Genomic DNA, 57,671 nt, shown 5'->3' on the forward strand with positions numbered 1-57,671 from the left:
TTTCCCAAGGCTCCGGAAGATGTTGTGAAAGAAGAAACGAAAGATGAAGGAAAGAAAAAAAGAACTGCGGAAGCGTATGGCATTGTTAAAGACCCGGCACGGGCTTACCACTACGCATCAATCCCAGTCTGCTGAAATACTTGCCGCCCTGGAAGCCCACCCGGCTTTCAGGGCGGCACATATCGTCCTGCTCTATTATTCACTGAAGGACGAAGTCGATACGCATGAATTTGTCCGGAAGTGGAGTCGTGAAAAGCGGATATTACTTCCGGTTGTCGTAGGTGACGATCTGGAATTGCGTGTCTATACCGGTCCCGAAGACCTGGCAACAGGAAGTTACGGTATTGAAGAACCTACCGGAGAACTCTTCACCGACTATGCAGCTATCGATTTTGTTGCCGTTCCCGGCGTAGCTTTCGATAATGCAGGTAACCGTCTGGGCAGAGGCAAAGGTTATTATGACCGACTGCTCCCCCGCCTCACGGCTTTCAAAGCCGGCATCTGTTTTCCTTTTCAATTAGTGGAAGAAGTGCCTGCGGAGCCATTCGACATCCGCATGGATACGATTATAACAATTCAATGAAAACAAATTATCACACTCATACTACCCGTTGCATGCACGCTACGGGTAGCGACGAAGACTACGTGCTCAGCGCCATCAAAGGCGGCTACCAGGAACTGGGATTTTCAGACCACACTCCGTGGAAGTATCATACCGATTATGTGGCTGACATGCGTATGCTCCCCGAAGAATTACCCGGATACGTAGAAAGCCTACGCTCGCTCCGCGAGAAATACCGGGATCAGATCAGTATCAAAATCGGATTGGAATGCGAGTATTTTCCCGCTTATATTCATTGGCTGAAAGAAAAAATCAAAGAGTATCAACTGGATTATATCCTATTCGGCAATCACCATTACCATACAGATGAGAAGTTCCCTTACTTCGGGCATCATACCGAGAACCTCGATATGCTGGAACTCTATGAAGAAAGCGCCATCGAGGGAATGGAGAGTGGTTTATTCTGCTGTCTGGCTCACCCGGATTTATTCATGCGCTCATATCCTCAGTTCGACCGTCATTGTAAGCTAATCAGCCGCCATATCTGCCGCACAGCCGCACGCCTCCATATTCCGCTGGAATATAATATCGGTTATGTAGCTTATAATGAGGCACACAATTTGCAGACTTATCCCTGCCCGGACTTCTGGCACATTGCCGCCAATGAAGGTTGTACTGCTATCATCGGGTTAGATGCGCATAACAATAAAGACTTGGAAACGCCTGTATATTACAATCGTGCCATAGAAGAATTGAAAGCATTGAAGATACAGAGAGTGGATAGTTTATCACTAATCACTAACCACTAATCACTATCTGAATATGATATTCGTGATTACCTGCGCACCTACGTGACGGTTCAGGTTACGTACCAGCAAGTCACGTCCCATCATCAGTTCCTGGCGCAGGGCGGCAGAGGTCAGATGGACATATAAAATCTGATTGCGGATATAGAGTTCGCGGGTATAAGAGGCAATAGTGGGGCCAAGGATTTCTGCCCATGAGTTAATGAGCCGCTGCTCATTGAGTGGCGACTCCAGACTCTCCTGCCGAAGGAAAGTACGTATCAGTTTACCTATTTGTTCGGCATCGTTACGCTTCATGCTTCATCCTCCTCCCGTTCTGTTATGACTCCTTGATCTACCTGGAACATTTTGTAATCGCTGCCTACCTTATGAAGAATGCGATCCAAATGCTCCCGGTTCGTATCTGTTATGAATATCTGCCCGAAGTTATCACCGGCTACCAACTTGATGATCTGCTCTACGCGGGAAGCATCCAGTTTATCGAAGATATCATCCAGCAGAAGCAAAGGTACTGTGGTGCCGGTCCTTTTCAGGAAATCAAACTGCGCCAATTTCAAGGCAACAAGATAGGTTTTGTTTTGCCCTTGCGAACCTTCCCGCTTAATAGGAAAATCACCCAGAAGCATATTCAGTTCATCTTTGTGAATTCCATGCAGAGAGTATCCCATAATCTGGTCACGCACACGACTTGCTTTTATTACATCTAACAGGGATGCATCACGGGCATGCGAATCATAAGTCAACCCGACCTGCTCCTTATCTTGTGAAATAAAAGAATAAAATGACTGGAAAATAGGAATGAATTCACTGATAAAAGCCTCCCGCTTGCGGAAAACAACCTCACCGGCCTGTGCCATCATCTCTTCCCAAATGAGAAACAACTCTTCTTCTACCGGCACTTCACTTTTCAGCAAAGTATTCCGTTGAGCCAACGCTTTATTATAGCGTATCAGAGCTTCCAGATACTCTTTATCATACTGCGAAATTACGACATCCATAAAGCGCCGACGCTCGTCACTGCCTCCGGCAATCAATTCCGAGTCGGCAGGAGAAACCATGACCAGAGGCAAGAATCCGATATGATCGGACAAGCGGGTATATTCCTTTTTATTCCGCTTGAATTGTTTCTTTTGCCTGCGCTTCATACCGCAATAAATCTCTTCCGGCGTACCGTCGGGAGCTTCATAGAAGCCTTGGATGACAAAGAATTCCTGATCATGGCGGATGTTTTGCGAGTCGATGGGATTGCCCGAACTCTTACAAAACGAAAGGAAATAAATGGCATCGAGCAAATTCGTTTTCCCCATGCCGTTCTGTCCGAAAAAACAGTTCAACTTGGGTGAGAACGAGAGCTCAACTTGTTCCAGATTCTTATAATTAAGTATGGATATACGTTTCAGTATCATATTACAGCAGTAAATTCAGTTACAAAGATAATGCAAAATCTCGATTTAGTGAGCGAAAAGAGAATTCATTCTTTTTTCCGAATGTGAGAGATTTATCTAAACCGAATGCAGTACAAAATAAGCATGCTTATTTTTAATGCGGAGGTGAAGCTTAGCTTATCGAAAAATAGGAAGAATTTCGGGTTTTCAAGCGTAAAAGAAAAAAAGATGCCGCTAAATTTCGTTGATACCTATAAAAAAGTTACTTTTGCGGGTCGAAATGGCTAAATAAGAATAATAACAAAAAGAATATATAAAATGGCAGAACAAAAGAAAGCTAACGAAGCCTTGAATGTGGAAGAAGCATTGTCACAATCGGAGGCATTTCTCATTAAAAACAAAAAAGCAATTATCGGCGCTGTAGTAGCAGTAATCATCATCGTAGCCGGTATAGTAATGTACAAGAACCTTTATGCTGAACCGCGCGAAGAAAAAGCACAGGCTGCATTGTTCAAAGGACAGGAATACTTTGAGGCCGACCTTTACGAACAGGCATTGAATGGCGACAGTATCGGATTCGCAGGTTTCGCTAAAATTGCTGATGAATATAGTGGAACCAAAGCTGCCAACCTGGCAAAAGCATATATGGGTATCTGCTACGCTCACCTGGGACAATACGAAGCTGCTGTAAAAGCACTGGATAGCTTCAGCGGAAAAGACCAGATGATAGCTCCTGCAATGAAAGGTGCAATGGGTAACTGCTACGCACAATTAGGCCAGCTGGACAAAGCTGCTTCTATGTTGCTGAGCGCTGCTGACGAAGCTGATAACAATTCACTCAGTCCTATCTACTTACAACAAGCCGGAGAAATCCTCGTTAAGCAAGGCAAGTATGACGACGCTATCAAAGCATATACCAAGATTAAGGACAAATATTTCCGTTCTTACCAGTCAATGGATATCGATAAGTACATCGAACAAGCCAAACTGCTGAAGAAGTAATATACCTTATTATATAGTATATCAGACACGGGTTACACAGATTTTACACGGATAAAAAAGAAACAACCGTGAAATCCGTGTAATCCGTTTCTTTTTTTATTCCCCTTTTATTTTTAATTATTAATTTTAGAATAACTATGGCAACAGCTTATCATAACCTTTCAGACTACGACTTCAACTCTGTTCCTGATGCTAAAGACATGAAGTTCGGCATTGTTGTTTCTGAGTGGAACTTCAATATCACCGGAAAACTTTTAGAGGGCGCAATGAATACTTTAAAAAAACATGGTGCCAGAGACGAAAATATTTTGGTGAAAACAGTTCCGGGTAGCTTTGAATTAATTTTTGGAGCCAACCAATTCATTGAATATAGTAATGTGGATGCAGTTATTGCAATTGGTTGCGTAGTTAGAGGAGATACGCCACATTTTGACTATGTTTGTATGGGAAGCACCAACGGAATTGCTCAACTGAACGCAACTGGCAACGTACCAGTTATTTACGGATTAATTACCACCAATACAATGGAGCAAGCCGAGGACCGCGCCGGTGGCAAACTGGGTAACAAAGGTGACGAATGTGCAATTACTGCAATAAAAATGATCGATTTTGCTTGGAGTTTACAAAAATAGTCGTATCTTTGCACCGCAATTGAGAAACAAAGCTACTCAATGAGAGAATTGAGATAGATTTCAAAGTGCAAAAGGGCAAATACCAGAGTGGCCAAATGGGGCAGACTGTAAATCTGCTGTCTTTCGACTTCGGTGGTTCGAATCCATCTTTGCCCACAAAAATTGCGGAAGTAGCTCAGTTGATAGAGCATTAGCCTTCCAAGCTGAGGGTCGCGGGTTTGAGCCCCGTCTTCCGCTCTTAGAGAGGATTGATAATCAAAAGGTTATCAATCCTTTTCTTTTTATATATTACTTGGAATCTTCCTTCATGATATTATAAATAATGCAATTGTTGGTCTATTGTTGTTCCCCAAAACAATAAATATGATAACAATCAAAGCCGAAGTATTAAAAGGCAAGCAAAAGAGTGATGGTACATATAATGTAAAAATCAGAATGACCTATAAGAGAGAAGTCAAAAGACTACCAACTTCTATCTATGTAAGAAAGGAAGACCTCACCAAGACATTCAAAATAAAGAATCCCAAGTTTATTAAGGAAGCAAATAATATTGTTAGGCAATATCAAGAATTATGTGCCTCCCTCCCATTGGAAACAGCCAATTATAGCCTGAATGATATAATAGAGTGTATCAAAGTTAAAAATGAAAGAAAGACTACCATAGATTTCATTCAGTTCTCAAAGGAGTGGTTGGAGATTACTCAATTAAAAGGGAAATCCAACTACCAAACATCAATTAATGCCTTCATCACTTATCTTGGAAAAGAACATCTGAATACAGACCAAATGACCAAGAAGCTATTAAATGATTTCATAAATTACCTACAATTAAAAAGAACTCAAAGAATTGAGGAGTTAAAGAAACATGGGAAAAGAATACCTTCCAATAGAATGCTCTCTCTATATATTGGATGCCTCAGACACCTATACAATGAAGTCAAGAAAAGGTATAATGACTATGATAGAAACATCATCTTAGTACCAAACTCACCTTTTGAGAACTTAGAAATTCCCAAGCAAGAGGCTACAAGGAAGAGAGCTATTTCAGCAGAAGCAATCAAAGAAATATGGGAATTACCTTACCAATATAACAATAATGGAACAGAGAAGAAGTGCCCATATAACTTAGCCAAAGATTGCTTCATCATATCTTTCTGTCTGATGGGAATGAACTCAATAGACTTATACAGTTGTTCTACACTAGAAGGAGAAGTAATCACCTACTATAGAAGTAAAACCAAAGATAGAAGATTAGATAAAGCCAAAATGAAAGTTATAGTTCCTCCTATTCTTCAATCACTAATGGAAAAGTACCAAGACCAAACAAAAAACAGAATATTCAATTTCTATCACACTTATTCAACTGCTGGCAACTTCAATAAGGCTATCAATATTGGTTTAAAGGAAATAGGAAAACTACTAAAGATTGATGATTTGGAGTATTATGCAGCAAGGCACTCATGGGCTACTTTAGCAGTCAATAAAGTAGGCATAGACAAATATACAGTCCATGCAGCACTTAATCACATTGATGAAGCTATGAAAGTCACAGACATATACATTGAAAGAGACTTCAAGATTGAGAATGAAGCAAACTTGAAGGTTCTTCAATATGTATTTGGGAGTGAAGGGGTGAAGTAGTGTTAAAAGAATCTCTGTAGTTGATGGACTATGGAGATTCTTTTTTGTATTCATTTGTTTGCTTTTTATTAGGAGAAGTGAATACAATATATTACTTTTGATTATCATCAAGTGAATAATAATCATGAATAATAATAGTATAATAGAGAGTAGTATTATTTCTGTTGGAAAATATGAAATCTTATATGGAACAGGAGTAGCTGCATCTTTTGAAGAAGATACACCTAAAGTTATTCAATATCTAAACAATGCAAAAGTCAGGTATTATGATGTTGATTTAAAATGTGACATTAATTGGAAAGAGACAGGGAAATCCATTAATTCTATTAGTTTCTTGATGCCAAGAGACAATGCCTATTTAGGAGATGTATTTATTACTACTCCCTATGGCTTAATAAAAAAGAATAGAACTGGAGTTGGAGCTACTACCCTTGAATTAAGTTCTCCAAGAAATAGTATTGTGGTTGTTCCTACAAGAGCATTAGCCTACAATAAAGCAATAAATAGCAAAATAGAAGGAGAAGAAAACAAGTATAAAATTCTTTATGTAGGGGGAAAGATTGCAGGTTTTAATGTGCCAGCCCCATCTGCATATATTGCAGATTCATCTATTGAATATAAGAAATTTATTGTTGTTGTTGATAGTTTCCCTGGACTTTTAAAAGATATAGGTGAGGATAATTACAAGGACTATTTTCTTATGATAGATGAGATTGATTCTTATCAATATGATTGTAGCTATAGACCTAATATGGAAGATGTCATTGATTACTACTTTCAGTTTCCACCCACACAAAGATGTTTAGTTTCAGCTACAATCAGCTCATTTTCAAATAAACAAATAGAGGAAGAACCTATAATAAATGTACAGTTTAATCAACCTTTATCAAGAAATATCAAATTATTTTATACAGATGATACTAACATTCGTTTAAAAAAGACAATTGAAGATATTCATTATAATCATCCTAATGATAAAATATTAGTAGCATATAATGCTATCAGAAATTGTCTGATTGTCATAAATAGCCTTGAAGAGGTATTAAAGAATGAATGCGCTATGCTTTGTAGTACTAAGAATGAGAATACTATACCATACTATCATAAAATAATAGAGAATCAACTACCCAAGCAAATATCATTCATGACTTGTACTTATTTTGTTGGCATAGATATTACAGAGAGATTTCATCTTATTTCTGTTATCAATTCAAATAAACCACAGACAGCACTAACCACAGATAAACTACAGCAAATAGCTGGTAGATGTAGGCATATTGACGAGGTATTAAGTGAAACAATAATCTACTCAACTAAAACTCCAAGTGATGATTATAATCTTACAGAAATTAGTAAACAAGTGCTTAGTGATGCAGAGCAAATGTCTTTACTGGGAAATTTATATCCTGCACTTAAATTGAAATTCCCTAAAGTCTTGCTATTTAGAGATAATTTAGATGTTGAAGATTTCATAAAAGGGAGTCGTAAAAGCTATTATGGAGGTAGTAAACCTATACAGATTATAAGAAGGAATAGCAATGGCTTGTTTGTTCCTGCATATTTTAGCATTGACAATATAAGGATTCAAATAGAATTAATGAAAAGCTTGTATTCTCAAAAATTACGTTTGTATAATGAATTAGTCAGACTGGGGAATAATATTTATTTTCATGATTATGTCCCTGAGATGGAACACTTAGCTCCAGAAGTTGAGAGGGAAACAGAAGAACAAATTCACCAATCAAATCAAGAACAGAGAGAGAGACTTATCACTTTATTAAGGGAAGAATCCACTTTAGAAAATAGAGAAAGGTTAGCAAATAGATTGAAATCCCATTGTTCTACATCAAATACAATCTTCATTGAGCGTTTTATCGAATTACAAACATATCTACCATTTGAAGTATTAATACAAAAGCTCCAACTATATGATACTTCTAAAGAATATGATAGTTTTTATAATTCTGTAATGTTTTGGGCTTTAAGTGAAGGTCATCAATTTAAGTTAGCTTTTTATCAGCAATTTCCTATTAACACATTGATTTCAGGTAATGTACTAACAGAAAGATTTAATAATATGTGGCAAAGTTCATTAGGCTATAGAAGGCTAACCAATAGACAAGCAATACCTATTTTACGCTTATTTTGTAAAATAAAAAAAACATCTAGTAGAGTTATTAGAACTCCATACATAATAGAAAGCTATGATATAAATGATTTTAATTGTCAACCCATTCATTCAATTCCTGCAAATGTTAATATACGAAATATTTTTCGATTTTAACAATGTATGCACTTCTATATTAGAAATAATAATATGAATACATAGTACATATTAAAAATTCCCAGTTCTCCCCAACCTCTATAGGGGAGAACTATATCCTGCCATTAGCAATACATAACTATTTTTACTCCACACTTCAAGTATTCTCCAATTTTTTATTTTGTTTTTTATAAGTCTATATGCTACTTAATTAGCATCAACAGCCCCCTAATCTTGCAATATTGGGCTACTCCCCCTATCATGTTTGTGGGGATGAAGCTAAAGTAGATTGGATAATGAACTAGAACAGGGTGCTCATTACACTAATACAAACAGCAATGCTCATTACTTCCCCCTATGCACTTGAAGGTAGTCAATGATGGAATTACCTCATTAAGTACAACAATTAAATTACAGAATTATGGGAAAGTTAAAGTTTTTAGAGACAATGACTATCAATGAGTTCAAGTCTCAGAAGGAAGTTAAAGCTATTGAAGTGAAGCAGAATCCACACACTGGTAAATGCTTCTTTGTATATGGCTGTGAAACTGGTGCAGTGAGTGATAAGTTTATTAATGGAGAAATCACCAATCCAGTTATTTCACAAGTTTGCTCACCTGACACTGGTGATATGTTCTATATGCTTCATCAGAAGGGTGAAGGTAATTGTATGACCTTGGCAACTTTATAAAGGTTATGCTTATCACTTGAAGAGTAGTACAGTTGAAAGGCTGGCTACTCTTTTTTCTTTATACACTAACCATCAACAATTAATAGATTACAATATGTTGAATTTAAGAGTATCATCAAAGAAGCAGGCTAAGATAAAGCTTGCTCTACAAGGCTGTGCAGGCTCAGGAAAGACCTATTCAGCCTTGTTATTAGCCTATGGTCTGACTAATGACTGGACTAAAATAGCCATCATAGACAGTGAGAATGGAAGTGCTGATTTGTATGCCAGTTTAGGTAATTACAATGTATTACCCCTTCAAGACAACTTCACACCTGAAACTTATATTGAAGCTATAAAGGTGTGTGAGGATGCTAAAATGGAGGTGATAATCATTGATAGTATTTCCCAATGTTGGGATAACCTTCTGGAGTATCATGCTAATCTACAAGGCAATTCATTCACTAACTGGCAGAAGATTACACCAAGAATTAATGCCTTCATGCAGAAGATTCTACAATCTCCAAGCCATGTTATTTGTACCATGAGGTGCAAGCAGGATTATGTTCTTAGTGAAAAAAATGGCAAGATGATTCCTGAGAAAGTGGGATTAAAGGCTGTCATGAGGGATGGAATAGACTATGAATTTACCATAGTTCTTGATATTAACATGAAGCATCAAGCCATTGCATCAAAGGATAGAACAAGTCTATTCATGGGTAAGCCAGACTTTACTATTACACCCACTACTGGGCAAATAATACTGGATTGGTGTAATAATGGAGTAAACTTAGATATGATAAAACAGAAGATAAATCAGGCTAAAACCATTGAAGAGCTTACCTCCATTTATCACCAATACCCTGAATGGTATCAGCAACTTACATCAGATTTCATGCAGAAGAAAATGCAGTTGCAGGAAGAGAACAATAAACCTATTATTAACTATAATCCTAATTTTATACATTATGGAAGCAATGCAGTTAATGCCAGTACACAGAACTAATATGTCTGTATTGACTAACCAAAGAACTAATATTGAAACAATAACACCTATTGAGGTATTGGAGAGTGAACCTACTAATACTAGAAGGGTAAACAAATTACCATTCATAGAGGCTAACACCAAAGAGGTTACTATTGAGCATCTAAGAAATGATTGTGTAGTACCAGTATTCAGCAAGGATAATGAGATAACTATCAGTCACCCTTCATTTATTGACACTGTTTGGGAAGCTGCCAATCAGATATTTCCCAATGAGAGGATTGAAGAACCTGCAATTAGAGTAAGCCATGTCATTAAAGGCAGAACCCCCGAAGCTATTCATAAACCAGTGAAGGATTTACTTGAATCAGACAAGACCATTTATTATGAAAGAATGATGTTCTGCTTTGAGATTCCCACTATCCATGAAGATATAATGGGCAATAGATTGAATCTTACTATTGGTGGAGTAAGGGCATATAATCATGAAAACTTGTATAGTAAGAAAGGTGTAGAAAAATTCAAGGTATTTATAGGCTTTAAGAACTTAGTTTGCTGTAATATGTGTGTCTCAACTGATGGTTACAAGTCTGAGTTAAAGGTGATGAGTACTGCTGATTTATTTAATTCAGTGATGAGGCTATTTCAAGAATACAACATAGCCAAACACCTATACTACATGAGTGCATATAAAGATAGTTATATGACTGAACAGCAGTTTGCACAGTTTTTGGGTAAGAGTAGATTATATCAATATCTCCCAGTTGAACAGAAGAAAAGGCTTCCTCAAATGCTGATGACTGATACACAGATAGGGCTTGTAGCCAAGGCATATTACAATGATGATAACTTTGCTCTTCCTGACAATCAGAGTGCTATATCCATGTGGAATGTATATAATTTACTCACTGGGGCTAATAAAAGCAGCTACATAGATAACTTCTTGGATAGGTCACTGAATGCCACACAACTTACAGAAGGACTAAATAAGGCTCTGTATGGCACTAATGAATACAGCTGGTTTATCCAGTAACCAATTATAATTAGCACTACTTCTTCAACCCCCACCTTATCTCACTTCTTATATCCATTATGTTAGGAAATTCTTGTTAGCCTCATTTACATCCTTATTTATAATATAGAGGTAAGTGAGAAAGGAGGCACTTGTATTCACTTCTCTTATAAAAAGAATATAGAAGTGAATACATTCAATAACCTAACACCTTCAAGTGCCTCAGGCTAACCTGAGGAAAGTGTACATCTATCTTTTTAAATTTCTATTATATACTGTAAGTTAGATGTACACAATAGCCTCTTAATTCTGAAAATGAATTATAAGGGTGAGATTTGTAGGTAGATTGATAATCCTCTCATTAAACTAATCCACTTCAAGTGGTTAAAATGAAAAGTGATTAGATGAAGGAGTATTCATAGGTTTACATTGAGGTTAAAGCCTTATTGTATTGTAGTTTATTGTTGTTCAAGCCTCAGCCTATAATAGGTTGGGGCTTTTTTAATTGATTGAGTTATGACAGAATTTTATTTAATGATGAAATGGGTTGTTTTTAGTATAGTAGGCTTGGCAATATACCTATGGTTAGACAGAGATACTAAGAAATAAAGACTAAATTTGCAATACCAAAACATAGCCCATACCAATGGTGCTAATATGGATTGATGCTTATAAAATTAGTATTCTAGTGATTGTTTATTAATGAAAAGTTCTAACTTTGCATCATGAATAATTGAATGAATGCTAATGAAATAGAAGTTTAATCAAGACATATTAGAAAAAGAAGTGTTTGCTTTTTACTTGTAACTCTCAAAATCGCCAATTTTAAGAATAGCTACAAAAGTGAATAAGTGAATGCTCATACCATTAGGTGTGGGCTTTCCTTGTTGTAGCTATAGGTGTTTGGCGATACCTGAGAGTTAATAAGGAAAGTACCACACTTTCTTTTTATGGTATGGTTACAAAAGTGGGTACTATGAATATATTCCATGAATTGCAAAGAGTTTGTACTAATGTAAAAAAACTACATAATAAGAATATCAAGATTCTTGTTAGTGCAGAGAATTTTATAACATGTAGGGAATTGTTTGAAAATGTAAAATTATTGCCTATTATTCAAAACCATCAAATCGGATTTATCAATAAAGATGGGGAAATTATTATAAAGCCAATTTATAGTGATTATCAAGGTTTGTTTTTAAACTCCTCACAATCAAAAGTGTGTGTTAAGAAAGATGAGAAATGGGGGATTATTGATTCTACAGGATTTACATGGGTAAACTTTGAATATGATTATATACTTCCCGAAGTCATTGATTATGCTCTTTATCCATTTTATTCCCGACATTTATATTCTATAAACAAGAACCATCAATGGGCTGTTATTAATGATTCTGATTTTTCAATAGATAAGGTTGTTGATTTTGGAATATATGATTGGATTGATGGCTATGATTCAGGGTTAGCTAGAGTTAAAAAAAGAGATAAATGGGGCATCATAGACTATACAGGAAAATTAGTACTTCCTTTAGAATATGATAATATATGGAATTTTTATAATAAAAAGAGAAATGATACTATCGTAGAAAAAGGTATGCAAAAAAGGACTATTAGATTTTCGGAATTAAATACAATGTGCGAAGATTTTAATGATACTGAAAGCTATGAAGATGATGATAGCAATAATTACTCTTCAATTTATAGAAATCCATACTATAATGGTATGTTGGATTTAGACCAACAAAGCCCTGATTTTTGGGATTCATTATAATTACTAATATAATCATATGAAAATGAATAAATATTATATACTACTTCTTTGTGTGCTGTTTGTTTTTGGAACATCTAGTTGTAATTCAAATAAAAATATGAAAGTTTATGAAGAGAGATTAGAAGCCACTATTGAAAATTACTATACGCTACTTCAATTGTTATATCTAACAGATTATGCTAGAGCAAATCATCAGGAACATGTTATAGGTGTCTCTTATGATTCAATGATTGTATGTCTTTTAAAAGAGTTGGATAAGATTGAATCGCAAGTTATGGAATTAAGAAAGGATGCGGATGATATACAAACAGGGATGAAAGATTTCTATCTTTATGATTATAAAAGTACTTTCAATAGTATCAAATCTTATCTAATGGATAGAGATTTTTATAATGCTATTGAAGCTACAAAAAAATGTCTTGAATCTATTTACAGCGCAAAAACCTTCTTTCATTATAAACCCAAATTTTATGAAGAAGGAGGACGTAGCTTTCTATAATTATTTTGATTAGTATAATGAACTATTCTATTTTATTTGGAATTAAGCAAACTAAACTCCCCATTATAATAGTTGAGATAGAGGATAAGCACCTTTGTTTCATCTTAGATACTGGGAGTACATGTTGTTTGATTGATAGTAATGTAGTAGAATATTTCAAGGATATAGTAGAGCCTATTGGGGATTACTGCATCAGTGGAATAGATGGAACTAAGCATAATGTAGATGTGGTTATTCTACCTTTCAACTTTGAAGGTTATACCTATAAGCCAAAGTTCTGTGTACAGCAACTATCAGATGCTTTTAAAGAAATTGAAGAAGATAGTGGAATACAAGTACATGGATTGCTGGGTACTGACTTCCTATTAGAAAATAAATGGATTATTGATTTCAAAGAACTTAATATACACATTAACAATGAGTGACATACAGCAGACATCTGAAAATACGTTATTATGGTTTATAGTAGCCGCTATATTTGGCTTACTTTGTTTAATTATATGGTTGTTTCAAACTGTAAAATTTAGAGAGCCTACAGTTAGTGATTATTATAGAAACTATAATGATGATAGAGGATATTTGTTAAATGAAGAATTATATAACAAAGCACTGTATAGATATAAAAAGTGTAACAATAAACGCAGATGGTTTATATTATTGTATGATTATGTAAACAAATAAATTTATGTTTTTGATTCTTCTAAAGATATGTGATTATACTCAAATGTCTAATCATTAATATTGAGAATAGCCCTCGCTATACCCTTGGTTGCTGTGCCTTTCTATTATATCTAATTATTAGGTGTTTCATTTAATAGGAAGAAAAGATTAATCAATATCACTTAAAGCTTACTTCTTCTAGTGGTATAAGATAACTGCATTATAAACTTTAAATAAAGGATTGAATTATGGAAAAGAAACAAGAAACTTAGCACTTCCAAGTGCTAGTATTGGCAATGTATAAACCTTACCAATGTTGGTCAATAGTTGTTCTATTGACTTTTATAGAAGTAATTAACAGACTAACAATCAATTAATTGAATAGTATTATCAAAGAGCCTTCCAAGCTGAGGGTCGCGGGTTTGAGCCCCGTCTTCCGCTCTTCTGAAAATCAGATAGTTATCGCAAGATTTCTATCTGATTTTTGCTTTTAGAGGATGCCGAATTTAGCGTGGTTTAACCGAGTGAGTTAAACCGAGAGTTAAACCAAAATCTTATGAACACATCAATGCGTGCTACAAATGGAAAACTTTAGCAAAAGAAAATGATTACCTACATCTGAAACTCATAATCATAAGGTTTATGGAATATATTAATGAATTTCACAAGTAATAGATAGAGTTCACTCATCAAGCGATTTGCCAATTCCAATAACTTATGAATTTCTCTCCGAGCTAAATAGATTGAAATTAATAATTCAAGCTCTCTTTTACAACAATTCAAGTATCTGTTTCTTATAATTAAGTATAAAGGAATGGCCTTGTAAGAATTCGATGTTTAAGAGCCCAATATTGCCATCACCTATTATAAAATCTAACGTATACTCATCCTTTCCTATCTTGAATGTTACATTTCTACATAATTCAGCCATCTTAATTGATAATTTATTTACGATATTAGCTGTTTCCTTTTGAATTTGCTCAGGTTTTCCTACATATAAACCACGTTGAAGTTTATTGTTTCTACATCCTGTATCAAAAGCAAATCGTGTTTTTTTTCCATTGACTTTACTATCTAAAATGATATAATCTATTGCCACATCAGGATAGTCTTCATGGTTTTTCCATTTATAAATAGTCCCTTTCGCTTTATTATTAGAATCGTAGGATTCAACAATATTCTTTTCCATATCAAATTTCCAAGCTCCTGATCTAAGGATATTAGCCCCGACGATAAATTTTGGTGCATATTTTTGAAAATGCCCAGTAAGATCTGCAACTAAGCAATACACTCTATGATATGTCTTTCCACAAAAAAAAATAGAATCTATAAAAGCACTTGAAATCTTATCTTTAGTTTGGTTAACAGGAATTGCTTGTAATTCATCTTCTTTTATTCCGCATGAATCAATAGCAAAAATAGAATCAATTATACATAACGAACAACCCGTATCAATAAGAGAGGGTATTGAGTGCCTTTTTGTCTCATTGAACACCTGTACATCCGTATACATAAACTTATCTTTAAAAATAAGCTTTGATTGTGCTTTAGCAGCAAAACTGACAGCAAGCATTATACATAAGGATAAAAAATAGAACTTCATAATTATTTTAAAAATATATCTCTTAAAACATCTCCTATCCACAGTTCTCTCATTTTTTCTCGAAAATAATCATCCTTAAATTTAAAGGCATCTTTATTGTATATTCTTTTAAGATTGTGATTCACACTGTCTCGGTAGTGTAAGATTAGACGATAATACAATGCAGAGTCATTAATTTCATCTTGTTTTACAGTTATTGAATCTTTAACAGCAGGTATAGTAGCAAAGGTATCTTGGATTGTACTTGTTACCAACGTATCTTTTACAAATTTTATATCTAACGTGTCTCTATTTAAATTGAGATATCTATTCGTCCGTGCAAATAAAGCCCCGTTGCTAAATGCAAGAATTAGTAAGATTGATATTTTAAGTACATCTTTCATACACCGTTTTTTGCAAAGATACAACATTCTAAAAATAGATGTTCCTTTTACCAGAAAAATAGAGGTATATCTGTAAGTTCCAAGTTTTGGGATTTCAATAGAAGCATATCTAAGTCCAACTGTCCTAACAAAGGGTAGATGTTATATGCAATGGTAGGAGAAGAATGCAAGAAGCTAAAAAACAAATATGCAAACCGGAAATAATTAGCGAAACACTTGACATCGCCTTCTCAATATCGTATCTTTGTATCATCCTTTTATAGATAATCTTTATTCAACTTTGCATTAAACTACATTTCACGGCATATAGGAACGGAGAAGCAACTGCTTCCCCGTTTTTTTATTCCCTCAACACAGCAGGCTCCGATAGCTCACAGTTATATAAGCGTGGGCTTACACTTATATAAGCGTGAGCCCACACTTGTACAACCGCAATACCACACTCCGTCGTCTCCAATGCCACACTTCAACAGTTTAAACATGTGGCATTCAGCTGACTAAGATGTGGCATAGAGGAGAATAAAGTGTGGTATTTGCTTCGCTAACCACAGGCAAAAGATATCAGAAACTCACAATCACAAGGCATTCGAGTCATGACACTCATCTTGGCAGTATTCCCGTTAATAATACATAAATTTGCTATTGACAAAAGGCAACGATTATCTGCCGGAATCAGTAAACATTATTTTTAATTTGAAGCAAATCACAATAAAGAATGTTTCATTGCAAGCAGAATAATTTCAGAAACATTCCCTCTTATTTCATAATATTACTCCTATACTGCGTCGGCGTCAGATTAACCAACTGCTTAAACGTGCGATTGAAATGAGTGATTGAATCGAAGCCGCACTCCACAGCTATCTGCGAAATATCCATTTCTCCCAATGCTAACAACTTACAAGCATATCCCACACGCATTTCCAGCACATACTGCAAAAGCGTCTTCCCTGTATTCTCCTTGAAATAACGACAGAAGGCGCTGGAGTTCATACTCGCCATTCCGGCTATTTCATTCAATTTGAGGTTACGGGTGTAGTTATTGTTTATAAAGGAAATGATTTTATCAATCCGCTTGTTCCCCAGCGTAGGAAACTTTTCGTAATAATGCAGACTTGCCAACGTCCTTCTTTGCGGACTGACTGCCAGCTCCTGCAACAAATCCAGCAACCCGCTTATCTGGCGAAAACCACTTAATGAAAGAAAGCCGGAAAGCAACTCCCCTACCCGGGTTGCATCCTGTTTCGGAAAGATGATACCTCTCTTCGATTCCTCCAACAGCATTTTTATTTGCAGAAACTGAGGATAATAATCAAAGGAATACTGCATAAAGTTCTGCTCAAACTGAATGATAGTCCCTTGTACGCGTGAAGTGGCGTTCTCCGAACCATAAATATCATTGCTCCGCATGTAATGGGGCAGATTAGTACCGAACAGAATCACATCACCCGCAGAGAACTTCTCAATGCAGTCGCCTACAAAGCACAGACCATGACTCTCCTTTACGTAAATGATTTCATACTGGCTGTGGAAATGCCATGGATAAGTGAAACGATCATAATCGTAATGCCGCGCTTTGATCGGATTCGACTCCGATATAGGTAACTTTTCATTTATAATCGGTCGGCGCATATATTCAGCAAAATTTAATTCACACACAAAGATAAGGAAAGACAATAGAAATGCTACCGCATACATGCAAAAATCCGCATATATTCTGCAAATATCCATTTATCGCAGCATTATTTTTGCACGTATATTTGCAGTCAATAATCAGTTAAACTATTAATATATAAATGTTATGGAAAAAACCTGGAGATGGTTTGGCAAGAAAGACAAGATCACGCTCGACATGCTGCGGCAAATCGGCGTGGAAGGAATTGTGACTGCCTTGCACGATGTGCCCAATGGTGAAATATGGACCGAAGAGGCTATCAACGATCTGAAAACCTATATCGAGTCTTACGGCCTGCGCTGGTCTGTAGTAGAAAGCCTGCCTGTTTGCGAGGCGATCAAGTATGCCGGACCGGACCGCGAACAGTTGATAGAAAACTATAAAGTCAGTCTGGCAAACCTAGGTAAGTGCGGTGTGAAAACCGTATGCTATAACTTTATGCCTGTTATCGACTGGATACGCACGGATTTGCAACATCCCTGGGCAGACGGCACTTCGTCACTCTACTTCGACCGTGTTCGCTTCGCTTACTTCGACCTTCGAATCCTCGGACGTGAAGGAGCCGAAAAGGACTACTCCGCCGAAGAACTGGCAAAGGTTGCAGAACTGGACAAGACCATCACCGAAGCAGAAAAGGATGATCTCATAGACACGATCATTGTAAAGACGCAAGGTTTCGTCAACGGAAATATCAAAGAAGGAGATAAGAATCCGGTGAACATCTTCAAGAAGCTGTTGGCACTCTATAAAGGTATCGACCGTGATATGCTACGCGAAAACATGCGTTATTTCCTCTCCGCCATTATGCCCGTCTGCGAAGAATATGGTGTGAATATGTGTGTGCATCCCGATGATCCTCCGTTCCAGGTATTAGGTTTACCGCGTATTGTCACCAACGAAGCTGACATCGCCTGGTTCCTGAATGCAGTGGATAACCCGCATAACGGACTGACCTTCTGCGCCGGTTCCCTCAGTGCAGGCGAGCATAACGATACCCGTGAATTGGCAAAGAAATTCGCTAAACGTACTCACTTTGTCCACCTGCGCAGCACGGCCGCCATGCCCGGAGGCAACTTTATAGAAAGCTCGCATCTGACCGGACGCGGACATTTGATTGACCTCATCCGCATCTTTGAGAAAGAAAACCCGGGACTGCCTATGCGTGTAGACCACGGACGAATGATGCTGGGTGACGAAGACAAAGGATATAACCCCGGATATTCATTCCATGGCCGTATGCTGGCATTGGCACAGGTAGAAGGAATGATGGCAGTGGTGCAAGACGAAATAAACAATTAAAAATTAATAATTAAATAAGGAGATTATGAACGAACAATTCAGTATTGCAGGTAAAGTAGCCGTTATCACCGGTGCAGGTGGTGTATTGGGTGGCAGCATTGCCAAATGTTTCATGGAGCAAGGCGCCAAAGTAGTAGCCGTTGACATCCGTCAGGAACAACTGGACAAACGTGTAGAAGAACTGAAAGCTTACGGTGAAGATGTAATCGGCATCGTAGGTAATGTATTGGACATCGCCAGCCTTGAAAAATTGGCTGATGACATCGTTGCCAAATGGGGACGTATCGACATCCTGCTCAACATTGCCGGTGGCAATATGCCGGGTGCTACGCTGGCTCCCGACCAGAACTTCTTCGACATGGACGTTACCTGCTGGGAGAAAGTGACTAACCTGAATATGAACGGAACCGTCTATCCTTCTATGGTATTCAGCAAAGTGATGGCTAAACAAGGTAAAGGTTGTATCGTAAACGTATCTTCCATGGCTGCTTACAGCGCTATCACCCGCGTTCCGGGTTACTCGGCAGCTAAGACAGCCGTTGCCAACTTCACTCAATGGCTGGCAAGCGAACTCGCACTGAAGTACGGAGACGGCATCCGTGTGAATGCTATCGCTCCGGGTTTCTTCATCGGCGACCAGAATCGTGCCGTGCTTATCAATCCTGACGGTTCACTGACAGACCGCAGCAAGAAAGTTTTAGCCAAAACTCCGATGAAACGCTTTGGAGATATCAACGAACTGAACGGCGCCGTACAATTCCTGTGCAGCGATGCGGCAAGTTTCGTGACGGGTGCATTGCTTCCGATAGATGGCGGATTTAGTGCATTCAGCGGAGTATAAGAAGCTACACCCTGTTTTTTCCATACAAAAGCTGTTTCAAAATTCTGAAACAGCTTTTGTTGTTTAATAAGAGAATGCGAACGTGCACTTAAAATAAATCCATATCCACCGTTTGATATTCAACATTTTCCAGTTACCTTTGTTGAAATGAAAACAAAACAAGAAAAAGGAGACGAACTTATGGCTGGTAATTATATTCGTTTCGATTGGGCAATGAAGCGTCTGCTGCGTAACAAAGCCAATTTTGGGGTACTGGAAGGATTCCTGACTACCCTTTTGAAAGAAAACATCAAGATTCAGAAACTCCTGGAAAGCGAAAGTAATCAAGAGGATGAGTTTGATAAGTATAATCGTGTGGATATGCTTGCTGAAAATTCGAAAGGCGAACTTATCCTGATCGAAGTCCAGAATAACAATGAATATGCTTACTTCCAACGTATGCTGTTCGGCACTTCCAAGCTTGTGACAGAATACATCAACCGCGGCGAAGGATACGATAAAGTACGCAAAGTCTACAGCGTTAATATCGTATATTTCTCCCTGGGTAATGGAAAAGATATCGTATATCATGGCAAAACAGAATTCCGCGGTATCCATGAAGGGGATATTCTGGAACTAACTCCTTTTCAGAAACAGACTTTCAGTGTTGATACTGTCAGCCAACTTTATCCCGAGTATTATATTCTAAAAGTAAATGATTTCAATCAGGTTGCCAAAAGCCCGTTAGAGGAATGGATTCATTATCTGAATACAGGTGATATTCCCGACAGCGCTACTGCTCCTGGTTTAGAGGAGGTTCGTGAACACCTGAAGATAGACAGGATGACTAAAGATGAGTTGAAAGCCTATTATCGACATTTGGATAATATCGTTATCCTCCGAGACAACATCTATACGGAACGTGCAGAAGGACGTGCAGAAGGACGTGAAGAAGAGCGTTATAGTATAGCTCGTTCCCTAAAAGAACTCAATACTCCCATAGATATAATTATTAAATCTACTGGTCTTTCCGAAAAAGAGATTGCTATATTATAAAGAATTAGCTTTTTATTTGTTGACAGAATTAATTCCTTTCTGTGCAGAGAGGAGTTAATTCCGTCAACAAGTTTAAGATAACTATTTTGTATTGAGTTGATTGTATATCAAAGACAAACCTTTATCTTTGTTATCGAAAAAATAAATGATTATGGATACACTAAAATTGACCGATACTTATTTGGAAATACTAAAGCCATTGAATGATGATATAAAATTGCAGTTAGCTACCCGGTTAACAACTTCTGTTATTGTTGATAAAAACACCAGAAAAAAATAGAACTAACGAGATGATAGAGAAACATCTTGGCAAATGGAAAAATTAAATAAGACAAACGAACCTCCTACTCATGTCCTGGGCCTGGCTCATCCTCCTATTCCCGTTGTACGCATCGGATTCATAGGCTTAGGCAATCGCGGATTACTCACGTTGGAGCGTTATATGCTCATAGAGCACGTAGAGATCAAAGCTTTGTGTGAGATACGCCCCGGAAACCTGGCAAAAGGACAAGCCCTACTGACAAAAGGCGGACATCCCGCCGCAACCGGTTATGCCGGAGAAAACGGTTGGCAACAAATGTGTTGCAACCCTGATATCGACCTCATCATTATATGTACGGACTGGCTGACACATGCCCCTATGGCCACCTACGCCATGAAGCAAGGTAAGCATGTTGCCATCGAAGTGCCCGCTGCCATGACCGTAGCCGAGTGCTGGCAACTGGTAGACACCGCTGAGCGCACCCGCCGCCACTGCATCATGCTGGAAAACTGTTGCTATGATGCCTTTGCCCTGACCACGCTGAACATGGCAAGACAAGGCCTGTTCGGTGAAATCATGCACGTGGAAGGTGCTTATATACACGACCTGCGCTCCATGTACTTCAGCGATGAAAACCAAGGCGGCTTCCATAACCACTGGAACAAGGCTTACTGCATGGAGCACACCGGAAACCCCTATCCCACTCACGGCTTAGGTCCCGTATGCCAGATCCTGAATATCCACCGGGGCGACCGTTTGAATTACCTTGTATCCATGTCCACCCACCAAGCGGGAATGACGGAATATGCCCGCCGCACTTTCGGAAAAGAATCTCCCGAAGCACAACAGGCTTACCTGTTGGGAGACATGAACACCACCCTCATCCATACCGTCAAGGGAAAGACCATCCAACTGCAATACTGCACCGTTCATCCACGCCCTTACAGCCGTTCGCACACCATTTGCGGCACGCGAGGGTTTGCACAAAAATATCCGGTAGCCACGATCAATTTGGAAGATGTGCGTAGCGGAGGAGCAATCGGTACAGCCGCCGGAGAGACAGCCAGCGCAACCACCGAAGAACTCTTGCAACACTATCAACATCCTTTTACAGCTACCATCGGCAAAGAAGGTGCCCTCAAAGGTGCCCCGAACGAGATGAACTATATCATGGATTACCGCCTCATCTACTGCCTGCACCATGGACTCCCCTTGGATATGGACGTCTACGATGCCGCCGAATGGTCGTGCATCACCGAGCTCAGTGAGCAATCGGTATTGAATGGCAGTCGCCCGGTAGAAATACCCGACTTCACACGGGGCGCATGGGAGACTTTTCCCTGTGTTGCAAGAAACTAATCTCGACATTACGATAAACTAATATTTTTCTTGCATAATATTATTCATACAATAGTTTAGACATCATTTAATTCATAATCCATCATAAAAACATTAATTCAACTACTGATTCGCATTATCAATCTTTTTCATTCATATTTGCAGTTACCTTATAATAGGTACATTTCATAGAATTTAGTTTAGCATCACTTCAAAGATGGACAAGTCTAAACAGAATGATTATTCGTATGTTCAATAATTTACAAAATGCGCACCTATTCAGTTTATTAGCATGTCCGGGTAGTTGCAGACCTCAGTGGGGATAGTAAACTGTTTTAGGTGTGCTCCTTTTAATAGTATCGAACATGCAAACACTCAATATCAAATACTAATTTCTTTGACCTATTCAGTCTAAACAATATCACATAAACTTCAAATATTGATATAGTAAAAAGCCGCAAACTGTTTACACATGCAAAAAAACGTTCTTTTTCCTTGCATACTTTAAAAAGATGCATTACTTTTGCCACCGTTAAACACAGTATTCACCCCTTTAAAACTAAAAGAAAGGGACTAATTTATGTTGGAACTATAATATCTCAGCCAGGACTAAGTTGACTCATCGGGATGATGGGGCTTTGCAATTTTCTTGATTAGTCCTACAATCACATTTATAATTTTATTATTATTCACTTCAATGCAGTGGACAGATAGTGTTGTATCTATCATCATCCCTCATGCATTGGGTACAAAACGCATATTGCACTGCCCCGTCGCGAGGCGGGCAGCCCATGCCGTATGCATACACATGAAAAAAAGAAAATATGGGAATACGATTAAAAGATTTAAGTAAGCTGGGATATAGAGACAATGTAGCACGCAGTCTGGCAGTAGCCATCGTCGGTAAACATTGCAAGCACCAAAGCAAAGAACAGATTATCAAGACACTGAGCGACGTGCTGGAAAATCCCGATACTTATAAAGAGAATGAGACATGGGGCAAACTGGCCGAACGCCTGTCCCCCACCCTCATCGAAAAGAAGTTCACAGCATACGACTTGCTCGACGAGCCGTTGCCCTATAAAACCTATGGCGGCAAGTTCATAGAAACCCTCGCCAAACAGCAGATGAACCTGGCCATGAGGCTCCCCGTCAGCGTAGCCGGCGCACTGATGCCCGATGCACATGCCGGATACGGTCTGCCCATCGGCGGTGTACTCGCCACGGACAATGCCGTCATTCCCTATGCCGTAGGGGTGGATATCGGTTGCCGGATGAGCCTGACGGTGTTCGATGCCAAAGCGGATTATCTGAAAAGATACTCGCATCAGATAAAAGAGGCACTGAAAAACTATACCCATTTCGGCATAGAGGGTGGCCTGACCTTTGCACAGGAGCATGAAGTGACAGAACGGGAAGAATTCCAGTTAACACCTCTTCTGAGGGACTTACGCGGAAAGGCCATTCGTCAGTTGGGCAGTTCCGGCGGTGGAAATCATTTCGTGGAGTTCGGAGAGCTTCTTCTGCAAGGAGAAAATGTGCTGGGACTGCCCGAAGGCAATTATATGGCATTGCTGTCACATTCCGGTTCGCGCGGACTGGGAGCAGCTATTGCCATGCATTACAGCCAGATAGCCCGTGAAGTCTGCAAACTGCCACGTGAAGCACAGCATTTTGCTTGGCTCGATTTGAACTCGGAAGAAGGACAGGAATACTGGATGAGCATGAACCTGGCAGGCGACTATGCCCGTGCCTGTCACGAACAAATCCACCTGAACCTCTCGAAAGCTCTGGGACTGAAGCCAATGGCGAACGTGAACAATCATCACAACTTCGCTTGGAAAGAGGAGATTGCACCCGGACGCACCGCCATCGTGCATCGCAAAGGGGCTACTCCTGCACAGGCTGGGCAACCGGGACTTATCCCCGGAAGCATGGCAACTCCCGGTTATCTGGTAGCAGGTCGGGGTGTGGAAGAGTCGTTATGTTCCGCTTCGCACGGTGCCGGACGGGCCATGTCGCGCCAGAAGGCAAAGGAGAGTTTCACCCAGTCGGCCATGAAGAAATTTCTCTCGCAGGCTGGGGTCACACTGATTGGGGGTAGCATCGAAGAGATGCCATTAGCCTACAAGAACATCGACCGGGTGATGCAACCCCAAGAGACATTGGTAGAAGTGCAGGGCAAATTCATGCCGCGCATCGTAAGAATGAATAAAGAGTAAGAGGCTATGGAGAAAGTATATATGCAAATAACCTCCGGACGCGGCCCTGCCGAATGTTGTCGCGTAGTGGCGCTGGTACTGGAAAAGATTCTGAAACAAGCCGTCGCCAAAGGAGTGAAAACAGAAGTCGTGGAACGCGAAACAGGACCTCTCAACCGTACCCTGCTCTCAGCCGTCATCTCTCTGCAAGGCCGAGATTATCACGCGCTGATTGAGGACTGGGAAGGTACCGTGCAGTGGATTGCCAAAAGTCCGTACCGCATTTATCATAAACGGAAGAACTGGTTTGTCGGTGTGCAGACCTTCACGCTCTCCGAAAGCCAGGAGGCTACGGAAGCGGAAATCCGTTATGAGACCTTGCGGGCATCCGGACCGGGCGGGCAACACGTGAACAAGACGGAGTCTGCCGTCCGTGCCGTCCATATCCCTACCGGAATGAGCGTGGTAGCTTCCGACCAACGCTCGCAATGGCAAAACAAGAAGCTGGCCACCGAACGCCTGCTGTTGAAACTGGCATCATGGAGCATAGAGCAAGCCATGATTCAGGCACAGGCCAACTGGAGTAATCACAACTGCCTGCAACGTGGCAATCCGGTGAAGGTGATCCAGGAGCCGCTGATTTAAAGTAGATGAATGATTAAAAAAGAAAGGAGCAACTTATGTTATCAGAAAAATATGGTCGCACGTATCATTATCCGTTTTCTCCCGGAACGACCAGTGACGACCGCATCAACCATACATATTGGGAAGACATCCAACAGATAGAAACCCTGATACACACCGAAAAGCTGGACGGAGAAAATAATTGTCTGAGCCGCCACGGTGTATTTGCCCGCTCGCATGCAGCACCCACCACCTCACCGTGGACCAGGGAACTGCGCGAGCGTTGGGAACTCATGAAAAACGACTTGGGAGACATCGAGATATTCGGTGAAAACCTGTATGCCATACATTCGATAGAGTATCGCAAACTGGAAACACACTTTTTCGTGTTTGCCGTGCGCTGTCTGAATCAGTGGCTGTCGTGGGAGGAAGTGAAATTCTATGCCGCTCTGTTCGACTTGCCCACGGTACCCGAATTACGAGTGGAAACGGTAAAAGGATTGACGCAGGAAGCATTGCAGCAACAAGTCGTTAGTCTGGCACAAAAACCGGGTGTGCTCGGAACACGCGATCCACAAACAGACGCAGATTGTACCCGCGAAGGGGTAGTCACCCGTAATATAGGTGAATATCCTGTAAGTGAATTTGCCCACAACGTATTCAAGTACGTACGCAAGGGGCATGTGAAGACCGATGAGCACTGGACACGCAACTGGAAGCGTGCCCGCCTCATCTGGGAAACAGGAAAGGAGGAATAAAATGAATTGGAAACTGACAGATAATAAGAATTGGGACTCACTGGAACAACAGTTCCGGTGGGTACAAGATATGAACTTCGTGATGCAGCACCATTTGCATCACGAAGAAGGTAGTGTGGCCGTACATACCCGTATGGTACTGGATGCATTGCAGCAACAGCCGGAATATCGGGCTTTGCCTGCACAGGAACAGGAAATATTATGGGCAGCCGCTTTACTGCATGATGTGGAGAAGCGCTCTACTTCGGTAGATGAAGGAGGTGGCATTATCACTTCCAAGGGACATGCCAGGCGTGGGGAATATACGGCACGCACGATCCTTTACAGGGATATTCCTACTCCGTTTCATATCCGGGAGAACATTGCTGCGCTGGTGCGTTATCATGGTTTGCCGGTTTGGATTATGGAACGGGAGAATCCTGTGAAGAAGCTGTGCGAAGCATCTCTCAGAGTGGATACACGTTTACTGAAAATGCTTGCAGTAGCGGATATTCAGGGACGTATCTGCAAAGATAAGTCTGCACTGATGGAGGTTGTCGAATTATTCGAGATGCTTTGCCGTGAACAGGATTGCTGGGGAAAGGCACGAGGCTTTGCAACGGACCATGCCCGCTTCCAGTACTTTCATGCTGAGGATGGGTATATAGATTACATTCCACATGATAATTTCCGGTGTGAAGTTATCTTATTATCCGGTTTACCGGGGATGGGGAAAGATCATTATATCCGTACATTGCCACAGGATATTCCTGTGATAAGCCTTGATGCTATCCGGCGAAAGTACAAAGTTAGCCCTACGGATAAGGCTGCCAATGGCAGGGTGGTACAGGAAGCTAAAGAAGAAGCTCGCAGCTATCTGCGTAAAGAGCAAGGGTTTGTGTGGAATGCAACCAATACCTCAAAACAAATGCGCTCGCAACTGATTGATTTATTCCTCACTTACGGGGCTAAAGTGAAGATTGTTTATATCGAAAAGCCGTATGCGGTATGGAGGAAACAAAATCGTGAACGGGAATTTATGGTTCCGGAAACGGTACTGGATGCAATGCTCGGGAAGCTGGAAGTTCCGCAATTGGGGGAGGCACATGAGGTGGTGTATGCTGTCTGAGAGTAAGTCTATATCCGAATCTACCTGTGCATCTCCCCGAGCTTCGGACCCATAAAGAATGGTCTTCGCATCAGGAGCAATGCGATGCACTACTTCTGCAATCCGGCGAACAATATCAGGTCGTTTCATAACTTAATCTCCTATTCTCTAATTACACGACAAAGATAACAATGTTTTCGGAAATACAACTTACTGCAATACAATACTTACCGAGAAATACGGCGCTATCTGGAAACAAGGATCATATTCCCTCCCCATCGCCTTAAAGAACGCTGACAAGCTTCTGCCATCATAATAAGCATTACGTACCGCATTTATCCCCACCGTAACAGGCAAAGAAATGTGCTTGGAAACCTTGAATTCAGGACGGAAACCTACCACAATGTACTGGTGCGTAAAAATCTTATCATCACCATTCAACTCTGTCAAAGCCATCTGCCCACCCATTTCCGTAATGAAACTGATGCTGAACGTTTTGTCCACATTATACCCAACCGCAAGGTTAGCTCCATCCAAAGCCGAGAAACTACAAGTCAGCTTATGCCCATAATTCCAATTTACGTATAATGCAGGAAACGCCATAGGATAACCGAAAGCATTGTTCAATGCCAAACCCGCACCCAGTTCCAGATTAGGGAATATACGCCTGACAAAGACCAACCCCGCACTTCCCAATACATTCCGGAAACGTAAACGCGAAAACCGTGTATCATCCGTATACACGCCGACACCGATGCTTGCCATCATCGACCATTTCTCACTCAAAGGCCGCACATGGAAAAGCGACATCTGCAAATTCAGGATCTCGGACAACACAAGAGGCTCTGCAATATTCTTATTATTCAGAGACGCATAATCGCCCGAAAGCCCGATCCCCCATATCGTAGGCTGATTGCTTTCGTTCTTTTTCATCGACAAAGGCAGATTGGCACTTCCGTGATAGACCATGGCGGAACCTTTACTGTTACCCACTTTCTGATTGTGCTCATCCCGATAAGCCGATGTACCGAAATACTCTGTTTTAATAGTGATCTGTGCAGTGCTTTCCACAGAAACCAGTAGTAATAAGACTGTTGCAATAGATATCCATTTCATTTTTGTTTCTTCTTTTAATGATTTGTATGCCACAAAGATTGTCAATATCAATGCGAACGAGAAAATCTTTTTGACCAACCCCCGGCCTGCTTATGACAAAACGGATAAGCAGCAACCACTTTATCCCTTATCTTTGCAACATGAAGAAACATCTGACTTTCAAATCGCAGCAGCTCTCTACTATCTTCTGGCTACTCATCGCTGGCACTTTCTGGATACAATTCCTCAATATGTCGACCAGTATATGCGAAGCAACGCTTCTCACCATCTGCATAAGTGGCAGTTATATGCTGGTGAACCAATATCTATGTAACCATCTGCTGAAAAAAGCGATACGCACCAAGCAGATGAAGCCTTTCTGGATATTGTTTATAGTACTTTGCGTCCCTACAAGTGCACTGGTAGCTTCCTACTTCGTTCTCTTCCAGCATCTTGAACAAACAGGTATATTCCCTGCATCCAACATCTTCATAGAGGGAGAAGAAAGCCTTCTTTTCAACTCTATCCTCTTGCTACCGGGTACATTGGTTATTAATCTCGCCTTCTGCGGCCTGTATTTCTATTCGGAAAACCTGCAATTAGAAAAAGAGAAATCTCAATTCCTCTTCCAGACATTACGGCAGCAAATCACCCCTCACTTCATGTTCAATGTGTTGAATCACATCAACATTCTGATGCAGGATAATGTACCTTTAGCTTCCTCTTTGTTAGAGAAATATTCCGATATCCTGCGTTACCAGCTGTATAACGGTCAGAAAGAGCTTATCAGCCTGGAACAGGAAATAGAATTCCTACAAAACTACATAGCGATAGAAAACATTCGCTGGGAAGACAAACTGACCGTAAGCACCGAATGGGAAGTAGAAGACGACAGCATCGGATTCCCGCCTTTGTTATTACTGACATTCATAGAAAATGCCTTTAAACATGCATCGCACACCCCCACGGAGAAAGGACAAGTACAGATACGGCTCAAACAGAATACCCATCATATCCTTCTTGAAGTTGGCAACACCAGTTCCCCGCATCTGCAACGAACAGGCACCGGACTGGGACTGGCCAATGCAATCAAACGACTGGACATCCTGTTCCACAAGAAGTACCAGTTGTCCGTCAACCAAACAGATACCTATTATCAAACCTCACTTAGCATTGAAATATAAAAGATGAAAGACTCCCCTGAACAACAACCCCTAAAATGCCTCATCGTAGACGACGAACAAATCGCCATCAAAGGCATTGCCAACCACATCAGCAAACTGGACTTTCTCACAGTCAACGCTACCTGTTCTTCTGCACTCGAAGCAAGAGGAATATTAGAAAACCAGCCTATCAACCTCATGTTTCTGGATATCAATATGCCCTATCTTTCCGGCATCGATTTCCTGAAATCATTGGATGAAGCACCGTTGACCATACTAACTACCGCCTATTCCGAATATGCCCTGGAAGGCTATCAACTCAATGTTGTTGACTACTTACTGAAACCAATTTCTTTTCAGCGTTTCTTTCAGGCAGTGACCAAGGCCGCCCATACTTTCAGAACCCAACTCTTACTGCAAAATAATGGAATAGAAGAAACCACCCGGGAAATGTATATCAGACAGGGGGATGCATTTACCCAGATAGCCTGGAAAGATATACTGTATGTAGAAGGTATGCAAAACTACCTGAAACTGCACTTCAAGTCCAAAACTCTCATCATCCATCAGACCATGACTTCACTGGAAGAAATTCTGCCTCAAAGCGCCTTCTTCAGAATACACAAGTCTTTCCTTGTAAACCTCTCGCACATCGATTCCATCGCCAAAGGAAGAGTCTTCATCAACGGGAAAGAACTTCCTGTTTCAGCCCTGCGACGGGAGGAATTACTGCAAACAGTAGTCTATAAGAATTTAATCAGCAAATAAAAATTGGGCACATCCCTTCATGAACCATGACGGATTAGACAAGATTTCCGAATATTACATCTATCTTTGCAGGCGTAAACAGACAACGCACATTTTATAGAGAAAGTTTCTAAAACTCATTACCAAACTTACGCATAAAACAGATGAAAACAATCGTAAACGTCCCTACTAAGCAAAGCCTGATTCGGGAAACAAGAGATTATTTAATGATCGCCCTCGGATTAATTCTTTATGGTATAGGCTGGACAGTATTTCTATTGCCCAATGACATCACCACCGGAGGAGTGCCGGGTATCGCCTCCATAGTCTATTTCGCTACCGGCTTCCCTGTGCAGTACACTTATTTCAGTATCAACCTCATCTTGCTACTACTCTCTATCCGCATCCTGGGCTGGAAGTTCAGTATCAAAACTGTATTCGCCGTATTCACCCTGACATTCTTCCTTTCCATCATTCAGAGACTGGCAAGCGGTGTGGTCTTACTGCACGATCAGCCTTTCATGGCGTGTGTCATCGGTGCATCCCTCTGCGGAGGCGGCATAGGCATCGCTTTTTCTTCCAATGGTAGCACAGGCGGAACGGATATCATTGCCGCCATCATCAATAAATACCGGGATATCACGCTGGGGCGTGTAATGCTGATCTGTGACCTGATTATCATTTCTTCCAGTTACTTTGTGTTGAAAGATTGGGAGAAGGTGGTTTACGGTTATGTAACCCTGTACATTTGCAGTTTTGTTCTGGATCAGGTAGTGAACAGTGCCCGGCAATCCGTACAGTTCTTTATCATCAGTGAGAAATATGATGAAATAGCCCGGCACATCAATGTATATCCGCACCGAGGAGCCACCGTCATCAATGCTTCCGGATTTTATAGCGGCAAGGAACAGAAGATGTTGTTCGTACTTGCCAAGAAGCGCGAATCAACAATTATATTCCGATTGATAAAGGATATAGATCCAAACGCATTTGTATCACAAAGTGCGGTAATCGGAGTATACGGAGAAGGGTTCGACAGAATAAAGGTGAAGTAGCCCGTTACTTGCGGCCATAGCCACCTTCTTTCCAAACATACACTACAGGGCGGCGGAGATACGGTTTCAGTTTCTCTGCCGCTTCTTTATCCATATAGTCGGTAGTTGTAAAAGTAAAAGTCAGTGTATTGTCCTTTGCAGAAAGATCGGCTTTCATCAGCAGCATATCTGCCTGTTCGCCGGCATCTCTCACTTCATAATCCATCAACGTATCTGGTAATGACAGGAAATCTTTCATTACAGGAGGCGTGAGGAAAGAAGAAGCGGGCAATTCTTCCCAACCGGTGGTATAGAAATGGACGTCACTGTCGCAGGCAGGGGCACAAGCTGTAGACACGGTACAGATTACTTTCGTGCTGTCACTCGTAGCCAGTAGTTTCATCTGCCAAGAGCTTTGCGGTGTCATCTGGATGCGGATATAGTCGGGAGCAAGCTCCGTCATTTCCGATTTGCCGCCAAAACGGTTGGTTACTTCCGCTTTCATCTTACTTTCAAGGAAGTCGATAAAGTCGGCACGGTTCACAGCAGTAAGCAGCGGACTGAGGCTATCGGGCATATTTTTGAAAAAGGTTTTAGCTTCCTGGGCTTGCAGAGAACACATCCAGGCACAAGCCAAACACAAGAACATTGTCAATTTCTTCATCATATTATTTTTCTGTTATTCCTATTTTGTATTTTATTACTTCAACGCAATCTTCAGAGCAAGGAGCATATCTCTCCAAGAAAATGTGCATCTGTTTCGTCAAAGGTATTCAGGTTTTCACTGTCTATATCGAGCACACCCCACACCTTGCCATTCTCACGAATCAACGGAACAACGATCTCCGAGCGCGACAACGAACTGCAAGCTATATGTCCGGGGAATGCATCTACATCGGGCACCACCAACGTCTCTGCCTTAGCCCATGCCGTACCGCAAACACCCCGTCCTTTCCGGATACGTGTGCAGGCTATCGGTCCCTGAAAAGGTCCCAATACCAGTTCTTCCCCTTTCACCAGATAGAATCCTACCCAAAAGAAACCGAAAGTCTCTTTCAGTGCAGCCGAAATATTAGCCAGATTGGCTATAAGGTCATTTTCGCCTTCAATCAGGCTCTTTATCTGGGGAAGCAAAGTCTGATACTTTTCGGCCTTGCCGCCGTTGCTGATACATAAATCTTCTGCCATAATTACACTCCCAATACTATATTAGCATCAATATTCAACTTCCTGCTCATTTCACGAGCTACCTTCAAAGTAGGTTCACTCCTTCCAGTAATATAGTCGCTAACACGCGAAGTGCTCACTCCAAGTAACTCAGACAACTTTGCCTGATTTATTCCCATTTCATACATACGCAATTTTAACACATCAACCAAAGAGGGAACTTTGATCGGATAATGTTCATCCTCATACTCTTCTACAAGTCCTGACAGTAAATCCAACTCTATAAGATTTTTATCAGTCAAAGGAGTATCATCATCAACTAATGGAAGAAGTTCTTCTATCCTCTCCATTGCCGCTTTATAAGCTATTTCACTCTGAATCTTTGCCATACCTAAACATTTTTAGCATCTATATTATCATAATCCGTATGAGTGCCAATAAAACGAATTAAAACAGTCTTAATAGTAAATTTAATCACTACAACCAACCTATAATTATTGCCTCTAATATTGAATATATAATGCTGATTACCTACATTATCAACACTATTAAAAGTCTGCTTCATATCAGCAAAACAGGTCCACTCTGCTTTCTTTACCTTCTGATACCAATCTTCAAGAGCTGTTTCAGCATCAGGGTTTTTGGTATAATATTCAACTATTTTGCTTTTGGCTATTATTCTCATTACTCGTATTGATTTGAACAAAGGTACATATTTAATATTGAAAAACAAAACATTTTATTGTCTTTCAAAACTATTAATACTAAGATACTTCTTACTTTTTCTTTAATCTCCCTTCATAGTAATCAGCATCATTTACTTCCCAAATACAGGAAGAACATTCCAATCAATACCAAAATGAGATCGACAGCCTTACTTTTTAAATTCTTTTCACGGAAGAAGAGAGCTCCGAAAAGGAAGGAGACAACCACACTGCCCCGACGTACCATAGAGACAATGGAAATCATGGAGTCTTCATAGCTCAAGGCATAGAAGTAGGCAAAGTCAGCTGCACTAAGGAAAACGGATATCAGGATGATAGTCCAGTCCCAACGGAAAGGGGTACTTTCTTTTCGTTTGGGGTACCACAGCAAAAGGATAATGGGACACATGATAAATACCTGATAGACATTATACCACGACTGCACCACCATAGGATTGAATTGCTTCATCAGATACTTGTCATAAAGTCCGCTGATAGCTCCGGTGATGGCAGCCAGCACGATGAAGTAAATCCATTTGTTATGTTTAAAGTCAATGCCTTCTTTCTTACCGGAACGGCTCAGCATAAAGAAAGAAAGTATGGCAAGCATGACTCCAATCCATTGATACAGGTTCAGACGTTCACCGAATATCAGCATGGCACCCACCAGCACCATTACAGGACGGGTAGCATTAATCGGACCGACAATCGTCAACGGCAAATGCTTCATGCCAAAGTAACCGAATATCCAGGAAGACAGAACTATGAACGACTTGACAATGACAAACTTATGTACTTCCCAACCTGCAACAGGTACTTCGAACATTGTTCCGTTCAAAGCAGGAGTAAAAGCGGAAACCAGTATGAAAGGAAGAAATATCAGGCTGGAGAATACCGTATTCAGAAACAGAACGGGAAGCACAGCATTATCGCGCAATGATTTCTTCTTAAATGCATCATAAAAACCCAGCAAGGCAGCTGAGAGAAAGGCGAGTAATAACCACATGGTTCTTAGTTAATTAATTGTTAGTTATTCAGTTATTATCTGCGATGAATAATTCCTCGGGATATGTGACATCTACCAGAAACAGAGCATTGCCCGGAACGGAAGTACCAGCCTTGCAACGGTCTTTCTGCTCGATGACACGCCGGAAACCATCAACGGTGAGCTTGCCACGGCCTACTTCGAGCAAAGTGCCGACAACTGCACGAACCATATTGCGCAGGAAGCGGTCCGCCTGAATGGTGAATACCCAGGTTACATCGTCTATCTGAGTCCAAGCGGCATGCATGATGCGGCAGTTGTTTGTTTTTACGTCCGTATGCAGTTTGCTGAAACTGGTGAAGTCTGTATAATTAAACAAACTACGGGCCGCTTCGTTCATTCGTTCGAAATCGGGCGTCTGGAAAAGACGACAACGGTATTGACGATTGAAGGGAGACTTTGCCGTAGTCACGTAGTATTTATACATGCGTGCCGTTGCATCAAAGCGGGCATGCGCATCGGGCTTCACTGCACGGAGGCGGTAGACAGAAATATCAGGCGGCAAAAGACGGTTCAGTTTGTCGATAAAGAAAGCTGTATCAAGCGGTTCGTCACTATCAAAGTGGGCAACCATCAGAGCAGCATGCACCCCGGCATCGGTACGTCCGGCACCAATAACTTCTACTTTACGACGCATCAGTGTGGCAAGTGCACGCATCAGACACTCTTGTACACTGTCTCCGTTGGGTTGTATCTGCCAGCCGTGGTAGGCGGTTCCGTCGTAAGCTAAATAAATAAAATACCGTTGCATACTCTTTTGCTTTCATTTTTCGGGCGCAAAGGTACAAAAATAAGGCTATAAGGAAGAACTCTCTTTTCTTTTTCCTACTTTTGTGCCCACATAAAAACATTTTCAAGCAATATGCAACAAAGATACAACAAACTTCCGGTTTTATTTTTAGCAATACTTATGGCCGGCACTTCCCTTGCCGGATGCAAAAAGAAAGATATGTCCCTCAAACTGAACGAGCCGCGAAACATTAAAGGAGTTATCAGTTACAGACGAACTTTCGGCGACTTGAATGAAGCGCATCTGAATGTCGCACAAGCCATAGGCATTACGCCAATTGCCTCCCGCAAAGAGGCCGAACACATGAAGGAAAAACTTCAGCACATCGAAACGAACGATTTATATGTGGTAGACTCGCTGACACACTCCATCCCATATCTCATTAAAGGTGCAGCACAACTACTGGATACCATCGGTACCAATTTCCTTGACTCACTGACCGCCAAAGGGCTAAATCCCAATAAAATAATCGTAACCTCGGTACTCCGCACCGAAGATGACGTAAAACGCCTGCGTCGCCGCAATGGTAATGCCTCGGCAAACTCCGCGCATTTCTACGGAACCACATTCGATGTCAGTTGGAAGCGCTTCAAGAAAGTGGAAGATGAAGATGGACGCCCGCTACAGGATGTCAGTTCAGATACATTGAAACTCGTACTCTCCGAAGTATTGCGCGACTTGCGGAAAGCGGATAAATGCTATATAAAGTATGAGTTGAAGCAAGGATGCTTCCATATTACGACGAGAGGAAAATAATAAATCAGGTATTAAGTTTTAAGTATTGCAGTATTAAGACTACGCCATAACACTGCATACTTAAAACCTGATATCTTGTCTTTTCATTCTTCCATCATCCTCCACGCCAATGGCAGACACGTCACGATATCCCCAGCCGTCATTCCTATCGTCCCATACTTCTTGCAAGCAATGTCTCCGGCAAGCCCGTGAACATACATCGCCAGGCAGGCTGCATCTTCCGAAGCATACCCTTGTGCCAACAAAGCCAGCACTACACCCGTCAACACATCTCCACTGCCACCTGTTGCCATACCCGGATTACCTGTAGTATTAAAACAACACTTCCCTTGCGGAGTAATAACCACAGAGTAAGCACCTTTCAAGATGATATACGTTCCTGATGTTCGCGCCAACTCACGTGCTTTCGTTAAGCGTTCATAAGAGTCCTGACACTTTCCTACCAACCGTTCCAGTTCTTTCGGATGCGGTGTCAGAATACTCCCTTTCGGTAAGCGTCCGATATAATTGCGATGCCCTGCCAGTACATTCAAAGCATCAGCATCCACTACCATAGGAGATAAACAACTGTCTATCTGTTCCAATACCGCGCCCTCTGTCTCTTCCGCCTTTCCCAGACCCGGACCGATGCCCACTGCCTGATAATCATCCGTATCCGTAGGGCAGGCAAAACAGGTATCACTGGGGTCCAGTTCCGTCATAGCCTCCGGCACGGAAGTCTGCACAATCATATTGTTACAATAAGGCACATGCATCGTCAGCAACCCTACTCCAGAGCGCAAGCAAGCTTTTGCGGCAAGCACCGACGCTCCCGCCATTCCTTGCGAACCGGCTATAAGCAGGGCGCGTCCGAAATCCCCTTTATGGGCAAACTTATTTCTCGGTTTCAACAGATCCTGCATATCCTCAGCCTCCAGCAGACTATAATCAGTCTCCATCTCCTCTATCGCATCTTCACTCAGACCGATATCCAGCAATTCCCATTCACCCACGAACTCCTGATTCTCTGCAAAGAGAAAAGCCAGCTTCGGCAATTGCAGACTCAGCGTCACATCCGCACGGACAATATTAGCTTTGATATTGAAAGTATTCTCCTCCCCCATCAATCCCGAAGGAACATCAATAGCCACAATCTGTGCCGATGAAGCATTGATATACTTCACCACGGCAGCAAAACCACCACTCAGCGGCTTGTTCAGTCCACTACCGAACAATCCGTCGATAACCACATGGTCAGCCGTCAGCACGGGCGGGACGAATTGTGATGTCACTTCATGAAAATCCACATTCTTCACATCCGCCAGTCGTTCCTTGTTCGCCTCGCAATCGGGAGAAAGTTCTCCTTTGGTATTAAACAGATAAACCGATACCTGATAACCCTTTTCCGCCAGCAATCGGGAGACTGCCAATGCATCTCCACCATTATTGCCCGGTCCGGCAAATACCGTAACCGGTGTTTCAACCTCCCAGCGTTTCGTAATCGCTTTTGTCAATGCCTGCGAGGCACGCTCCATCAGGTCGATGGAAGCAACCGGTTCATTCTCTATTGTGTAAGCATCCAATTCTTTGATGCTTTGAGTAGGAAATATCTTCATATCTTTATTTTCAAATTACTAACAAAGGTAGGCTATTTTGTGGAGATACGCAAGGAAGGATGGCAGAGAATAATTCTCAAATCCATTGGAGGAATTAAAGCATCCTGATCTATTAAATGAGGGCATCTAGCCTGCGCCCCAACGCATGAGCCAATTTCAGATTCAACACCATAACAAGGACACCCAATATTCCGCCCAATAGAAAATCCATTGCAGTAAACAAGCCCGTAGAATAAAAGAAATAACAGACATAAACCGCATAAGGCAGACAAAGTAATGAGGTTACTATAGCCGGAATATACTTCCTTAGCAGTACGAATTGCCCCACATGCACGAGCAAATGTATGCCAAATGCAAGGAACAAAGCCATCCACAAAAAATAATGCCGGGAAAGAACTGCATAGACAGATACACCACTGATAATAATAAATTCCTCGGCAACCGCTATTGCAAAACCGGTCGTGCTCAACTCCCGTAATTGCATGATTTGCTTTCTCAACACCGGGAAGCGACGGGACAATTCATCTGCATTCCGCTCCATCCACCTCTGTTGCATAATGATCTCTTCGAAATCATGCAACATGAAGACGATGGGAAACAGACATATCAGTAACACAATATGATCCATAACGACGATTTATAAAGTAACATGATGCACGCTAATAAGCATCCATCTCATCCTCTTCCCGTTCCGCCTGTTTATCGGCCAGTTCCATCTTCTTCGTCAGCAGCTCCTTCGGGAAGTAATACTTAAACGGAATCCGATGGCATCCCGCACGTTTCACGGCCAGCGTCAGCCTACGGTCCGCTTTGAAGTACACACGTGAGAGTCTGACGGAATGTGGCAACACATCTTCCGGATGTTCGAACCCCTTGCTCGTGACTGCCGTCTGAAACGACCCGATGCCGCGTAACGTCACAGAGCGTCCGTCGCTCAACTCCTCTTCAATGATTTCACCCGTTGCAGCCAGAACTGCTTCTACCACTCCCGGGTGAAAACCAGTCCGCTGAGCTACCCGATGTGCTACGTCCCGCTCCGTTCTGCCGCTTTTCTTCTGCATTTTCTTGCCGACGGCATACCACAATTGGGGTTTTTCTTTTTTCGTTGCATCCACCTTGCGGCAGACAATGTAAGGGATTGCCATATATCGAATATATTAACAGTTAACGCTTTATTATTAAACAGTCCGTCTTTCTTTAAAGAATGCAGATACCTACATGCACATGTTAGGACTACTGACATGCACATGTAAACAGTATCAACATGCATATCTCAATAGTTCTAACATGCACATGTAAACACCACTGTTTATTAAACAAAAGTAGACTATTTAATAGAGATAAACAAGGAATATTAGCATTAACATCGAGTGACAAACAATTGCCTGAAAAACAAATAAACCATAAAATAAAAACCCTCTGCCTAAATAATCTTTTTTATTGGTCCGATAATGTACCTTCTATTCTCTCTTTTGTATTTTTGCTATCAATTAGACAAACACTAATTCGCTATATATGAAAGGCTTTAATAACTATGCGGAGCGTGAGGAGTTCTCTATATTCAAAGAATTCTTTTTGGATCATGGAAGATGCAAAGAGATGAAGAAAAAAGAATATTTTGCGGAACAAGGCATTGTCACGACACATGCCGCCTATGTAGAGAAAGGTATGTTCCGTTATGTCTGTACGGATGAAAACGGATGTGAACATATTGTAGGCTATGCTTTCGCAGGAGAATTTGTCGGTGATTACCCACAATGCATGAAGAAAGAGAAGGCAATGGTAAGCATTCAGGCAACAACAGATTCTCTGATATATTATGCATCTGCCCAAGAAATAACCAACTTCTTTTCCACCGACAAATCTACTCAGGAATTGGAAAAAATTTTAGCGGAAGAACTCTTTGTCCAGACTTATAAGCGCTTGCTTGATATTTACTGTAAAACACCTGCTGAACTATATGTGAATTTAGTAAAATGCTACCCGGATTTTCTAAATTACACCACACTCAGGGAGATAGCTTCTTTTCTTCGGGTCACTCCTGAAACAATCAGCCATATACGAAAGAGTATCAAAGGAATAGATCCTTGTTAAAAAATCATAGGATTATCACTTTATTTTGAAGGCCTTGAAAGTATTCAAGGCTTTTCATTTTTTTATGCACTTAATTTGCAGCGAGTCAGACATTAAAGACAGATGATACCATACAAAACGTCCGGCAAAGAATAATCACTCTTAAAATACATTATTATGAAACGTGTACATATTCTGTTAATGGCATTGGTGGCTCTGTCCATTCAAGGCTGCCAAGATGATTTTAATATTCCGTCCGAACAAGCAAGCAGAAGTTACGAACAGGACGCAGAAGTGCTGAACAGGTTCGTCGACATTAACAAGACGACGCATGAGTATTATATCAATCCCAATAAGCGGACTACCGCCTTGTCTTATATTACCAATGCAGATGCGGAAGAATGGGCTGTAGTCAATTCGTTCAATCTCGATGTATTTCAGCAGAGCATCGACCGGGTAAGCAAACTGTCCGGGCAACTTGCATCCAATCACGGAGTGGATTATGTGGTGATGATAACCGGCAACGAAATCTATGTGAGCCGTACCAAAAGCAATTCCCCTATAGTGCTGGAAAGAATAAATGAGAATGAAGCTACCCGCAGTTACTATCCCAGGACTGCTTCTTTAAAAGTAACCGATAGCGAAAAAGAATACACCGTTTATGAAAGCGGTGATATTGAAACATCCATTGAACTCTTTCCACAAGCCTACAAGAATGCAGGTTGGACATTTCTCGTTTCTTGTGAAATGGAGGAAAACGGCAACAGACAAATGGTGAACGTGCTGTTTTGCGGTGTAGGATATCGGATGATTGCTCCCCGCTTTGCATGGCATGCAGAACGGCCAGATACGGAATGGAACTTCGAAGTAGCAAGCAATTGCGACAGCAACGCCACCATTGCAATACTTAACATCTCACATCCATGATAAAAAGGTCATATATCTATTTGTCGTTTATCATTCTCTCCCTGCTGACGGGCTGTGTCGAGAAATCGGGCTACTACGACGACGGGCAACAAGAGATTATTGACAACCTAACCAAGAACAAGGGGTGGGAACGATCCTTCCACATGACATCGTATGACGGCAGAGAGTGTGATGTATACGAATTGTGGGTATTCAAAAGTGATGCCACCGGCTCCCGTAAATTCGTATGGAACTATGACGATGGGGAAGTCTCCGAAAACATGGGTTATTTCCGCTGGTCGTTCACGATACCTAATTTTAAAATTATCTATATGGATAGCGGGTTATATTGGGAAATAAAACAACTGACCGCCGACAAATTGCACATATACGAAACTTATGACGATCCGATAACTGTTCCCGGACAAGATTACAGAGAATACAGGGAATATGAATCACTGCCGCTCTCTACAAAATAACAATACAATCTCAACTAAACTTTTCAAGAGAAATCCTACTTCGCGATTCCGTGAGGCAGGATTTCATATTGCATGTACGCAAATACTGCATGGGAGTTTGTCCGGTATACTTCTTAAAGTCCTTAATGAAATGATTCGTGTCGCTATAACCACTATCCGCGGTAATGCGAACCAAATCTTTCTGTACCCGAAAAGCAGTATAAGCATGGATGAACCGCTGCAAAGAAGAGTAACACTTGGGCGTCATGCCGACTGCTTCGGAAAAGTTTCGTTCCAGCCATTTATAGTTAACGCCTAAATGCGACTTTAATTCATCGATGGATAATGTTCCTTTATGCAACTTGATATAGCGAATGGCCTCATCCAGCAGTTTATTAGATTTTTCATTTACGGATAGGACATTGCGGATACAGGTTTCTAAAAGTTCTATCTTCTCTTCTACTTCCCCACATTGCTGCATTTCTTTCAGTAAAGCATCCGAATCATGAAATACGGATTGCAGATTCCAGAAAGGACGGGTATTGAGTTTTTTGGCATCCAACCCAAACAAGCGGTAAAAAGATGCAGGTTTAAACCGTACTATCAGCAGATAAGTGCCCCTTCCGGAGAAACGAACAGCCATCTTTTCAAAAGACCTTGTACTGAACCAACCGGATTTGAATCTGGAAGTCGCCTCATTATACTCCAACTCTACTTCATCTTCCGCCTCGGACAGGAATGCTAACATAGGTGTTCCGTCATTATATGCCAAGCTATCAGATAAATCGCAGCAAGGGAAGATAAAGAAACTATCGACGTACTCTTGCATATCTTTTGCAGGAGTCATTGTCCTTATCCCCTCAAGAGAAGCGAAAGGATGTGATATGATATGTTCTAATAACCTTACCGGCATGTGTGCAAAAGTACATAAATATAGGATAGTACAGAACGATATGTCTAAAATTTACCATAAGGGTTGATGTCTATGGGTTACTTTTGCCTAAAAAAAGTAATATGATTAAACCGATAACAATTTACGGGAATCCCGTACTGAGAGAAGAATGTGTGAGTATAGAGAAAACTTATCCGGGCATCCGGGAAGTCATAGAGACGATGTGGCAGACACTGAGAAATGCAGACGGTTGTGGTCTGGCTGCTCCACAGATCAATCTTCCTATCAAACTATTTGTAGTGAACAGCCGGGATAGCTATGCATATATGTCTGCCAGAGAAAGAGAACGTTTCTTTGCAAAAGATGATTGCGGGATAGAAGAAACATTCATAAATGCGGAAATAACAGGATACAGTGACGAGGTATGGACTACGGGAGAAGGCTGTCTGAGTATTCCCGCTCTGTATGAGGAAGTGACACGCCCCTGGTCCATAACAATAAAGTATCAGGATAAGGAATTTAATGAGCAATTCAAGGTTTACCACGGATATACGGCACGAATCATTCAACATGAGTTTGAGCATACGGAAGGGAAACTGTATATAGATCATTTGTCGCCTTTCAGGAAACAACTAATAAAAAACAAGTTAATACGAATAGCAAAAAAAAGAAATACTATCTTTGTGAGTCATTAATACAGCAACTACCGGATTTCTTGAAAGAGTTACGGCAATATATTCCACCAAAGAATTGAAAGAAAAAGCAACTATCCGAAAATTGCCGTATATAATTTGAATGTTATCATTACTGTAGAATATCACTGACCGGTTTTTGCCATAACTTTTTATTTTCATAATTGTTATAGTTTGCAATATCGAATTAGGAGTTTTGCTCCGGGTTCGGTTGTATATCAAACAATTAATGTATTAATTTATTTTTTATGGCTTCAATAAAATTAATGTTGAACTTAAGCCGGAGGTTGAATGACGGAACCTATCCACTCGTCTTTCAGATTATTCATAATAGGCGCAAGAAGCTCCTGTACACAGGGTTTCATGTAATGAAAGAGGAATTCGATTCCAGGAAAAGGAAGGTAAATACCCACCGGAGAGTGAATGTGAAAATAAACCGTGAAATTCGCAGAATGTATCGGCTGCTTAGTAAACGTATTCTTGAACTCGACAGTTCCGGTGAGGAATACAGCGTACATGAGATTACATCAGAAACGCCTCAGAGTCCCATAAGATGTTTTTACCTGCTAAAGTATATAAGTACTCAAATAGAATGGAAAAAAGAGATCAGTAAAGAGGGTATTGGAGCTGCTTATCACAGCACCAAGCAGTCGCTATCCAAGTTTCTTGGAAACCAAGACATACGGATGTCTCAGATAAACCCAAAGTTCGTTGCCCGCTACATAGACTTTTTGAGAAACGAAGGGGCAGGAGAAAACACTGTAAACTTTTACATACGCAATTTCCGCACATGCTATAACCTCGCAGTAAAAGAGGGCTTGGTTTCGCATGAAGAGTATCCGTTCAATGACATAAACGCCAAACCTTGCCGCACCATCAAACGTGCTTTGAGTCGCGAAGACATGTCCCGCCTGTTACATCTTCATCTTCCGGAAAACTCAACTTTACAATTTGCACGGGATCTTTTTTTGTTCAGTTTCTATACACAGGGAATGTCCTTTGTAGATATTGCTTTCTTGCAACAGAAACATATCTGTGATGAAATAATCAGTTATTCGCGCCATAAGTCGAAGCAATTGATTCACATCGGGATTACTCCTCAGATACAAGAACTGTTCAACCGGTACGGAATGAACAGGGATACCAATGATAAAGAATCCTATATGTTCCCCATTATAAATCCTCAAAATGCAGGTAAAAAACAAATTTCCGCATACAAGCAGTATCGGTCGGCCCTGTCCCGTATCAATCGTGCTTTGAAAAAAATAGCCGGTGATCTGAATATCCGTACTCCCTTAACCACATACGTAGCACGCCACACCTGGGCAACTCTGGCCCGTGACAACGGTGTACCGATTTCAACTATCAGTGCAGGGCTGGGACACACAACAGAAGACATGACACATATATACCTTAAGGAGCTTGATACAGACCATCTCAAACAAGTCAACAAAATGATGAATAATCTTATTTTAAATGTTAAATTGAGATAATTATTTTTCCGCATTAAGTAAATTCAGTATATTTGTCAAATATAAATATCTATTTAGAATAGAGATACACCTATAATAATCCTATGCAACTTTTGTTTCACGCTACAAAGATACGTCATTTTTACATACGTCTATATGTAAAAAAGTCCAATAAGTTTTATATTTAGTCCATAGGGGTATTAAATAAACAATTTTATTGATTTTCAATGCGATAGTGCTCTATCAGTTGTTTAGGCGTACAGCCGAAGTGTTGCTTGCAATAGTGCGTAAAATTAACTTGTGAGTCAAACATAAATTTCACCATCAATTCTTTAACTGTTACATCAGGGCGCATTGCTTCATCCAGTATTCTGCGATTCCTCTGTTTCACAATCCAGCATTTGGCCGTCATTCCAAATACAATTTTAAATTTGGTAAAAAAACTACTCCTACCCATATTAGAGATATTAATTAGCGCTTCAACATTATCCGCCTTCTGATAGTTCTCTAAAATCATCTGCTTAAAAAGAAAATCCTGCCCTATGATGGGATAAAACAGGCTGGCAATCTCCTTTTTTGTATAAAACCCGCGTATTAGAAAAAACAGTTCTTTTGCCATTAATTCGTGCAAATGCCCGCAATTCATCCCACTCTTTAGGCAAAAGGTCAGCACTTCCAGACAAGGAGTAATTGGATAACGAATTTCAATAGCTTGAAAGTTATATTCAATTGTTTCGCAAATACCTGATAGCGATTGTAAAACAAACATGTCACAATTACCCGGAGGAGTATCAAATGATAAAGCAATCAGTTTAGCACCACTACTGCCCCAACCACTGAATGCAGACATCTTAGGTAACAGAATCATTGTTCCGGCACTAAACCTGCGTTTATTAAATTGATCCTGGCTAATAACAAATTCTCCATCAAGAAACAGTAGCAGATAGTTCCAGCATGCACATTCTTTATGGATAGACACCTCTTGCTCTAACTCTATATATTTAAAACCGGATTCCACTTGATTTAAGTAATTTCTACACGAAAGGTGCTCCTCGGTATAAAGCAGTTTATTAAGTAAAATTTTACGACCCATAAGATTCTATATTTAATGTATTTATTTTGTTTGTTTCAGTATTGTTTCAGCATTGTTTCAGTACCGGATATCATAATGCACTTACCTATAAAATATTGCAGCAATAATCCTGCAAATATATTCAAGTATAGATAGCGCAAAGCCTACTCCTTTCTATCTTAAAAACAGCATATTATGATATCCAGACACTTACATAAGAATTTATTTTTCCGGCTCTCTATTCTAAATAGAGCTTCACTCAAAATAATTGCTCGAAATCAAAACAAACAAACAATTATTATCAATTTTATTAATTTAAAAAACGTTGTATGAAAGTAAAAAGTTTATTTTTTTTAATGTGCGCAATAGCAGCATTAACAAGCTGTTCGCAGAATGACGATGAAATTCCGGGTATAGATAGCAATGCACCGGAAGCCAAAGTTGTCATAAAATTGGCAGGAAACGGTAATCAGACAGATAGCAGAGCAGCAGGTTTGCCTACTAATGAAACATTGCTGGCAAGTAATCAAAAGGTGAATAACCTTACAATATTTGTATTCAACAGTTCCGGAAACGTTATTGCGAAAAAGTATATTGATACTCCGGCACAGGGAGCTAATGAAGTGTCAACTACGACAGATGCCACAGAAGTGGCAGTTGTTACCAATACAGGAGACCAGACAACTACAGGAGGAATGTTTGTCGCTGTTTCAAGCAAGACTGCGCTCAAGGCTGTGCTGGCAAATATGCTTGCAGCCCCGACAGATCCTGCCGGTGCAGTAACACAGAAGGATGACAATCTCTATATGTCAGGATTAGGAACTCTGTCTGCTTTCGCTAAGGATGGTGAGGTAATGAAAGCCAATGTAACAATACAGTTGAACTATTTGTCGGCCAGAATACAGCTCAAAGAAATTTCATTCAATGGTAAAGGTCAAGATAATAAATATGTTCAGGCAAACTCATTTGACACAACTGATGATGCAAACTTTACTATCACACGTGTGTACCTAATGAATGTACAGAGAGCCACGCACTTCCTGCCTGCTACCGCGAGCGGTACCGATTATATCGCACAAGACGATAAACAATACACCGGTGGTGTAACGTGGTCTGCACCATGGACGGGTACAGAGCCGAATAGTTATAAACCTAATAATGAATATACCATAGAGGCCGGTTCAGACAAATTTACGACTACTACAAATAATATCTCGAACATAGGACATTGGTACACATTCGCAAATACCGGTGTTTCAGATATCGCTAAGCATCCTACAGCACTCGTGGTTGAAGTGAAATGGAGAAAAACGCAAGCTGATTCAGGTCAGGGTATTTCAAAAGAAGATCAGACCTTGTATTTCACCGTTTATTTCGGAGGCGGAGACCAGGCGGAACTTGCGCCGGGTAAGGTTTACACCGTGTCTCTGGCACTGAACGGTAACTTTAAACCTACCAACGATGGCGGTACCGGCGGTGGTGGTACCGAAGATCCGACTAAACCGACCGTAAGCAGTGCCATAGAGGTTACCGTTACTCCGGCAACTTGGGATCTGATACCGGAGATTAGCAAAGAATGGACATAATCCCGGGATTGACATCCTGACCGATGCCCCTGCGGGGTATGCAAACTTATCAGAAACATCTGCTACAGCAGTGCCTGCAGCAGATGTTTCTAAACCTCCTAAGAAATAAAATAAGAAAGAAAACCCATTATGACAGGCGATTACAGATTCCGGTCCATCCCGGGTATATTTTACTTCATGTTCACATTGCTGTTGTCGGGATGCATAGCCGAGAATACCGATGATTGTTACACAGGTATTCCGCTGACAGTGGAACTGCCTGCCGACATTTCGCCTCAAGCCATGAAAGATATAAGTCTCTATGTATTCGATGACAAAGACAGGCTACTCGATGTATTCGCGATAAGCGGCATGGAACCCGTGACCCTGAACTATCCGGACATCCCCATGTTCCACTGCGTAGCCTTGTGCAACACGCAAGACGGCACTATGTCCGTCAGTCCTCCCGAAAAGGGCGGCGCATGCTCTGACGGCTTCATATCACTGAAGCCCGCTGAACCCACAAGGGCGGAACAGGACATCTTTACCTCTCCCGCCGATTTGCTCTACGGAGAGCTTGAAATTGAAAATAACACAACGCACGCTCAGCCTGAAAGACAAATTATAGTTGTCTCCCGCATGACGGCGTCAATGAATATAACCCTGCGCGGATTGCAACGGCTCACCGGCACGAAAGACGGGGACTACTCACTCGTGGTTCGCGAAACAAGCAGCCGGATGAATTTCGACGCAACGTACGGAGGAACTCCCGCTTCTTATTCCCCACCTGTAAATTTAGCAGCAAACAAAGACTTCGAAGTTTCCATGTTCCGGCTTTTCCCCACTGTAGATGCCACCGGGCTTACCATCGAAATCTACCACAAAGGAACTTTGCTCAAAAGCGTACATGCCGACGGCAACGGAAACCCCATTATCCCCGTGGTGGGTAAAACCACGAATCTCTTATTGAACTTCGAAGGCTCCGTAAACGTAGAGATTGAAATTACAAGTTGGGGCGAAACAGTCGTCTGGAAAGAATACAATTGATTTTTTTGATTCTCAAAGAAAGAATAGGATATGAAGAAAAGAAATAATTATATATTGGTACTAAACGGACTGATTAAGCTCTTTTGGATAATCATTGTGGCGGGAGCTTGCCAGAATGACGACCGTTATGATGTGCCACCAAACAACAGTCCGGTCCTTGTAGAGTTTTCCGTGGCTACTTCAGGCATCAGCGACACTTCAGGAAGTAGTGCGGATGCCGATGCACGGATTACCTCCATTTATATTCTTCAGTTCAATGCCGAAGGTGAATCTTACGGAACCCTGCGCTACGTGGCAAAAGGCACCGAAACTACCGGGGGTAAATACACTGCCTCCTTGTTGCAAAGCATGGGTGCAAACGATAAGTACAAACTCGTCATCCTTGCCAACCTTCCCGACTACGGTTTCCTTTACGGCCTGTATGGCAAAACCTATGCCGAAGTGCAGCAAGCTTGCCTGAGCGCAGAAAGCCTCCTCCCCCTTGTATTCGATAGTACCCACCCGTTCCCCATGTTCGGGGTGGTCAATGGAGGCGCCTCCGTACAGGTACAGGAAAACACTCGATACACGGGCAATACCGAACTGATTCGTGCCGTTGCACGCGTGGACCTCGGCATCGGTCGAAAAATTACAAACCCAGACGGTACCGTTACCTGGAATAAAAATAACGTACCTTTCACCATGACTGAAATACAAGTATGGAAAACGGGAAAACGATACACCTACATACCGGCAGTGGGGAACTTCCATTGGACTACTACCAGCAATGATATCACCTCAAACAATATAGTAATGGACAGCCCCACTGTCGTTCCCGGAGAAACCGTCACCATGACATACAACAGTGCATACATCACGGACGGTACTTATTGTGCGGATCGAATCTACCTGCCCGAAGCCGACCTGCTATGGGGAAGCACATTCGACGACAATCATGCCAATCGCCTTGCAATTATCGTAGGAGGAAGGTATGACGGCTCGGCGATGGAAACGTTTTACCGCATAGACTTCACTTACGATGAGGGAAGTAAGGACAAAATGAACATACTGCGCAACCACGTATACCAGTTTACCATCAAGAGAGTGGAAGCTGCGGGGTATGCCACTGCCGAACTTGCGTACAACAGCAAGCCGAAAAATTTAAGCTTCGAAGTTGCTATTGAGCCATGGACTGTGGGGCAAACGGCTTCCGTGCCTTCCATTCTGGGCTACTACCTGTCTTATCAGGGATTTAATGGAGAGAATGTGGACTGGACTTATGCTGTGGGTTCCTCGCGACAAATCCCTAAGAAGAAGTCTTATTGGGGTACTAATCAATATCTTTCATTCGACTATGATAATTTTTATAAGGAAGGAAATAATTTTTATGCTCCGAATATTTCGGGAGGACAAAACGGGAGGTTGTATGATACAGTGGCAGATGCCTTAAACTATGAAGGTACCTTTCCTTATCTGATGGTTTCCGGTAATGATATAGTGGATGAATCGGGTAGTGATATTATTCCGTGGAAGACTGGGACTACATTGACAGCCTTTGATTTATGCCGCAATCTGGAAGAAAACGGATTCGATGACTGGAGACTTCCGCGACTATCGGAACTGGCGTTTATCTATGTGAATCAGACAAAATTGGAAGCATTGCGAGGCTTCATACCGTTGTCCGGGGCTTATTGGTGCGGGAGTGAGTATCTGGAAGGTACAACAGACGAGCAAAGGAAAAAGTCCGGTTCGGCATGGGCTATCGATTTTGCCGATGCTACCGGATATGCATCGCATCATCTGAAAACAGAAAAACTGAAAATCCGTTGCGTAAGGCAGAAATTGGATAATAAGTAATTGAAACGATATACAAAGATGAATATGGATACAAACAAGAAACATACCTTACCCCGGACAATCATCCTGGCAGCCTGTTCTTTAGTATTGGCAGGAGCCTGTGACAACTATGCCTACGACGGGATGGAGCCGGATACTCCGGCAAAGGAAGTTCCTCTGAACTTCAACGCGTCCATAGAAAAGACAGAGGACACTCAATCGAGGATAATTGTACCCACAACAGATTTTACCGCAAATTCCTATTCTTTTGGCATGTCCATCACTAAAAGTGAGAATGGGAATGAGATTTTCCAAGGATCATCAGACATGACAGCGACTATGGAACGCCCCGGCTCCTCTACACCGTGGAATTGGTCTTTCATTGACAATGCCAATCAGTCAAGCGTCACTCCCGTGGGGCTGGAAGGTAAAGCATTAAAAGTAGTTGCCTACTATCCTCGTGTCTCGACCGGTACTAAGAATGTCTATACGGATGGCATCCCGTTTGATTTTTCTGATAAAACCAACCTTCAACAGACGGATTTACTCTACAATATCGACACCATCTATCCGTTTACTCCATCCGACAAGCCGGTGGCAACTATTCCTTTACGCTTCCGGCATGCCTATACATGGATCGTTCTTAACATCACGAAATACGTGGATAAAGGAGAGAAGTTCAGTCTGAACAGTGTCGCTTTGGATAACCTTGGGGGGAGCTGGATCAAAAACCAAGGAGCTATTGACCCGGAAACAGGGTTGGCAAAGGATGGGGCTACCGTCGGTCCGATAGGAGTAACAGTAGACCCTCCAGTCGAATTATCTACTACGGAGACTCTCACTTACGAGTTTCTGGTTCCCTCGTTCATGGATGCCAAAGTTGGTGATGGCGAAATAGTCCTCGTATTGAATGTCAATGGAATTAATGAATTGTTTCTTCTGGATAAGGCCTATCTTAACCAAAGTGACGATGCTAAGTCATTTGGTTTCAGACAGGGATATAAAAATACGTATAACCTGGTCTATAATAACTCCGCTCTGGGGCTAAGTATTCAGAACTGGAGTTCAGAGGTAATTAATGGTGGTTTTGGAGATGACATAACGCCTCCCGGCTCCGGAAGCTATATGCGGATAGAATTTCAAAATACTAATAATTATTGGCCGACAGCCCTTGTGCCGGGCAATCTAAATCCTACTAAATATCCTCCACGACCTGCCTATTTAACCGCCGGTGAGCATCTGTTCAAAAACTACCTTACTACTGTGGCCTATGGCGGTAACGGAGCTTATGTGCCTGTTAAAGCACCAGACCTCTCAAAACTGCCCACGGACGGTCTAAAGATTACGGATGATATAAACGTCTATACAGAAGAAAAAGCTTATCCGGTAATTCAGATAACCAAAAATGATGTCTCCGTTATGCCTGTTCCGTGGGAAAATGAAAACGGAGAGTTGGTTGCGAAAGAACTTTGCAGAAAATATAACGGGGGTGGTTTTCATGACTGGAGACTTCCGAGAGCCACAGAGTTGCGGGCGGTATTGGTACTGGTATCAGCTAATGGGGGTACATTTGCAAATTTGAACTTTGGAAGTGATGAGAATCGAAATAAACCATACTGGACCGGTACGGAAGTAGGTGAAAACGAAGCATGGGGCATGTCTTTTGATTATGAAAATGGTATTGCAAATACTAAGTTGGTACTATCTCCGTACGATAAGAAAACGACGGGTTCTGTGCGCTGTGTCCGTGATGCTTCATAAGTAATGATATGATAACAATATACAAATGAATGATATTATCATGATAAAAAAAACAATGGTTTCGATATGTGTCGCTTGCTTAGTCTTGGGAGGCTGTACGGAGGACAATCTGTTATCCGATTCCCGGATGCCTTTATCCACAGAGCCGGTTACCGTCAGGCTGACCTTGGGCATAGACGATTATAATACTTCGTCTGATGGGAAAACACGTATGGAAGAAATACCTCACGTCCTTTCGATGTCCTCGCCGGATATGGATGTAGAACTCGTGGCGACACCTGCCGCCACAAGGGTAGCCTCGTCTCCGACTGCAGCTATTACTGAAGATAATGCCGTTTATTCATATATGGGCTTTCAGTTTGATGGAACAAAATCGGATGGAAAACTGGTAGAAAAGAAATTTTTCACTTCTCCGGATGGTTCTATCAAGACAGATGAGGTGGAGATTAAGCCTACACTGGAGGGACAAAAAAACATGGTTGTGATTTTAGCCAACGTCAATGAGAGTGAGTTTGAGACTATGATAGTAGGCAATTCCACCTATGCGGATCTACAGAATCTCTGTATGACATTGGTGACCGATGACGACATGTTCCCGAGAAACAAGGTAACTTTGCCAAATGGCGGAGGAGAGAAAACCGGAATCGTTATGTGTGGTCAGACTGCTACCGAAATCAGTAGTGGCAAACAGTTATATATCTCTTTAAAGCGTACGGTGGCAAGAGTGAAATTCAATATAAAAACAACCTATCCCCATTTTATAGATGTGGAACATACATGGAATGTGACCTTGATGAATATACCCACGCAGAGTTACTATAATGTAATTGGAAGAAAAGCTATTTTTCCTTCAGAGAGTTCGATGGACAAAACCGGTCTTTTCTGGACTAAATCACTCACAACAATAACCGCTGCAAATCCTGTGATTGAAACGGCCCCTTTGTATATCCCGATCAATCTCCAGCAAGTGGTGCCGACCTCTACACAGAAAACCCGTCGCGATAATGCGCCGTCGGGCGGCACTTACCTCCAGATTATCGGGTTGGAGAATAAGACGATTCCAGGTGGCAATGATTTGAATATTGTAAAAGATTTCTCTATCTATCAGTTGTTTTTGGGAAAGAACTTCACGACCGATTACAGTGTGTCCGCCAATTACGACCTGACTTACAATATTACCCTGAAAGGAAACAGTCCGGATGATACCAATGTCATCCGGTTGATACCGGGCTATTTCTCGGGAGAACTTACGGCATACAATGCAAATGGTACTGCCTTACCGTCAGTAACTGACGCGAACGCCGTTAAATGGCAATACCCGAACAAGATAGAGCTACATTTTTCGGATGGATACTATCCAGCGGGAAGCTCATCCGGTTCTACAAATCAGGGAGAGAAGAACCTGAAATGGTATGCAGGAGTAGCATTCGCCAAATTGGGAGCCACTTCGTTGACGGACGGACGTAAGAATACCGCACTATTGCAAGCGTCCGGCACCCCTTGGGAAGACTATGCAGCTGCTTACACCTGCTATCGGGGAACGAACGGATATGATCAGGGAATACCTGCAGAGGATATTCTGTGGTATCTCCCTTCTGTCAGCGAGCTGATAGGAACTTGGATTTCTTCTTCGAGTACGCAAGAACAGTTGGCGGAAAGCTACTGGTCGTCTACCGCCGATCCGAATGCTGATAAAGCCTTTGTGGTTTCGAATGAAGGGAAAGTGTACTCCGATGCTGTTGGCAATACGCATGCTGTCAGAGCTTCCCAGGACCCTGACAAAGCCACTCATGCGGGCAGCGACAATTAGTAAACGAAATGCAACCTAATAAGCAATAAAGATGATGAGTTTCAAAACTTATTCCATTCTATGGATCGTTTTATTCTGCTTCGGCTTTCCTACGGGAATTTTCGGGCAGTATATTCAGAAAGAGACTATCGGTGGAAAATCGTATGCCGTTATTTATGCGGATGGATTGGCAGGAGCCGCCCAATGGAGTCCCGGAGTGAAGATGATGAGGGACAGCACTACCATCCGGCATCAGGTTTCCAAAGGAAACGGTGGAAATTTGAGCGTCAATGATAGAATACCGTTTCGCTTTATCGTGGCAACCGAAGATATAGGAGACAATAATAAAAATTGGATGACAATGCAGGGAGTAAATGATGGCGGGCAGAATCAGAATTCGGATTTTACCACCACTGCAAATACAGGGTGCCGTTGGTATGGCACTACCGGCGCACCGGGTGCAGGGCGCAAATGGCGTGTTCCCACTCAACGCGAGCTACAACTGATGTGGATGTTTCGTGAAGCCATCGGGGCGATATATAAGGACAACCCAATGGAAGAACCCGACAAGACGAAAATATACTGGACTTCCACTGAAAAGGGTGCAACAGATGCTTGGTTTTTTAAGTTTACACCAGGTGTGCCTTACTGTGATACCCAAGCTAAAACTACAGCGAATGGTATGGTGAGATGTGTGAGTGATTATTAACCAATAATAAAACGTTATATGGAAATTCCAGAATTAGCAATCGATAAGGAATGTGAAAATCTGTATCATATCTACCTTTTCTATATAGAAGAGAAGTGGTGGTGCTTCGGCCATTCCGCCCATTACCTGAGTATGATATATCCGAAGTTGGAGACCGTCGAGGCAAAGAGTAAAGTCTCTGCCGAATCCATACCTTGTGTATGTGTTCCCGATTCGTATCTGTTAAATCTCTTCGATTGCTATGATACACTGGTTTCAGACACGTGCATACAGGTAAGCCCTCCGCCCGCCGTTTACTGTTACTGGAAAGAATATGACATGTGGCGCGAACAGCTAACAGTCGATTAATATAAACTCCTTATATTGAAACATCAATGAGACAAATCGTACTATATTGCTTACTGTCCTTTTTCCTGCTGCTTGCGGGCAGTCTTACTACCCGTCTGCAAGCACAGTTCTATTCAGCGCAGACCAATACATTAAAATTGGCTACCACCACCTTCAATGCGGAAGGGAGCATGCTTTTGAGTACTCATTGGACACTGAACCTGGGTTTTTCTTATAACCCGTGGAACTTCAGCGACACAAGGAAGATAAAGCATTTTCTAATAGAACCCGGTGCACGCTACTGGTTCTGGCAAACCTATGCCGGCAGCTTCATCAGCATGTATGCCATGGGGGCACGCTTTAACGTGGCCTGGGACAAATTGCTGGATGGAGAATACCGTTACCAGGGATGGGGCTATGGCGTGGGAATGACGTACGGACGTTCCTGGCTGTTGAGCAAACGCTGGAATATGGAAATTGAAGCAGGGTTAGGGCTGCTTGTAACTCCTTACACGAAATACCGTTGCAAACATTGCGGTGAAAAGGTGAAATCAGGAACCTATTACCTTCCGACACCTAAACTGGCATTAAATCTTGTTTATTTATTCTGAGGTCAATCCTTTAGCCAACCTATGGGTGTATGAAGAGTAGTAAAAGTTTCTATTTTCTGTTATTGATAATGATTATCACTGCGTGTACACCATTCGGCAGGCTGTACAAAGAGCAACCGAGAGTGACACTGGCATTGCCTGCCGTTCGACAGACAAAACCTGTGGAGATGGCCCAAAACGATTCCGCCACTACAGCTCCGTCCCTGAACTTTGTACCCGTCAGTAACAAAAGGGACAGCATCTCTGTAGGTATATCCGCAGAATGGGACAGTATCAACAAGGAGAATCTGACCACCATGGCACTGGATGAAGTAGTGGTGTCTGCCAGTTCCATTCGCAACACTGCGGAACGAAACGGACTGATTAACATTGAATTTGTAGTAACGGTGCCCAAGAGCATGCAGCAGGAAAACTGGATGGTGAATGTTCGTCCGGTACTGATGCGGGGAGATGTGTCCGATTCATTGAAAGAATTACGATTCACAGGACACGGGTTCCGCAAATTGCAAGAGTATGATTACCGGCGTTATGATCGTTTCCTGGAAAAGATTATCCCGGATTCAATCAATTTTTACCGGACTTACATCAATTATCACTCTTTCGAACGCTATCTTGAACGTTTGAAATGGTATAAACGCAAGTTGGAGGAACGCTGGGCGATACAGGATGCGAAGAAACGCCGTCCGACCCCTCTGCGGCAGCGTTTTGAAATGTTCAACCGACAGGTGACCGAGCGTGACAGCTTAATGCTCACCCAGCGGCATGCCGTCCGGCAAGCAAGCTATGAAGAACGGCTGGCACATATCAATTCGCTCGATTCGACCCGCCTGATAAAAACGTTCTATAAAACTCAGAAGATTGCACGTAATAAGGCACGTAAAGCGATGAAAGACGAAAAGTTCCGTGACATTGTCCGTTTTCCGTTCAATCCTGAAGCGCAGCTCGATACAGTGATTTATGCTACCGGACAGGTGCACTTTCTCTATTCGCAGAAGGTACTTGCAGACGAAAACTCGGCACGCATGAAGGTCTTTGTGGTAGGCAATGTGCTGAATAGTAACGGCAACAAGTATCCGCTACCGAAATCGGATACGCTCACTTATCTGGTGAGTTCAATGACGAAGTTCATTGACAAGACTCCCCGCTTCGTACGTAAAATCGTCATCCGTGATGCGGAAGCAAATACAAATGTGAATTTTTATTTTCCTAAAAGCAGCTTTCGTCTGGATGAAAGCATTGATATAAACCGAAAGGGAATAAAACAGGTACATGACCTTACCCTGGCGCTAATGACCGACCCGGTGTACATCATAGACAGTCTGACACTCCTGGCAACGTCCTCTCCTGAAGGTAATTGGAAGATCAATGGAGAAATAGCACAAAAGCGTGCGGAATCAATTCGTAACGTTCTGGTACAAGATTTTAAACAGCTTTACGATTCACTGGCTGTCAGTACTACTGTCGAAATGAACGAAGTGGGGAACATCAACCATCAGGAGGTAAAAGACGAAATCCCAAATCTGCCCGAACTAATAAAGATACGTACTATTCCTGAGGGATGGAACAAGCTCAGGCACCTGATAATGGATGACAAGCACTTTAAAGGTAATAGAGGTGCCATCTTGCAGATAATAGACCGGGAACCGGAGCCCGACCGACGTGAATGGTTGATTAAAAGCCAGTATAAAGAAGAGTATGCCTATATGCTCGACAAGCTCTATCCGGCAGTGCGTGCAGTAGACTTCCGCTTCACCCTCTCTCGTAGGGGTATGAAACAGGATACCGTTTATACCAATGAGCCTGACATGACGTATGCACAGGGAGTAGAGTACCTGGAGAAGCGCAAGTATGCACAAGCATTGGAAATTCTGCGTCCGTACGAGGATATGAATACGGGCATTGCCTATATGTCGCTGGGGTATGACAAAGCTGCATTGCGAATATTTGAGAAATTGCCACAATCTGCGGACATCAAGTATATGCAAGCCGTTCTTCAGGCACGCTTAGGAAATGAAAAACAGGCGATACAACTATTGTCCGCTGCGGTAGATATGAACGCGCAAATGAAATTCCGTGCGAATCTTGACCCCGAACTCTCTATACTAATGAAGAAATATAATTTCTTTAAGGAAGAGGATGATTGAAGAGTGAATTTGTTTTGAAATAGCTATAAAATGAATACTAACCAACTAAAGAACCATACACTAATAAATAAGGAATATGAAGAAGCCAGTTAAAATAGATATAAACACAAATCTTGGATATGTCATCCGCTTTTTATTAGTAATGCCATTAATAATATGTGCCTTATTAGCGTGTATCATTGTAGGGCCACTTGTACTTTTGAATTATTGGAATAGTTGAAAAGAAGATAGTAAAATTATTTAGTATAACTCACATTTGCTTTTCCAGACAATTATGCATATCTTTGTGAATATAAACTATTCTAGATCACAAAGTTATGAAAGCATTCAGTTTATTAATAGCACTTATGGCTTTAAGCTCATTGGGAGGAAACGGCAACGGTTCTATGAACCTTCGTGAAAAAGCCATTGATACGAATCGCCCCAATGGGTGGTATTACATCACGAGCGGTAAACAAGACAGCCTTTCGGCAGAGCCAATCGTAACGACCAAAGATTTTGCCTCCATAAGCCTCGACTCTTCCTTGAATGAACGGACAGGCGAAATGATATACCAAATTGTAGGAAGAGTAAACGAACAGTCGATTGAAGTATGGGCAGATGCAACCGAACGGTCTATAGGTAAACATATCGGTTTTGTATGTAACAATAAGGTAGTATGCAATCCTCGGGTTAATGCTCGGATTCCAAATGGCTATTTTGCTATTTCAGGTAAAGAAGCAGAGTTTAAAACGCTGTACAGACAAGTTCAAGAGGACATTAGAAACGAAGAGATTGCTTCAGAACACAAGAAAGCATGGGAAGAAGCCCGCAAGGTACGCGAATCCATTACCGACTCTACCTTCCTTAAGACTAAACGTCCGATGTCCGATGATGCAATCGGCCCTTACAATTACCACACAGGATTGATGGAAGACCGGGCATACAATCAAACGGTTTATGTGATAGCAATAGATAGAGCTAAAAAATTCCTTTCAGTCGAGAATAACCAATTAGTTTTGAATCTGAAATCGGGCGCGGAAATCAATATAGCAGAAGATTTGTTCCAATATATCGTCGGACTATTCAACGATTGGAACAAATGGGTAAAAGATGGGCGATGCAAGATCGTAAAGAATGAGGAAGGATATTATGACATAGAAACAATCCGGCAGAAACGCAACAATTAAGATCCTTTCTCCAAACCTTTCAAAGCAGCAATAGAATCGGAAACATAAGCATTATCCGGTTCTATGGACCGCCAGTAGCAAA

At 41.5% G+C, this 57,671-nt stretch carries 58 protein-coding genes, 2 tRNA genes and 1 pseudogene (2 of these 61 cut by a window edge); 42 read left to right on the forward strand and 19 right to left on the reverse strand.

The genetic code is table 11. The features are described 5' to 3' along the window. The 3 genes in view from DW036_RS04805 to DW036_RS04815 are tightly spaced (each overlapping or abutting the next) and all read left to right on the forward strand, a layout consistent with a single transcriptional unit that may run on beyond the window. Positions 1 to 135: the final stretch of a S41 family peptidase gene (locus DW036_RS04805; protein WP_118222040.1), read on the forward strand. It extends 1,608 nt beyond the left edge of the window; the window shows 135 of its 1,743 coding nt (coding positions 1,609-1,743); the start codon falls outside the window, past its left edge; its stop codon occupies positions 133 to 135. Beyond that, positions 77 to 583, forward strand: a complete 507-nt coding sequence (locus DW036_RS04810) for a 5-formyltetrahydrofolate cyclo-ligase (protein ID WP_007215411.1) — start codon at positions 77 to 79, stop codon at positions 581 to 583. Before DW036_RS04805 ends, DW036_RS04810 begins: the two co-directional genes overlap by 59 nt. Beyond that, positions 580 to 1,371 carry a histidinol-phosphatase gene (locus DW036_RS04815; RefSeq protein WP_026367824.1) on the forward strand — a complete coding sequence of 264 codons (792 nt, stop codon included), beginning with the start codon at positions 580 to 582 and terminating at the stop codon, positions 1,369 to 1,371. The genes DW036_RS04810 and DW036_RS04815 overlap by 4 nt, the downstream gene beginning before the upstream one ends. A gap of 3 nt (positions 1,372 to 1,374) precedes the next feature. Here DW036_RS04815 and DW036_RS04820 read toward each other — a convergent pair whose 3' ends face one another. Next, entirely contained in the window at positions 1,375 to 1,665 is a 291-nt protein-coding gene (locus DW036_RS04820) for a DciA family protein (protein ID WP_007212658.1), read from the reverse strand. Continuing rightward, the gene (locus tag DW036_RS04825) at positions 1,662 to 2,774 is read right to left on the reverse strand and encodes a DNA replication/repair protein RecF (RefSeq protein ID WP_118222038.1); all 1,113 of its coding nucleotides are present in this window, start codon (positions 2,772 to 2,774) and stop codon (positions 1,662 to 1,664) included. The genes DW036_RS04820 and DW036_RS04825 overlap by 4 nt, the downstream gene beginning before the upstream one ends. A 297-nt stretch (positions 2,775 to 3,071) precedes the next feature. On the opposite strand from DW036_RS04825, the gene DW036_RS04830 reads away from it, so the two are divergent. The 12 genes from DW036_RS04830 to DW036_RS04885 all read left to right on the forward strand — a co-directional run bounded on the left by DW036_RS04830 (position 3,072) and on the right by DW036_RS04885 (position 13,653). Beyond that, entirely contained in the window at positions 3,072 to 3,755 is a 684-nt protein-coding gene (locus DW036_RS04830) for a tetratricopeptide repeat protein (protein ID WP_007212655.1), read from the forward strand. Between the two features lie 137 nt (positions 3,756 to 3,892). Then, positions 3,893 to 4,387: a 6,7-dimethyl-8-ribityllumazine synthase gene (gene ribH, locus DW036_RS04835; RefSeq protein ID WP_118461738.1), complete on the forward strand. Its 495-nt coding sequence runs from the start codon at positions 3,893 to 3,895 to the stop codon at positions 4,385 to 4,387. 73 nt (positions 4,388 to 4,460) lie between these two features. After that, positions 4,461 to 4,543: transfer RNA gene (locus DW036_RS04840), tRNA-Tyr, on the forward strand. Between the two features lie 8 nt (positions 4,544 to 4,551). Further along, positions 4,552 to 4,624, forward strand: a tRNA-Gly gene (locus DW036_RS04845). Between the two features lie 126 nt (positions 4,625 to 4,750). Beyond that, positions 4,751 to 6,028 carry a phage integrase SAM-like domain-containing protein gene (locus DW036_RS04850; protein ID WP_118461740.1) on the forward strand — a complete coding sequence of 426 codons (1,278 nt, stop codon included), beginning with the start codon at positions 4,751 to 4,753 and terminating at the stop codon, positions 6,026 to 6,028. 124 nt (positions 6,029 to 6,152) lie between these two features. Further along, the gene (locus DW036_RS04855) at positions 6,153 to 8,312 is read left to right on the forward strand and encodes a hypothetical protein (RefSeq protein ID WP_118461742.1); all 2,160 of its coding nucleotides are present in this window, start codon (positions 6,153 to 6,155) and stop codon (positions 8,310 to 8,312) included. Positions 8,313 to 8,712: 400 nt separating this feature from the next. After that, entirely contained in the window at positions 8,713 to 8,982 is a 270-nt protein-coding gene (locus DW036_RS04860; RefSeq protein WP_117693603.1) for a hypothetical protein, read from the forward strand. Positions 8,983 to 9,076: 94 nt separating this feature from the next. Then, the gene (locus DW036_RS04865) at positions 9,077 to 9,967 is read left to right on the forward strand and encodes an AAA family ATPase (RefSeq protein WP_117693600.1); all 891 of its coding nucleotides are present in this window, start codon (positions 9,077 to 9,079) and stop codon (positions 9,965 to 9,967) included. Next, complete coding sequence (locus DW036_RS04870; protein ID WP_118461744.1) at positions 9,930 to 10,979, forward strand: DUF3871 family protein; 1,050 nt, start codon at positions 9,930 to 9,932, stop codon at positions 10,977 to 10,979. The genes DW036_RS04865 and DW036_RS04870 overlap by 38 nt, the downstream gene beginning before the upstream one ends. Before the next feature lie 955 nt (positions 10,980 to 11,934). Then, a complete protein-coding gene (locus DW036_RS04875) occupies positions 11,935 to 12,729 on the forward strand; it encodes a WG repeat-containing protein (RefSeq protein ID WP_158585943.1) in 795 nt (264 codons plus the stop codon). Between the two features lie 97 nt (positions 12,730 to 12,826). Beyond that, entirely contained in the window at positions 12,827 to 13,228 is a 402-nt protein-coding gene (locus DW036_RS04880) for a hypothetical protein (RefSeq protein WP_117693591.1), read from the forward strand. Positions 13,229 to 13,245: 17 nt separating this feature from the next. Further along, the gene (locus DW036_RS04885; protein ID WP_117693622.1) at positions 13,246 to 13,653 is read left to right on the forward strand and encodes an aspartyl protease family protein; all 408 of its coding nucleotides are present in this window, start codon (positions 13,246 to 13,248) and stop codon (positions 13,651 to 13,653) included. 1,004 nt (positions 13,654 to 14,657) lie between these two features. Here the strand turns inward: DW036_RS04885 and DW036_RS04895 are convergent. The 3 genes from DW036_RS04895 to DW036_RS04905 form a co-directional block, all read right to left on the reverse strand. Further along, positions 14,658 to 15,491: a hypothetical protein gene (locus DW036_RS04895; protein WP_118461746.1), complete on the reverse strand. Its 834-nt coding sequence runs from the start codon at positions 15,489 to 15,491 to the stop codon at positions 14,658 to 14,660. Positions 15,492 to 15,493: 2 nt separating this feature from the next. Next, a complete protein-coding gene (locus DW036_RS04900; protein WP_118461748.1) occupies positions 15,494 to 15,874 on the reverse strand; it encodes a hypothetical protein in 381 nt (126 codons plus the stop codon). Between the two features lie 756 nt (positions 15,875 to 16,630). Continuing rightward, entirely contained in the window at positions 16,631 to 17,602 is a 972-nt protein-coding gene (locus DW036_RS04905; protein WP_118461750.1) for an AraC family transcriptional regulator, read from the reverse strand. A gap of 70 nt (positions 17,603 to 17,672) precedes the next feature. On the opposite strand from DW036_RS04905, the gene uxuA reads away from it, so the two are divergent. From uxuA to DW036_RS04945, 8 genes are all read left to right on the forward strand, one after another. After that, positions 17,673 to 18,845 (forward strand): mannonate dehydratase, encoded by a 1,173-nt coding sequence (gene uxuA / locus DW036_RS04910; protein WP_118461752.1) that lies wholly within the window; start codon positions 17,673 to 17,675, stop codon positions 18,843 to 18,845. A 25-nt stretch (positions 18,846 to 18,870) separates the two neighbouring features. Then, positions 18,871 to 19,686 (forward strand): SDR family oxidoreductase, encoded by an 816-nt coding sequence (locus DW036_RS04915; protein WP_007215389.1) that lies wholly within the window; start codon positions 18,871 to 18,873, stop codon positions 19,684 to 19,686. A 147-nt stretch (positions 19,687 to 19,833) separates the two neighbouring features. Then, positions 19,834 to 20,721 carry an Rpn family recombination-promoting nuclease/putative transposase gene (locus DW036_RS04920; protein ID WP_118461754.1) on the forward strand — a complete coding sequence of 296 codons (888 nt, stop codon included), beginning with the start codon at positions 19,834 to 19,836 and terminating at the stop codon, positions 20,719 to 20,721. Between the two features lie 313 nt (positions 20,722 to 21,034). After that, positions 21,035 to 22,342 carry a Gfo/Idh/MocA family protein gene (locus tag DW036_RS04925; protein ID WP_118461756.1) on the forward strand — a complete coding sequence of 436 codons (1,308 nt, stop codon included), beginning with the start codon at positions 21,035 to 21,037 and terminating at the stop codon, positions 22,340 to 22,342. 803 nt (positions 22,343 to 23,145) lie between these two features. Further along, a complete protein-coding gene (locus tag DW036_RS04930) occupies positions 23,146 to 24,543 on the forward strand; it encodes an RtcB family protein (protein WP_118461758.1) in 1,398 nt (465 codons plus the stop codon). A 6-nt stretch (positions 24,544 to 24,549) separates the two neighbouring features. Then, positions 24,550 to 25,167 carry a peptide chain release factor H gene (prfH, locus tag DW036_RS04935; RefSeq protein ID WP_118461759.1) on the forward strand — a complete coding sequence of 206 codons (618 nt, stop codon included), beginning with the start codon at positions 24,550 to 24,552 and terminating at the stop codon, positions 25,165 to 25,167. A 35-nt stretch (positions 25,168 to 25,202) separates the two neighbouring features. Beyond that, a complete protein-coding gene (locus DW036_RS04940) occupies positions 25,203 to 25,904 on the forward strand; it encodes an RNA ligase family protein (protein WP_118461761.1) in 702 nt (233 codons plus the stop codon). Between the two features lies 1 nt (position 25,905). After that, a complete protein-coding gene (locus DW036_RS04945) occupies positions 25,906 to 27,012 on the forward strand; it encodes an AAA family ATPase (protein ID WP_118461763.1) in 1,107 nt (368 codons plus the stop codon). Here the strand turns inward: DW036_RS04945 and DW036_RS04950 are convergent. Together DW036_RS04950 and DW036_RS04955 are read right to left on the reverse strand one after the other, a co-directional pair. After that, positions 27,013 to 27,141, reverse strand: a pseudogene (locus DW036_RS04950) (nucleotidyltransferase domain-containing protein); the annotation flags it as partial. Positions 27,142 to 27,201: 60 nt separating this feature from the next. Next, positions 27,202 to 28,107: a DUF6268 family outer membrane beta-barrel protein gene (locus tag DW036_RS04955; protein WP_118461765.1), complete on the reverse strand. Its 906-nt coding sequence runs from the start codon at positions 28,105 to 28,107 to the stop codon at positions 27,202 to 27,204. Between the two features lie 92 nt (positions 28,108 to 28,199). Here DW036_RS04955 and DW036_RS04960 point away from each other — a divergent pair, with 92 nt between their 5' ends. The 3 genes from DW036_RS04960 to DW036_RS04970 all read left to right on the forward strand — a co-directional run bounded on the left by DW036_RS04960 (position 28,200) and on the right by DW036_RS04970 (position 31,051). Beyond that, the gene (locus DW036_RS04960; RefSeq protein ID WP_118461767.1) at positions 28,200 to 29,270 is read left to right on the forward strand and encodes a sensor histidine kinase; all 1,071 of its coding nucleotides are present in this window, start codon (positions 28,200 to 28,202) and stop codon (positions 29,268 to 29,270) included. A gap of 3 nt (positions 29,271 to 29,273) precedes the next feature. Beyond that, positions 29,274 to 30,017: a LytTR family DNA-binding domain-containing protein gene (locus DW036_RS04965; RefSeq protein ID WP_118461769.1), complete on the forward strand. Its 744-nt coding sequence runs from the start codon at positions 29,274 to 29,276 to the stop codon at positions 30,015 to 30,017. Positions 30,018 to 30,160: 143 nt separating this feature from the next. Next, positions 30,161 to 31,051 (forward strand): YitT family protein, encoded by an 891-nt coding sequence (locus DW036_RS04970; protein WP_007212615.1) that lies wholly within the window; start codon positions 30,161 to 30,163, stop codon positions 31,049 to 31,051. Between the two features lie 4 nt (positions 31,052 to 31,055). On the opposite strand, the gene DW036_RS04975 is transcribed toward DW036_RS04970, so the two are convergent. The 6 genes from DW036_RS04975 to truA form a co-directional block, all read right to left on the reverse strand. After that, positions 31,056 to 31,697: a DUF3256 family protein gene (locus DW036_RS04975; protein ID WP_118461771.1), complete on the reverse strand. Its 642-nt coding sequence runs from the start codon at positions 31,695 to 31,697 to the stop codon at positions 31,056 to 31,058. A gap of 50 nt (positions 31,698 to 31,747) precedes the next feature. Then, positions 31,748 to 32,218, reverse strand: coding sequence for a GAF domain-containing protein (locus tag DW036_RS04980; RefSeq protein WP_118461773.1), 471 nt, complete (start codon positions 32,216 to 32,218; stop codon positions 31,748 to 31,750). Positions 32,219 to 32,220: 2 nt separating this feature from the next. Beyond that, positions 32,221 to 32,586 carry a type II toxin-antitoxin system HigA family antitoxin gene (locus DW036_RS04985; RefSeq protein WP_118461775.1) on the reverse strand — a complete coding sequence of 122 codons (366 nt, stop codon included), beginning with the start codon at positions 32,584 to 32,586 and terminating at the stop codon, positions 32,221 to 32,223. Positions 32,587 to 32,588: 2 nt separating this feature from the next. Further along, positions 32,589 to 32,882 carry a type II toxin-antitoxin system HigB family toxin gene (locus tag DW036_RS04990; protein ID WP_118462047.1) on the reverse strand — a complete coding sequence of 98 codons (294 nt, stop codon included), beginning with the start codon at positions 32,880 to 32,882 and terminating at the stop codon, positions 32,589 to 32,591. Positions 32,883 to 33,010: 128 nt separating this feature from the next. Further along, a complete protein-coding gene (locus DW036_RS04995) occupies positions 33,011 to 33,907 on the reverse strand; it encodes a DMT family transporter (RefSeq protein ID WP_118461777.1) in 897 nt (298 codons plus the stop codon). Between the two features lie 28 nt (positions 33,908 to 33,935). Beyond that, on the reverse strand, positions 33,936 to 34,697 hold the full coding sequence (gene truA / locus DW036_RS05000) for a tRNA pseudouridine(38-40) synthase TruA (RefSeq protein ID WP_118461779.1): 762 nt from the start codon (positions 34,695 to 34,697) through the stop codon (positions 33,936 to 33,938). Between the two features lie 111 nt (positions 34,698 to 34,808). On the opposite strand from truA, the gene DW036_RS05005 reads away from it, so the two are divergent. Next, a complete protein-coding gene (locus DW036_RS05005) occupies positions 34,809 to 35,492 on the forward strand; it encodes a DUF5715 family protein (protein WP_118461781.1) in 684 nt (227 codons plus the stop codon). A gap of 83 nt (positions 35,493 to 35,575) precedes the next feature. On the opposite strand, the gene DW036_RS05010 is transcribed toward DW036_RS05005, so the two are convergent. From DW036_RS05010 to DW036_RS05020, 3 genes are all read right to left on the reverse strand, one after another. Continuing rightward, complete coding sequence (locus DW036_RS05010) at positions 35,576 to 37,087, reverse strand: NAD(P)H-hydrate dehydratase (RefSeq protein WP_118461783.1); 1,512 nt, start codon at positions 37,085 to 37,087, stop codon at positions 35,576 to 35,578. 112 nt (positions 37,088 to 37,199) lie between these two features. Further along, a complete protein-coding gene (locus DW036_RS05015) occupies positions 37,200 to 37,715 on the reverse strand; it encodes an HXXEE domain-containing protein (protein ID WP_118461785.1) in 516 nt (171 codons plus the stop codon). A gap of 31 nt (positions 37,716 to 37,746) precedes the next feature. Then, entirely contained in the window at positions 37,747 to 38,232 is a 486-nt protein-coding gene (locus tag DW036_RS05020; RefSeq protein WP_118461787.1) for an HU family DNA-binding protein, read from the reverse strand. Positions 38,233 to 38,602: 370 nt separating this feature from the next. Here DW036_RS05020 and DW036_RS05025 point away from each other — a divergent pair, with 370 nt between their 5' ends. From DW036_RS05025 to DW036_RS05035, 3 genes are all read left to right on the forward strand, one after another. Next, positions 38,603 to 39,181, forward strand: a complete 579-nt coding sequence (locus tag DW036_RS05025) for a Crp/Fnr family transcriptional regulator (RefSeq protein WP_118461789.1) — start codon at positions 38,603 to 38,605, stop codon at positions 39,179 to 39,181. Between the two features lie 156 nt (positions 39,182 to 39,337). Continuing rightward, positions 39,338 to 40,087 carry a hypothetical protein gene (locus tag DW036_RS05030; protein ID WP_118461790.1) on the forward strand — a complete coding sequence of 250 codons (750 nt, stop codon included), beginning with the start codon at positions 39,338 to 39,340 and terminating at the stop codon, positions 40,085 to 40,087. After that, complete coding sequence (locus tag DW036_RS05035; RefSeq protein WP_118461792.1) at positions 40,084 to 40,545, forward strand: 4-hydroxy-3-methylbut-2-enyl diphosphate reductase; 462 nt, start codon at positions 40,084 to 40,086, stop codon at positions 40,543 to 40,545. Before DW036_RS05030 ends, DW036_RS05035 begins: the two co-directional genes overlap by 4 nt. Before the next feature lie 10 nt (positions 40,546 to 40,555). On the opposite strand, the gene DW036_RS05040 is transcribed toward DW036_RS05035, so the two are convergent. Next, positions 40,556 to 41,371, reverse strand: a complete 816-nt coding sequence (locus DW036_RS05040) for an AraC family transcriptional regulator (protein ID WP_118461794.1) — start codon at positions 41,369 to 41,371, stop codon at positions 40,556 to 40,558. 167 nt (positions 41,372 to 41,538) lie between these two features. On the opposite strand from DW036_RS05040, the gene def reads away from it, so the two are divergent. Both def and DW036_RS05050 read left to right on the forward strand, forming a co-directional pair. After that, a complete protein-coding gene (gene def, locus DW036_RS05045) occupies positions 41,539 to 42,111 on the forward strand; it encodes a peptide deformylase (RefSeq protein WP_118461796.1) in 573 nt (190 codons plus the stop codon). A 245-nt stretch (positions 42,112 to 42,356) separates the two neighbouring features. After that, a complete protein-coding gene (locus DW036_RS05050; RefSeq protein WP_187374553.1) occupies positions 42,357 to 43,601 on the forward strand; it encodes a site-specific integrase in 1,245 nt (414 codons plus the stop codon). Between the two features lie 193 nt (positions 43,602 to 43,794). Here DW036_RS05050 and DW036_RS05055 read toward each other — a convergent pair whose 3' ends face one another. Then, entirely contained in the window at positions 43,795 to 44,673 is an 879-nt protein-coding gene (locus DW036_RS05055) for an AraC family transcriptional regulator (RefSeq protein ID WP_118461799.1), read from the reverse strand. A gap of 308 nt (positions 44,674 to 44,981) precedes the next feature. Between DW036_RS05055 and DW036_RS05060 the strand changes: the two genes are divergently transcribed. The 10 genes from DW036_RS05060 to DW036_RS05105 all read left to right on the forward strand — a co-directional run bounded on the left by DW036_RS05060 (position 44,982) and on the right by DW036_RS05105 (position 57,589). Continuing rightward, positions 44,982 to 46,238 (forward strand): fimbrial protein, encoded by a 1,257-nt coding sequence (locus tag DW036_RS05060; protein ID WP_118461801.1) that lies wholly within the window; start codon positions 44,982 to 44,984, stop codon positions 46,236 to 46,238. A 129-nt stretch (positions 46,239 to 46,367) separates the two neighbouring features. Beyond that, on the forward strand, positions 46,368 to 47,264 hold the full coding sequence (locus tag DW036_RS05065) for a FimB/Mfa2 family fimbrial subunit (RefSeq protein ID WP_118461803.1): 897 nt from the start codon (positions 46,368 to 46,370) through the stop codon (positions 47,262 to 47,264). A gap of 30 nt (positions 47,265 to 47,294) precedes the next feature. After that, positions 47,295 to 49,100: a DUF1566 domain-containing protein gene (locus DW036_RS05070; protein ID WP_118461805.1), complete on the forward strand. Its 1,806-nt coding sequence runs from the start codon at positions 47,295 to 47,297 to the stop codon at positions 49,098 to 49,100. A gap of 24 nt (positions 49,101 to 49,124) precedes the next feature. Beyond that, positions 49,125 to 50,840 carry a fimbrillin family protein gene (locus tag DW036_RS05075; protein ID WP_118462049.1) on the forward strand — a complete coding sequence of 572 codons (1,716 nt, stop codon included), beginning with the start codon at positions 49,125 to 49,127 and terminating at the stop codon, positions 50,838 to 50,840. Between the two features lie 40 nt (positions 50,841 to 50,880). Next, positions 50,881 to 52,650, forward strand: a complete 1,770-nt coding sequence (locus DW036_RS05080) for a DUF4906 domain-containing protein (RefSeq protein ID WP_233560304.1) — start codon at positions 50,881 to 50,883, stop codon at positions 52,648 to 52,650. 31 nt (positions 52,651 to 52,681) lie between these two features. Further along, positions 52,682 to 53,338: a DUF1566 domain-containing protein gene (locus tag DW036_RS05085; protein ID WP_118461808.1), complete on the forward strand. Its 657-nt coding sequence runs from the start codon at positions 52,682 to 52,684 to the stop codon at positions 53,336 to 53,338. Between the two features lie 18 nt (positions 53,339 to 53,356). Next, positions 53,357 to 53,686, forward strand: a complete 330-nt coding sequence (locus DW036_RS05090) for a hypothetical protein (RefSeq protein WP_118461810.1) — start codon at positions 53,357 to 53,359, stop codon at positions 53,684 to 53,686. Positions 53,687 to 53,712: 26 nt separating this feature from the next. Further along, positions 53,713 to 54,276: a DUF3575 domain-containing protein gene (locus DW036_RS05095; RefSeq protein ID WP_118461812.1), complete on the forward strand. Its 564-nt coding sequence runs from the start codon at positions 53,713 to 53,715 to the stop codon at positions 54,274 to 54,276. A 29-nt stretch (positions 54,277 to 54,305) separates the two neighbouring features. Continuing rightward, positions 54,306 to 56,420: a tetratricopeptide repeat protein gene (locus DW036_RS05100; RefSeq protein ID WP_118461814.1), complete on the forward strand. Its 2,115-nt coding sequence runs from the start codon at positions 54,306 to 54,308 to the stop codon at positions 56,418 to 56,420. Between the two features lie 317 nt (positions 56,421 to 56,737). Further along, positions 56,738 to 57,589: a hypothetical protein gene (locus DW036_RS05105; protein ID WP_118461816.1), complete on the forward strand. Its 852-nt coding sequence runs from the start codon at positions 56,738 to 56,740 to the stop codon at positions 57,587 to 57,589. Here the strand turns inward: DW036_RS05105 and DW036_RS05110 are convergent. Continuing rightward, a protein-coding gene (locus DW036_RS05110) for a retron St85 family RNA-directed DNA polymerase (protein ID WP_118461818.1) crosses the window boundary here: on the reverse strand, positions 57,586 to 57,671 show its 3' end. The gene runs 1,036 nt beyond the window's last position; the window shows 86 of its 1,122 coding nt (coding positions 1,037-1,122); its start codon lies beyond the right edge, outside the window; its stop codon occupies positions 57,586 to 57,588. The genes DW036_RS05105 and DW036_RS05110 overlap by 4 nt on opposite strands.

Source organism: Bacteroides sp. AF39-11AC (genome assembly GCF_003474285.1).
GTDB lineage: Bacteria > Bacteroidota > Bacteroidia > Bacteroidales > Bacteroidaceae > Bacteroides.

Bases quoted from the DNA above. Each gene is read 5' to 3' on its own strand.
- DW036_RS05025 (WP_118461789.1), top strand. From the start codon at position 38,603: ATGAAAGGCTTTAATAACTATGCGGAGCGTGAGGAGTTCTCTATATTC.
- DW036_RS04855 (WP_118461742.1), top strand. From the start codon at position 6,153: ATGAATAATAATAGTATAATAGAGAGTAGTATTATTTCTGTTGGAAAA.
- DW036_RS04940 (WP_118461761.1), top strand. From the start codon at position 25,203: ATGTTATCAGAAAAATATGGTCGCACGTATCATTATCCGTTTTCTCCC.
- DW036_RS04880 (WP_117693591.1), top strand. From the start codon at position 12,827: ATGAAAGTTTATGAAGAGAGATTAGAAGCCACTATTGAAAATTACTAT.
- DW036_RS05055 (WP_118461799.1), bottom strand. From the start codon at position 44,673: ATGGGTCGTAAAATTTTACTTAATAAACTGCTTTATACCGAGGAGCAC.
- prfH (WP_118461759.1), top strand. From the start codon at position 24,550: ATGGAGAAAGTATATATGCAAATAACCTCCGGACGCGGCCCTGCCGAA.
- ribH (WP_118461738.1), top strand. From the start codon at position 3,893: ATGGCAACAGCTTATCATAACCTTTCAGACTACGACTTCAACTCTGTT.
- DW036_RS05100 (WP_118461814.1), top strand. From the start codon at position 54,306: ATGAAGAGTAGTAAAAGTTTCTATTTTCTGTTATTGATAATGATTATC.
- DW036_RS04920 (WP_118461754.1), top strand. From the start codon at position 19,834: ATGAAAACAAAACAAGAAAAAGGAGACGAACTTATGGCTGGTAATTAT.
- DW036_RS04975 (WP_118461771.1), bottom strand. From the start codon at position 31,697: ATGATGAAGAAATTGACAATGTTCTTGTGTTTGGCTTGTGCCTGGATG.
- DW036_RS05075 (WP_118462049.1), top strand. From the start codon at position 49,125: ATGGATACAAACAAGAAACATACCTTACCCCGGACAATCATCCTGGCA.
- DW036_RS04915 (WP_007215389.1), top strand. From the start codon at position 18,871: ATGAACGAACAATTCAGTATTGCAGGTAAAGTAGCCGTTATCACCGGT.
- DW036_RS04965 (WP_118461769.1), top strand. From the start codon at position 29,274: ATGAAAGACTCCCCTGAACAACAACCCCTAAAATGCCTCATCGTAGAC.
- DW036_RS05090 (WP_118461810.1), top strand. From the start codon at position 53,357: ATGGAAATTCCAGAATTAGCAATCGATAAGGAATGTGAAAATCTGTAT.
- DW036_RS05030 (WP_118461790.1), top strand. From the start codon at position 39,338: ATGAAACGTGTACATATTCTGTTAATGGCATTGGTGGCTCTGTCCATT.
- DW036_RS04985 (WP_118461775.1), bottom strand. From the start codon at position 32,586: ATGGCAAAGATTCAGAGTGAAATAGCTTATAAAGCGGCAATGGAGAGG.
- DW036_RS05065 (WP_118461803.1), top strand. From the start codon at position 46,368: ATGACAGGCGATTACAGATTCCGGTCCATCCCGGGTATATTTTACTTC.
- DW036_RS05040 (WP_118461794.1), bottom strand. From the start codon at position 41,371: ATGACTCCTGCAAAAGATATGCAAGAGTACGTCGATAGTTTCTTTATC.
- DW036_RS04905 (WP_118461750.1), bottom strand. From the start codon at position 17,602: ATGGATATTTGCAGAATATATGCGGATTTTTGCATGTATGCGGTAGCA.
- DW036_RS04970 (WP_007212615.1), top strand. From the start codon at position 30,161: ATGAAAACAATCGTAAACGTCCCTACTAAGCAAAGCCTGATTCGGGAA.
- uxuA (WP_118461752.1), top strand. From the start codon at position 17,673: ATGGAAAAAACCTGGAGATGGTTTGGCAAGAAAGACAAGATCACGCTC.
- DW036_RS04875 (WP_158585943.1), top strand. From the start codon at position 11,935: ATGAATATATTCCATGAATTGCAAAGAGTTTGTACTAATGTAAAAAAA.
- DW036_RS04815 (WP_026367824.1), top strand. From the start codon at position 580: ATGAAAACAAATTATCACACTCATACTACCCGTTGCATGCACGCTACG.
- DW036_RS05035 (WP_118461792.1), top strand. From the start codon at position 40,084: ATGATAAAAAGGTCATATATCTATTTGTCGTTTATCATTCTCTCCCTG.
- DW036_RS05095 (WP_118461812.1), top strand. From the start codon at position 53,713: ATGAGACAAATCGTACTATATTGCTTACTGTCCTTTTTCCTGCTGCTT.
- DW036_RS04895 (WP_118461746.1), bottom strand. From the start codon at position 15,491: ATGAAGTTCTATTTTTTATCCTTATGTATAATGCTTGCTGTCAGTTTT.
- DW036_RS05015 (WP_118461785.1), bottom strand. From the start codon at position 37,715: ATGGATCATATTGTGTTACTGATATGTCTGTTTCCCATCGTCTTCATG.
- DW036_RS04830 (WP_007212655.1), top strand. From the start codon at position 3,072: ATGGCAGAACAAAAGAAAGCTAACGAAGCCTTGAATGTGGAAGAAGCA.
- DW036_RS04870 (WP_118461744.1), top strand. From the start codon at position 9,930: ATGGAAGCAATGCAGTTAATGCCAGTACACAGAACTAATATGTCTGTA.
- DW036_RS04980 (WP_118461773.1), bottom strand. From the start codon at position 32,218: ATGGCAGAAGATTTATGTATCAGCAACGGCGGCAAGGCCGAAAAGTAT.
- DW036_RS04945 (WP_118461763.1), top strand. From the start codon at position 25,906: ATGAATTGGAAACTGACAGATAATAAGAATTGGGACTCACTGGAACAA.
- DW036_RS05105 (WP_118461816.1), top strand. From the start codon at position 56,738: ATGAAAGCATTCAGTTTATTAATAGCACTTATGGCTTTAAGCTCATTG.
- DW036_RS05085 (WP_118461808.1), top strand. From the start codon at position 52,682: ATGATGAGTTTCAAAACTTATTCCATTCTATGGATCGTTTTATTCTGC.
- DW036_RS05070 (WP_118461805.1), top strand. From the start codon at position 47,295: ATGAAGAAAAGAAATAATTATATATTGGTACTAAACGGACTGATTAAG.
- DW036_RS04810 (WP_007215411.1), top strand. From the start codon at position 77: ATGGCATTGTTAAAGACCCGGCACGGGCTTACCACTACGCATCAATCC.
- DW036_RS04955 (WP_118461765.1), bottom strand. From the start codon at position 28,107: ATGAAATGGATATCTATTGCAACAGTCTTATTACTACTGGTTTCTGTG.
- DW036_RS04995 (WP_118461777.1), bottom strand. From the start codon at position 33,907: ATGTGGTTATTACTCGCCTTTCTCTCAGCTGCCTTGCTGGGTTTTTAT.
- DW036_RS04865 (WP_117693600.1), top strand. From the start codon at position 9,077: ATGTTGAATTTAAGAGTATCATCAAAGAAGCAGGCTAAGATAAAGCTT.
- DW036_RS04825 (WP_118222038.1), bottom strand. From the start codon at position 2,774: ATGATACTGAAACGTATATCCATACTTAATTATAAGAATCTGGAACAA.
- DW036_RS05080 (WP_233560304.1), top strand. From the start codon at position 50,881: ATGATAAAAAAAACAATGGTTTCGATATGTGTCGCTTGCTTAGTCTTG.
- DW036_RS04850 (WP_118461740.1), top strand. From the start codon at position 4,751: ATGATAACAATCAAAGCCGAAGTATTAAAAGGCAAGCAAAAGAGTGAT.
- DW036_RS04925 (WP_118461756.1), top strand. From the start codon at position 21,035: ATGGAAAAATTAAATAAGACAAACGAACCTCCTACTCATGTCCTGGGC.
- DW036_RS05010 (WP_118461783.1), bottom strand. From the start codon at position 37,087: ATGAAGATATTTCCTACTCAAAGCATCAAAGAATTGGATGCTTACACA.
- DW036_RS04885 (WP_117693622.1), top strand. From the start codon at position 13,246: ATGAACTATTCTATTTTATTTGGAATTAAGCAAACTAAACTCCCCATT.
- truA (WP_118461779.1), bottom strand. From the start codon at position 34,697: ATGCAACGGTATTTTATTTATTTAGCTTACGACGGAACCGCCTACCAC.
- DW036_RS05060 (WP_118461801.1), top strand. From the start codon at position 44,982: ATGAAAGTAAAAAGTTTATTTTTTTTAATGTGCGCAATAGCAGCATTA.
- DW036_RS04990 (WP_118462047.1), bottom strand. From the start codon at position 32,882: ATGAGAATAATAGCCAAAAGCAAAATAGTTGAATATTATACCAAAAAC.
- def (WP_118461796.1), top strand. From the start codon at position 41,539: ATGATTAAACCGATAACAATTTACGGGAATCCCGTACTGAGAGAAGAA.
- DW036_RS05005 (WP_118461781.1), top strand. From the start codon at position 34,809: ATGCAACAAAGATACAACAAACTTCCGGTTTTATTTTTAGCAATACTT.
- DW036_RS04930 (WP_118461758.1), top strand. From the start codon at position 23,146: ATGGGAATACGATTAAAAGATTTAAGTAAGCTGGGATATAGAGACAAT.
- DW036_RS04860 (WP_117693603.1), top strand. From the start codon at position 8,713: ATGGGAAAGTTAAAGTTTTTAGAGACAATGACTATCAATGAGTTCAAG.
- DW036_RS04960 (WP_118461767.1), top strand. From the start codon at position 28,200: ATGACAAAACGGATAAGCAGCAACCACTTTATCCCTTATCTTTGCAAC.
- DW036_RS04820 (WP_007212658.1), bottom strand. From the start codon at position 1,665: ATGAAGCGTAACGATGCCGAACAAATAGGTAAACTGATACGTACTTTC.
- DW036_RS05050 (WP_187374553.1), top strand. From the start codon at position 42,357: ATGGCTTCAATAAAATTAATGTTGAACTTAAGCCGGAGGTTGAATGAC.
- DW036_RS05020 (WP_118461787.1), bottom strand. From the start codon at position 38,232: ATGGCAATCCCTTACATTGTCTGCCGCAAGGTGGATGCAACGAAAAAA.
- DW036_RS04900 (WP_118461748.1), bottom strand. From the start codon at position 15,874: ATGAAAGATGTACTTAAAATATCAATCTTACTAATTCTTGCATTTAGC.